This window comes from Epilithonimonas zeae, from assembly GCF_023278365.1.
Taxonomy (GTDB): domain Bacteria; phylum Bacteroidota; class Bacteroidia; order Flavobacteriales; family Weeksellaceae; genus Epilithonimonas; species Epilithonimonas zeae_A.
In genome coordinates, this window is the sequence record NZ_CP075338.1 from 1,729,239 (window position 1) to 1,786,909 (window position 57,671).

At 34.2% G+C, this 57,671-nt stretch carries 52 protein-coding genes and 1 tRNA gene (1 of these 53 only partly in view); 28 read left to right on the forward strand and 25 right to left on the reverse strand.

Annotated elements, in window-relative coordinates; translation table 11 throughout:
* The 4 genes from KI430_RS07615 to KI430_RS07630 form a co-directional block, all read right to left on the reverse strand.
* On the reverse strand, positions 1-292 hold the 5' end (the start) of the coding sequence (locus KI430_RS07615) for an AIM24 family protein (RefSeq protein WP_074233303.1). 401 nt of this gene lie to the left of the window's left edge; the window shows 292 of its 693 coding nt (coding positions 1-292); its start codon is at positions 290-292; its stop codon lies off the left edge, out of view.
* A gap of 127 nt (positions 293-419) precedes the next feature.
* Entirely contained in the window at positions 420-1,817 is a 1,398-nt protein-coding gene (locus KI430_RS07620; RefSeq protein ID WP_248877822.1) for an efflux transporter outer membrane subunit, read from the reverse strand.
* Positions 1,818-1,833: 16 nt separating this feature from the next.
* Complete coding sequence (locus KI430_RS07625) at positions 1,834-4,980, reverse strand: efflux RND transporter permease subunit (protein WP_248877823.1); 3,147 nt, start codon at positions 4,978-4,980, stop codon at positions 1,834-1,836.
* Between the two features lie 99 nt (positions 4,981-5,079).
* The gene (locus tag KI430_RS07630; RefSeq protein ID WP_248877824.1) at positions 5,080-6,228 is read right to left on the reverse strand and encodes an efflux RND transporter periplasmic adaptor subunit; all 1,149 of its coding nucleotides are present in this window, start codon (positions 6,226-6,228) and stop codon (positions 5,080-5,082) included.
* A 446-nt stretch (positions 6,229-6,674) separates the two neighbouring features.
* On the opposite strand from KI430_RS07630, the gene KI430_RS07635 reads away from it, so the two are divergent.
* The 4 genes from KI430_RS07635 (at position 6,675) to KI430_RS07650 (ending at position 9,914) form a co-directional block, all read left to right on the forward strand.
* Complete coding sequence (locus KI430_RS07635; protein WP_248877825.1) at positions 6,675-7,949, forward strand: DUF6624 domain-containing protein; 1,275 nt, start codon at positions 6,675-6,677, stop codon at positions 7,947-7,949.
* Positions 7,950-8,032: 83 nt separating this feature from the next.
* On the forward strand, positions 8,033-8,746 hold the full coding sequence (locus KI430_RS07640; RefSeq protein ID WP_248877826.1) for a barstar family protein: 714 nt from the start codon (positions 8,033-8,035) through the stop codon (positions 8,744-8,746).
* A 34-nt stretch (positions 8,747-8,780) separates the two neighbouring features.
* Positions 8,781-9,350, forward strand: a complete 570-nt coding sequence (locus KI430_RS07645; protein WP_248877827.1) for a hypothetical protein — start codon at positions 8,781-8,783, stop codon at positions 9,348-9,350.
* Between the two features lie 12 nt (positions 9,351-9,362).
* Positions 9,363-9,914 carry a hypothetical protein gene (locus KI430_RS07650; protein WP_248877828.1) on the forward strand — a complete coding sequence of 184 codons (552 nt, stop codon included), beginning with the start codon at positions 9,363-9,365 and terminating at the stop codon, positions 9,912-9,914.
* 3 nt (positions 9,915-9,917) lie between these two features.
* On the opposite strand, the gene KI430_RS07655 is transcribed toward KI430_RS07650, so the two are convergent.
* From KI430_RS07655 to gpmI, 7 genes are all read right to left on the reverse strand, one after another.
* On the reverse strand, positions 9,918-10,682 hold the full coding sequence (locus tag KI430_RS07655; protein WP_248877830.1) for a class I SAM-dependent methyltransferase: 765 nt from the start codon (positions 10,680-10,682) through the stop codon (positions 9,918-9,920).
* Between the two features lie 13 nt (positions 10,683-10,695).
* Positions 10,696-11,322 (reverse strand): hypothetical protein, encoded by a 627-nt coding sequence (locus tag KI430_RS07660; RefSeq protein WP_248877832.1) that lies wholly within the window; start codon positions 11,320-11,322, stop codon positions 10,696-10,698.
* Positions 11,323-11,332: 10 nt separating this feature from the next.
* Positions 11,333-12,142: a type I methionyl aminopeptidase gene (gene map / locus KI430_RS07665; protein WP_248877834.1), complete on the reverse strand. Its 810-nt coding sequence runs from the start codon at positions 12,140-12,142 to the stop codon at positions 11,333-11,335.
* Between the two features lie 84 nt (positions 12,143-12,226).
* On the reverse strand, positions 12,227-12,658 hold the full coding sequence (locus KI430_RS07670; RefSeq protein ID WP_074235511.1) for a BT0820 family HAD-type phosphatase: 432 nt from the start codon (positions 12,656-12,658) through the stop codon (positions 12,227-12,229).
* 179 nt (positions 12,659-12,837) lie between these two features.
* Complete coding sequence (locus tag KI430_RS07675; RefSeq protein WP_248877836.1) at positions 12,838-14,220, reverse strand: T9SS type A sorting domain-containing protein; 1,383 nt, start codon at positions 14,218-14,220, stop codon at positions 12,838-12,840.
* Between the two features lie 153 nt (positions 14,221-14,373).
* Positions 14,374-15,834 (reverse strand): helix-turn-helix domain-containing protein, encoded by a 1,461-nt coding sequence (locus tag KI430_RS07680; RefSeq protein WP_248877838.1) that lies wholly within the window; start codon positions 15,832-15,834, stop codon positions 14,374-14,376.
* A gap of 87 nt (positions 15,835-15,921) precedes the next feature.
* Positions 15,922-17,448, reverse strand: coding sequence for a 2,3-bisphosphoglycerate-independent phosphoglycerate mutase (gene gpmI / locus KI430_RS07685; RefSeq protein ID WP_248877840.1), 1,527 nt, complete (start codon positions 17,446-17,448; stop codon positions 15,922-15,924).
* A gap of 122 nt (positions 17,449-17,570) precedes the next feature.
* On the opposite strand from gpmI, the gene KI430_RS07690 reads away from it, so the two are divergent.
* Together KI430_RS07690 and KI430_RS07695 are read left to right on the forward strand one after the other, a co-directional pair.
* Positions 17,571-17,903, forward strand: coding sequence for a translation initiation factor (locus KI430_RS07690; protein ID WP_248877842.1), 333 nt, complete (start codon positions 17,571-17,573; stop codon positions 17,901-17,903).
* 145 nt (positions 17,904-18,048) lie between these two features.
* Positions 18,049-18,903: a nucleoside phosphorylase gene (locus KI430_RS07695; RefSeq protein WP_248877843.1), complete on the forward strand. Its 855-nt coding sequence runs from the start codon at positions 18,049-18,051 to the stop codon at positions 18,901-18,903.
* A 77-nt stretch (positions 18,904-18,980) separates the two neighbouring features.
* On the opposite strand, the gene KI430_RS07700 is transcribed toward KI430_RS07695, so the two are convergent.
* Positions 18,981-19,538 carry a DNA-3-methyladenine glycosylase I gene (locus tag KI430_RS07700; RefSeq protein ID WP_248877845.1) on the reverse strand — a complete coding sequence of 186 codons (558 nt, stop codon included), beginning with the start codon at positions 19,536-19,538 and terminating at the stop codon, positions 18,981-18,983.
* 146 nt (positions 19,539-19,684) lie between these two features.
* Here KI430_RS07700 and KI430_RS07705 point away from each other — a divergent pair, with 146 nt between their 5' ends.
* From KI430_RS07705 to argS, 5 genes are all read left to right on the forward strand, one after another.
* Positions 19,685-20,023 carry a hypothetical protein gene (locus KI430_RS07705; protein WP_248877847.1) on the forward strand — a complete coding sequence of 113 codons (339 nt, stop codon included), beginning with the start codon at positions 19,685-19,687 and terminating at the stop codon, positions 20,021-20,023.
* Positions 20,024-20,117: 94 nt separating this feature from the next.
* Positions 20,118-21,278, forward strand: coding sequence for a M28 family peptidase (locus KI430_RS07710; protein ID WP_248877848.1), 1,161 nt, complete (start codon positions 20,118-20,120; stop codon positions 21,276-21,278).
* Between the two features lie 263 nt (positions 21,279-21,541).
* Complete coding sequence (locus KI430_RS07715) at positions 21,542-22,726, forward strand: sigma-54-dependent transcriptional regulator (RefSeq protein ID WP_248877849.1); 1,185 nt, start codon at positions 21,542-21,544, stop codon at positions 22,724-22,726.
* 118 nt (positions 22,727-22,844) lie between these two features.
* Positions 22,845-24,224 carry an MATE family efflux transporter gene (locus tag KI430_RS07720; protein ID WP_248877850.1) on the forward strand — a complete coding sequence of 460 codons (1,380 nt, stop codon included), beginning with the start codon at positions 22,845-22,847 and terminating at the stop codon, positions 24,222-24,224.
* A 182-nt stretch (positions 24,225-24,406) separates the two neighbouring features.
* Positions 24,407-26,170, forward strand: coding sequence for an arginine--tRNA ligase (gene argS, locus KI430_RS07725; protein ID WP_248877851.1), 1,764 nt, complete (start codon positions 24,407-24,409; stop codon positions 26,168-26,170).
* Positions 26,171-26,224: 54 nt separating this feature from the next.
* Here argS and KI430_RS07730 read toward each other — a convergent pair whose 3' ends face one another.
* Positions 26,225-27,046, reverse strand: a complete 822-nt coding sequence (locus KI430_RS07730; RefSeq protein ID WP_248877852.1) for a hypothetical protein — start codon at positions 27,044-27,046, stop codon at positions 26,225-26,227.
* A 387-nt stretch (positions 27,047-27,433) separates the two neighbouring features.
* Here KI430_RS07730 and KI430_RS07735 point away from each other — a divergent pair, with 387 nt between their 5' ends.
* The 11 genes from KI430_RS07735 to KI430_RS07785 all read left to right on the forward strand — a co-directional run bounded on the left by KI430_RS07735 (position 27,434) and on the right by KI430_RS07785 (position 35,346).
* Positions 27,434-27,595 carry a hypothetical protein gene (locus tag KI430_RS07735; RefSeq protein ID WP_248877853.1) on the forward strand — a complete coding sequence of 54 codons (162 nt, stop codon included), beginning with the start codon at positions 27,434-27,436 and terminating at the stop codon, positions 27,593-27,595.
* 55 nt (positions 27,596-27,650) lie between these two features.
* Entirely contained in the window at positions 27,651-27,800 is a 150-nt protein-coding gene (locus KI430_RS07740) for a hypothetical protein (protein WP_248877854.1), read from the forward strand.
* Positions 27,801-27,867: 67 nt separating this feature from the next.
* The gene (locus tag KI430_RS07745; protein WP_248877856.1) at positions 27,868-29,526 is read left to right on the forward strand and encodes a tetratricopeptide repeat-containing sensor histidine kinase; all 1,659 of its coding nucleotides are present in this window, start codon (positions 27,868-27,870) and stop codon (positions 29,524-29,526) included.
* 10 nt (positions 29,527-29,536) lie between these two features.
* Positions 29,537-30,202 (forward strand): response regulator, encoded by a 666-nt coding sequence (locus KI430_RS07750; protein ID WP_248877857.1) that lies wholly within the window; start codon positions 29,537-29,539, stop codon positions 30,200-30,202.
* Positions 30,203-30,336: 134 nt separating this feature from the next.
* A complete protein-coding gene (locus tag KI430_RS07755) occupies positions 30,337-30,669 on the forward strand; it encodes a YegP family protein (protein WP_248877860.1) in 333 nt (110 codons plus the stop codon).
* 5 nt (positions 30,670-30,674) lie between these two features.
* Positions 30,675-31,745, forward strand: coding sequence for a type I restriction endonuclease (locus KI430_RS07760; protein ID WP_248877862.1), 1,071 nt, complete (start codon positions 30,675-30,677; stop codon positions 31,743-31,745).
* Positions 31,746-31,751: 6 nt separating this feature from the next.
* Positions 31,752-32,030, forward strand: a complete 279-nt coding sequence (locus KI430_RS07765; RefSeq protein WP_248877864.1) for a hypothetical protein — start codon at positions 31,752-31,754, stop codon at positions 32,028-32,030.
* 231 nt (positions 32,031-32,261) lie between these two features.
* Positions 32,262-32,702 carry an energy-coupling factor transporter transmembrane protein EcfT gene (locus KI430_RS07770; protein WP_248877866.1) on the forward strand — a complete coding sequence of 147 codons (441 nt, stop codon included), beginning with the start codon at positions 32,262-32,264 and terminating at the stop codon, positions 32,700-32,702.
* The gene (locus KI430_RS07775) at positions 32,695-33,105 is read left to right on the forward strand and encodes a hypothetical protein (protein ID WP_248877868.1); all 411 of its coding nucleotides are present in this window, start codon (positions 32,695-32,697) and stop codon (positions 33,103-33,105) included. Before KI430_RS07770 ends, KI430_RS07775 begins: the two co-directional genes overlap by 8 nt.
* 3 nt (positions 33,106-33,108) lie before the next feature.
* Positions 33,109-34,446, forward strand: coding sequence for a coiled-coil domain-containing protein (locus KI430_RS07780; RefSeq protein WP_248877876.1), 1,338 nt, complete (start codon positions 33,109-33,111; stop codon positions 34,444-34,446).
* A gap of 9 nt (positions 34,447-34,455) precedes the next feature.
* A complete protein-coding gene (locus KI430_RS07785; protein WP_248877877.1) occupies positions 34,456-35,346 on the forward strand; it encodes a hypothetical protein in 891 nt (296 codons plus the stop codon).
* 121 nt (positions 35,347-35,467) lie between these two features.
* Here the strand turns inward: KI430_RS07785 and KI430_RS07790 are convergent.
* A tRNA-Gln gene (locus KI430_RS07790) sits at positions 35,468-35,538 on the reverse strand.
* Between the two features lie 100 nt (positions 35,539-35,638).
* Between KI430_RS07790 and KI430_RS07795 the strand changes: the two genes are divergently transcribed.
* Positions 35,639-36,670 carry an AMP-binding protein gene (locus tag KI430_RS07795; protein ID WP_248877878.1) on the forward strand — a complete coding sequence of 344 codons (1,032 nt, stop codon included), beginning with the start codon at positions 35,639-35,641 and terminating at the stop codon, positions 36,668-36,670.
* On the forward strand, positions 36,667-37,059 hold the full coding sequence (arfB, locus tag KI430_RS07800) for an alternative ribosome rescue aminoacyl-tRNA hydrolase ArfB (RefSeq protein ID WP_248877879.1): 393 nt from the start codon (positions 36,667-36,669) through the stop codon (positions 37,057-37,059). The genes KI430_RS07795 and arfB overlap by 4 nt, the downstream gene beginning before the upstream one ends.
* Here the strand turns inward: arfB and KI430_RS07805 are convergent.
* Entirely contained in the window at positions 37,049-37,576 is a 528-nt protein-coding gene (locus KI430_RS07805; RefSeq protein WP_248877880.1) for a hypothetical protein, read from the reverse strand. The genes arfB and KI430_RS07805 overlap by 11 nt on opposite strands.
* A gap of 78 nt (positions 37,577-37,654) precedes the next feature.
* Between KI430_RS07805 and cdd the strand changes: the two genes are divergently transcribed.
* Positions 37,655-38,134: a cytidine deaminase gene (gene cdd, locus KI430_RS07810; protein ID WP_248877882.1), complete on the forward strand. Its 480-nt coding sequence runs from the start codon at positions 37,655-37,657 to the stop codon at positions 38,132-38,134.
* A gap of 412 nt (positions 38,135-38,546) precedes the next feature.
* Here the strand turns inward: cdd and KI430_RS07815 are convergent, their stop codons facing one another.
* The 6 genes from KI430_RS07815 to KI430_RS07840 all read right to left on the reverse strand — a co-directional run bounded on the left by KI430_RS07815 (position 38,547) and on the right by KI430_RS07840 (position 44,717).
* A complete protein-coding gene (locus KI430_RS07815) occupies positions 38,547-40,274 on the reverse strand; it encodes an FG-GAP-like repeat-containing protein (protein WP_248877884.1) in 1,728 nt (575 codons plus the stop codon).
* 126 nt (positions 40,275-40,400) lie between these two features.
* Entirely contained in the window at positions 40,401-41,483 is a 1,083-nt protein-coding gene (recF, locus tag KI430_RS07820; protein ID WP_248877886.1) for a DNA replication/repair protein RecF, read from the reverse strand.
* Entirely contained in the window at positions 41,484-41,795 is a 312-nt protein-coding gene (locus KI430_RS07825) for a type II toxin-antitoxin system RelE/ParE family toxin (RefSeq protein ID WP_248877888.1), read from the reverse strand.
* Positions 41,780-42,085: a hypothetical protein gene (locus tag KI430_RS07830; protein ID WP_248877890.1), complete on the reverse strand. Its 306-nt coding sequence runs from the start codon at positions 42,083-42,085 to the stop codon at positions 41,780-41,782. Before KI430_RS07830 ends, KI430_RS07825 begins: the two co-directional genes overlap by 16 nt.
* Before the next feature lie 52 nt (positions 42,086-42,137).
* Positions 42,138-43,937, reverse strand: a complete 1,800-nt coding sequence (locus KI430_RS07835; protein ID WP_248877892.1) for a hypothetical protein — start codon at positions 43,935-43,937, stop codon at positions 42,138-42,140.
* Between the two features lie 9 nt (positions 43,938-43,946).
* Positions 43,947-44,717, reverse strand: coding sequence for a hypothetical protein (locus tag KI430_RS07840; RefSeq protein WP_248877894.1), 771 nt, complete (start codon positions 44,715-44,717; stop codon positions 43,947-43,949).
* 294 nt (positions 44,718-45,011) lie between these two features.
* On the opposite strand from KI430_RS07840, the gene KI430_RS07845 reads away from it, so the two are divergent.
* The 3 genes from KI430_RS07845 (at position 45,012) to KI430_RS07855 (ending at position 53,803) form a co-directional block, all read left to right on the forward strand.
* The gene (locus KI430_RS07845; protein ID WP_248877901.1) at positions 45,012-50,993 is read left to right on the forward strand and encodes an alpha-2-macroglobulin family protein; all 5,982 of its coding nucleotides are present in this window, start codon (positions 45,012-45,014) and stop codon (positions 50,991-50,993) included.
* 112 nt (positions 50,994-51,105) lie between these two features.
* Positions 51,106-51,552, forward strand: coding sequence for a hypothetical protein (locus tag KI430_RS07850; protein ID WP_248877903.1), 447 nt, complete (start codon positions 51,106-51,108; stop codon positions 51,550-51,552).
* 22 nt (positions 51,553-51,574) lie between these two features.
* Positions 51,575-53,803: a zinc-dependent metalloprotease gene (locus KI430_RS07855; RefSeq protein WP_248877905.1), complete on the forward strand. Its 2,229-nt coding sequence runs from the start codon at positions 51,575-51,577 to the stop codon at positions 53,801-53,803.
* Positions 53,804-53,880: 77 nt separating this feature from the next.
* On the opposite strand, the gene KI430_RS07860 is transcribed toward KI430_RS07855, so the two are convergent.
* The 4 genes from KI430_RS07860 to KI430_RS07875 form a co-directional block, all read right to left on the reverse strand.
* Complete coding sequence (locus KI430_RS07860) at positions 53,881-54,471, reverse strand: porin family protein (protein ID WP_248877907.1); 591 nt, start codon at positions 54,469-54,471, stop codon at positions 53,881-53,883.
* Positions 54,472-54,563: 92 nt separating this feature from the next.
* Positions 54,564-55,250: a porin family protein gene (locus tag KI430_RS07865; protein WP_248877908.1), complete on the reverse strand. Its 687-nt coding sequence runs from the start codon at positions 55,248-55,250 to the stop codon at positions 54,564-54,566.
* Positions 55,251-55,409: 159 nt separating this feature from the next.
* Complete coding sequence (gene aroB / locus KI430_RS07870) at positions 55,410-56,456, reverse strand: 3-dehydroquinate synthase (RefSeq protein WP_248877909.1); 1,047 nt, start codon at positions 56,454-56,456, stop codon at positions 55,410-55,412.
* 185 nt (positions 56,457-56,641) lie between these two features.
* On the reverse strand, positions 56,642-57,583 hold the full coding sequence (locus KI430_RS07875) for a DUF4476 domain-containing protein (protein ID WP_248877910.1): 942 nt from the start codon (positions 57,581-57,583) through the stop codon (positions 56,642-56,644).
* Positions 57,584-57,671: the final 88 nt, after the last annotated feature.

The following is a 57,671-nucleotide window of genomic DNA, read 5'->3' on the forward strand; positions in this document are numbered from 1 at the left end:
TTTTACCGTTATCCGCAACGTATAATCTGCCGGAACCTTCGGCTTTCATTAGTTTCGTCCCTTCACCAGAAATGGCTTTTTTCAGAAGATTTCCCAATCCGCCAGACAACATCCCCTGTCTTTCGAAATTGATATTGCCAACATAGCCAACCATACTTCCGGCTTTGGTCCAAACGGCTTGATTATTTAAATTGATTTCCAGAAGTTCTGGTTTTTCCAGTTCGAAATAGTCTTTTTCTTGTGGGTTTTCTTTTGTTTCGTTTACGAAAGCTTCGATTGAAAATTTGCTCATAATTTTTATTTTTTTTGATAACCTAAAATAAGAATTTTTATTAATCGAAAGATTAAATTTTCAAACTAATAAAGAAAAAACCCAACAAAATTGCCGGGTTTTCAAGTATAGTAAAAAAATTTAGTGTTTAAAATTGTCCGCCTCCAAGTGCTCTGTAGAATTCGGTTACAGCTTGTAACTGTTGAAGTTTGTCATTTACACCAGCTAATTTTGCAGCTAATAATGATTGTTCAGACGTTAAAACATTCACATAATTCACATTAGATGAATAGGTTAACAATTCCTTATTAAACTCAACGGCTTTTTCCAAAGACTGGATTTGAAGTTGTCTTGTATCTTCTTTTTCTTTGGCTTTCTGATAAGATAATAATGAGTTAGAAACTTCGGAACCAGCAGTCAGCAAAGCTTTTTCGAAAGTATAATAAGCCTGCATCTTACGAGCTTCCATTATTCTAACCTGCGCTTTTCTAGTACCCATTTGGAAGATATTCTGAGTTACTGTTCCCCCAAGCGTGTAGAACAAAGAATTACTGAAAAAACTTTCCAAAGTTCTGGATGACAAACCTAAAGTTCCAGTGATGCTAATCGTTGGATAAACCTGCGCCATCGCCATATTTTTGTTCTCGAATGCCTGACGGAAAGTTAATTCAGCAGACTGAACGTCTGGACGATTTTTCAGTAACGAAGCGGGAACTCCGGTTTTCAAATCCGTGTAAATCACCTGTGAATCTATGGAATTTCTATCAATCGGTTGAGGATTATCATTCATCAAAATATTCAAAGAATTCTCGGTTTGCTGGATTTGCAATTCCAAATCCGGAACCGATAACTGAGCAGAGTAAAGATTAGCTTTGCTTTGTTCCACATCAGCACCAGTAAGATAAGCAGCATCCATCAGCGCTTCCACAGTTTCCACATCTTTTTTTCTTAATTCAATCGTCTGCTTTGTAATCTCCAGTTGCTTATCAAGCGAAATCAATTGGTAATATAACGTCGCCGCCTGCGCTACCATTTGTGTCTGAATCGCACGTTTTGCTGCATCTGTCTGGAGAAATCCTGCATAAGCCGAGTTTTTAAGGGCTTTGATCCTTCCCCAAACATCGATTTCCCAACCTGTAGAAATTCCTAATCTGTAGACTAATAAATCGGGCATTACAAAGTTCCCACCTTGTGCTGCTGCACTATTTTTAGTTTCTGTAACAGAAGCAACACCGTCCAGACTTGGAAGATTCTGCAATTTAGATTGTTTAAAAACGGCACTCGCTTCCTGGATTCTCGCAACTGCTACTTTTAAATCCAGATTATTCTGAATGGTTTTATTAATGATATTCTGAAGCTTGGCATCTGTGAAAATTTGATTCCACGCTACGTTGGCTATAGAAGTACTGTCGTTACTGGTTTTTTGTCGAAAGAGATTATCCTGACGACTTTGCTCGATGTGCGGACTCTTGTAAGTATCCGTGACTTTACACGAATAAAAGAGACCCGCGACACCTGCTAATATGATTAGATTTCTTAGTTTCATTTTTCTCAAATTTTGGTTATTCGCTCAGTTCTCCTTCGTATTTATCAGACACTTTTTTACTGCTCACTTTTTCCTGCAAGTACATAAAGACTGCAAACAAAATCGGAATAAAAAAGACTCCGAAAATAGTTCCGAATAACATTCCTCCAATGGCACCAATACCAATCGATTGGTTACCTACTGCTCCTGCTCCGGTAGAAATCGCTAATGGAATCAAACCGAAAATGAAGGCAAAAGATGTCATCAAAATCGGACGTAGTCTTTGTTTCGCACCACTAATTGCGGCGTGCGCAATGCTGTAACCTTTCTTCCTAGCATCAAGCGCAAATTCTACAATCAAAATCGCATTCTTCGCCAATAGACCAATCAACATAATGAGTGAAATCTGAGTATAAATATTATTAGAACCTCCAATCCACGCACTGAACATCATTACACCAGCCAAACCAACAGGCAATGATAACATCACAGCAAATGGTAAAATATAACTTTCATACTGCGCTGCCAAAAGGAAATAAACAAATACACAACATAAAATAAAGATATAAACTGTTTGCCCTCCCGCTGTAACTTCTTCTCTTGTTAATCCAGAGAATTCGTAACCATAACCTTGTGGTAAAGTTTCCTTAGCTACTCTTTCTACTGTGTTAATTGCATCTCCGGATGAGAAACCTGGATTAGGTGTTCCGTTCAGAGAGATGGCCGTAAATAAGTTGAAACGTCCAATTGCCTGAGGTCCGTAAACTCTTTTTGCTGTGATAAATCTATTCAATGGTGCCATTTCACCACTAGAATTTCTAATCTGAATCATATTAAAGCTTTCCAGATTTTCTCTGTTCTCAAAAGGCGCTTGATAAATCACACGGTATTGTTTTCCGAACAAATTGACATTGGAAGAATAAACGCCTCCATAGTAACCTTGCATTGTTCCCAAAATATCTGAAACCGAGAATCCAGCCGCTTTTGCAGCAGGAATATCAATATCAATCATATATTGAGGATAGTTCGGGTTAAATGATGTGAATGTTCTTTGGATATCCGGCTGTTGATTCATTTTATCAATGAAATCATTGGTAACCTTGGTTAAGTCAGCAATACTTCCACCTTTCTGGTCCTGAATCTGCATCTCGAAACCTGCTGCATTACCAAAACCTTGCAAAGTCGGTCTTCCGAAAAATGTCATTTTTGCATCTTTGATTCCGGCTGTTTCTTTATACATTTTTGCAACAAAAGATTGTAGATCTTCCCCTTTTTTAGTTCTGTCTTTCCAATCCTTCAATTTTACGATAAGCATCCCATTATTAGAACCACTTCCTGAAATCATTCCTCTTCCCGAAACTTTGAAGATGTGAAGAACCTCTGGTTGTTTTTCAACAATTTTCTCAACTTTGGCGAGAACTTCTCTCGTTCTGTTTTCGTTGGAACCAATCGGAAGCGAGATATCCATAAAAATCCCTCCCATATCTTCACTTGGAACGAAGGATTTCGGTGTGGTGTTCATCAACCAAACAAAGATTCCAGCGAACAAAGCAAGACCAGCAAATGCCATCCATTTTTTTCTTAATAAAAACAAAATCCCTCTCGAGTAACGTTTTATCATCGCATCGAAAATGATATTGAAATTGGTAAAAAATCTCTGTAAGAAATTCTTTTTCTTTTCTTCGTGAGAATGTGGTTTAAGGAAAATCGCACACAAAGCAGGACTTAATGTCAATGCATTTACAGCGGATAATATAATCGAAATCGCTAATGTTAAACCAAATTGTTTGTAAAATACACCAGCTGAACCAGAGATAAAACTTACAGGAATAAAAACCGCTGCCATTACCAAAGTAATACTGATAATCGCACTACTGATTTCGTCCATCGCATTCACAGAAGCTCTAAGTGGAGATTTCTCTCCTTGTTCCAATTTGGTATGGACAGCTTCAACAACAACGATTGCGTCATCGACCACAATTCCTACTGCTAAAATCAATGCGAACAGCGTCAATAAATTAATCGTAAATCCGAAAATACTCAGGAAGAAAAATGTACCAACAATCGCTACCGGAACCGAAATCGCCGGAATCATTGTCGAACGCCAATCCTGTAAGAACAAGAAAACTACGATGAATACAAGAATAAATGCCTCGAACAAAGTATGAATTACTTTCTCAATCGATGCATCCAAAAAATCATTGGCATTAACCAAAGCTACATATTTGACACCTTTCGGGAAAGATTCCTGAGCCTTATCCAAAACCGCAATAGATTGATTAATTACATCTTGTGCATTGGATCCTGCAGTTTGTGCGACCGCCATACCAATGGAAGGATGACCGTCTGTAACACTGGTTCCGGTATAATCCTGTGCTCCCAATTCTACTCTGGCAACATCTTTCAGTTTCAATGTTTGTCCGTTCGCAGTAGCTTTTATGATGATATTATCGAATTCGGGGATTTCTGTTAATCTTCCTTTATATTTTAAAGTATACCGGAAGCTTTCGTTACTTTCATCGCCCAAACTTCCTGGCGCAGCTTCGATATTTTGTTCCGCTAAAACGGTGTTGATATCTGAAGGAACTAAGCCATAAGACGCCATTTTATTAGGATCCAACCAAATTCTTATCGAGTAATCTTTTGTACCAAAAACCGTCACATCTCCAACTCCTGTTACCCTTTTGATTTGAGGAACGATATTGATATTAGTATAGTTTTGGAGGAAAGTCATATCGTAATTGGGATTCTCACTGTAAAGCGAGAAAATCAACACGTTGGAACTTTGCCTCTTGGTTGTGGTAACTCCGGCTCTGGTAACTTCCGCAGGCAACAAAGGCGTCGCTCTGGAAACCCTGTTTTGTACATTTACCGCAGCAATATCTGGATCTACGCCTTGCTTGAAATAAATCGTTACCGAACCAGAACCATCGTTGGTCGCCGTAGAAGTCATATAAGTCATCCCTTCTACCCCATTGATTTGTTCTTCCAGCGGGACGATGACACTTTTAAGAATTACATCGGCATTGGCACCTTGGTAACTTGCACTTACAACTACCGTTGGCGGGGCAATATCCGGATATTGTGAAATCGGTAAAGTCACAATTCCCAGGACACCGAGGATCACGATGATAATGGAAATTACGGTAGACAATACCGGACGTTCTATAAATTTTTTAAACATATTTTTCAGACTAAAAGAAAAAAAGATGAAAGATAAAAGACTCTCAAAATCGAAAGTTTCAAATTCTCACTTTTGACATTAATATAATAATTGGGGAAACTATTTTCTATCGATGACGTTTTGCAGAGTCGTTTCTTTTGGAACCACCTGCGTATCATCTTTCAGAAGTCCTATGCCTTCTACTATGACTTTATCACCTGCTTTCAATCCAGATGTCACTGCGTAAGTCACTCCATCCGGAAGGCTTTCAACTTTGATTTCCGTAGACTTCACTTTGTTATCAGCGCCGATTAGATAGACCAAAACTTTGCCCTGCATCTCATAAGTCGCCGCTTGAGGAATTACAATTACACTTTCCAGACTATTTGGCATCTGAACTGTTGCACTATAACCACTTCTCAAAAGACCTTTGCTGTTTGGGAAAGTCGCTCTCATAGAAAATGAACCTGTGTTTGGATCAACCAATCCACTGATGGATTCTATTTTTCCTTTTTCATCGTATTTGCTTCCATCAGAAAGAATCAATTCTACCAAAGGAGAATTCTTGATTTTTTCCTGAATTGTAGAACCAGTCGAATGTTTGAAAAAATCCAACTGTTGTTTTTCATTAATGGAAAAATAAGCGAATATCTTTGAAACATTAGAAACTGTAGTCAAAGGTTGTGCAGTAGCTGTACTTATGTAACTTCCAGCTTTATAGGGCAAAGTTCCAACAACACCACTCACGGGGCTATACAACTTTGTGTAACCTTGATTTACTTGTGCATTAGTTAGTTGAGCCTGAGTTTCTGCCAAAGCCGCTTTTGCAGATTTTAGCGCCAATTCTGCAGCCTGAAGCTCGTAAGCAGAAATAATTTTTTTATCAACCAAAGGTTTGGTTTTTGTGACTTGCATCTGAGCAGTAGCCACTTGTGCTCTTGCACTATTCACAGTAGCCTGTGCTGCTAAAACAGATTGTTCGTATTGTGGATTTCTTATAAGGAATAAAAGCTGACCTTTGCTTACCTGACTTCCTTCATCAATGTAAATCTTCTCCACAAATCCATCAATTTTTGGACGAATTTCTACATTTTCGATGCCTTCCAGTCGGGCAGGATATTGTGTCAGATTTTCAGCTGGTCCACTTTTCGCAACAATATACTCATATGGTTGTGGTGGCAATTCTTTTTTATCATCTTTATTTTCTGACTTTGAACAGGATGTCAAAAGACCTAAAATAACAAAAAAGCTAATCGCGATATTCCTCATAAATACTAATTTTTTAGATGTGTTTTCAAACAAACGTTCAAATTTATTGATTATATACAACACTTATGTTATGTAATTAATAATAATATCTATCAAAGATAATCAACAAAAACTATTATTATTGATGTTCAATAACTTAAAAAATAATTTTAAAGAATATTTAACACAATTTCATCAAACATTTGTTTGAACAGGAAGCTTAAAAGCTGTTTATTATTGAGATTTTTAAAAGCTTTTCATTGCTAATTTTTCACAATTATTCTTAATGAAGCAAAGCTACTTTTGTATTAGCAAGAAAACATTAGCTGAATTACGGAATAACTTATCAATTTTACTTTTGACAGAATACTCTTCTACAAGATTTTATAAAATGGAAATTTGAATTAATTGATTATGAAAAATGTAATATTTTTTGATGTAAAATTGTCATTAATAAAAATGGAAATATGAAATCAATTAAACTTATTTTTTTCTGCACTTTAGTTTACATTTCTTCGAATGCGCAGTCCGATAATACTTATCAAAGTTTAGTTGCTCAGGCAAGTTTATTTCATCTTCAAAAAAATCCAAAAAAAGCGGCTCAACTTTACGAAAAAGCTTTCGAGATACAACAACCCGATGCGCTTACCGCATATAAAGCAGCCGGAATATATTCTTTAAATCAAGATTCGGAAAAAGCTTTCAAATATTTGAAAATATCTTTATCTGCCGGTTGGAATGAATCCAATTGGTTATTATTCGACCCTTATTTTGATTATCTAAAAACTAATAATTCTGAAAAATGGAGAGAAATTGAAACGCTTGCAATTTCTCAGCAAAAACAATATGAAAAGACTTTGAAACTTCCCGCTTTGAGAAAAGAAATCAATCTAATGTGCCTGAATGACCAAAAACTAAGATATAAAAAATCGCAAAATAAAGATGAAAACTTAATTAAAATAATTGATCAGCAAATCAATGAGGCCGATTCGTTTAATTTAATCCAAGCAAGAAAAATCGTTAAAAAATATGGTTGGCCAAAATTATCTGACATTGGTAAAGGTGGGCAAAATAATCTTTGGTTGATTGTTCAGCACGCAGACCAAGACGTTCTATTTCAAAAAAAAGCTTTAACCGAAATGGAGAAGTTAATCGATATAAAAGAATTGAATATGGACAATTACGCCTTCTTATATGATAGAGTCCAATGCAACTTGAATTACAAACAATTATATGGAACGCAAGTCAATTGGTCTGGTAACGGAGAAGCATCTGGCTTTAGACCAATGATACGAGAGGATTCAGCAAATGAAAGAAGAGAAAAAATGGGACTTGAACCATTGGAAATATACTCTTTAGTCTATGGATTTTCTTATCAACCTCTCGATTCGAAAGAGTCTGCAAAAAGAGAATCAATTTACAATTCTCAAGTTAAAGAATTGTTGGATAATGCTAAGAGAGCTTACAGTGTAAAGGAGTTCCAAAAAACATATAATAATTACAATACAGCTTCAACTTTTCTTGGAGGAATGAGCAATAATGACAATTTTGAAGCTGCAATTTTGTTTTCTAAAATCGCGAAAGTTGATAAAGATGAAAAATATAAAGGAATTGCTTTGGATTTTTTGGATTTGTTATATCTACGAGGAAAATTGAAAAAAAATCAGCTACTAAAACAATCTGATTTCAAGATATTATATCAGGAACAAAGGTGGATTGATTTGTTGAAGAGATTGGATTAATTCTATATTTGATAGTTTCCGAAAGTTTTTGAAAAATGAATATTAATTTAGATATTTGAGAACATAAATATTAAGAATCCCAAATGTTATCAATAGGAATAATTTATCCAGAACTTAAAATTTTATCAAAAATTGATAACATAAAAGGACTTGAAAATAAAGCTAAAAAATTAGATTACAACACAATTCTGGCTTTAGAAAACGTAGAGAATATTACATCTTTAATATCAGCTATTGAAAGCAATTGGAATACTGATGAAAATGATTTCGGAATTATTTTTAAAGATAGCAACAACAATCATAAATGTTATCACATCAATATTCACGAGATAATAAGTATTGAGGACAAGAATATACTTCTAAAAGCATTCACATTTGGCGCATCAAAAGGTGTAATGAAAGCTTGGAAAAATTATTTTTCAAAAGGAATTGAAGAAGCAAATCTGTGGACAAATCTAAAACAATCTGAAAGACAAGGCTGGCTAGAACTTGCAATGGCTTTTCAAAATGTAGAAAACTCAGTTTCTAAATCCGAAGCTATAATTGATGGAAAATATATCAAATCAGTTGAAGACTTTTATTGTTCGCTTGGAGAAGCAATCAATGGTTCAGGTGGTTATTTTGGGCGAAACTACAATGCATTAATCGATTGTATTAGAAGTCTCGAATTTGGAGGTAATGATATTAAAAAAATCTATTGGAAAAATTCCAAGAAGAGCAGATGGAAGTTGAAAAATCATTTTAAAATCATTTTAGAAGTTTTCAATGATTATGGTATAGAAATTATTTTAGAATAGTTATATTCATCAAATTAAACACAAATGATTTTTTATGAAAGAAATAATTTTCGAACTACTAATTGCTGGAATCTCATTTATGATTTTTCTGGTAATTCTAATTTTTGGGTTAATAAAAAAGAAGAAAAATCTAATCATCACTTCAATTGTCATTTTATTTATTTCAATAACTGCAGGAGCTGTAGGGATTTTTACAATTACCAAGAAGACGTATCGTATTACAAAAAAGGTTTATAACGAGATTTCTGAACTCAGCAAACCAAGAACTGGCATTGAAATCTATGAAAGTCTATTGGGGAAACCAGAAACTGATTGTGTTCAAATCCTGAATTATCAAGACCAAACAGCTCCAATAATTGATTATGCAATTTTACTTCATTTCAAAACTTGTCCAAAAGAACTAAACAGAATATTAGCACAAAAAGAATTTGAATTTGAAAAAATAAAAACATCCGAACAACCCAGCGATGATGATTGGTTCAAGCCAGAAAAAATGAGCGACAGTATTCTATTTTTCAAATATTACGACACAAATGGAAATGGACAAGAAATCTATAGTTCAATGGACAGCACAGAGGTTTACTTAAAAGATATTTATAATTAAATTTAGATTCAAATGAAACCTCAGCCACTTCCAATCCTTTTCAGCCTCAACTCATTATATCTTTCGTTTCTCTATTTCAGATTATTTTGGATTTCTGATGGTACGGAAACGCCAGAGTTTCTAATTTATAAATACGCACTTTATTCCGTTTTCTTGGTTTATCCGCTTTTCATCTTCTCAATTTTGATTTTTTCAAAAATGACAAAGGCAAATATGTTTCTCAAGTTTTTGATTTTCGGATTGGTTGCATCTGGTCCTGTTTTGTACTTCTACACGTTTGATTTATTTGAACAAGAAGAACTCTTTTGCGGTTACTTGCTGGTTTTGATTCAATGTTTGATCCAGTCTCAAACAGTTAAAGATGAGGAAATGACAGCAAGATTTGCTAGTGTTTATGGAGGAAAATTGTTGTTATGGTTTTTACTTTTACTTTTTTCATTGTCATATTATCTGTTTGACGACAATGAAGTCAAAATGAATATGATGTTTGGCGGAATCTATTATTTAGCCATAGCAATCTTGGATTATTATGTCAATAAATCTAAATTCTTGACAGAAAAGTAATTGTTATTTTCTAACAATAGGAAGAATCTCGTTTTTATTAAGACCAAATCTTTTGATATCAGCCTCAGAAAATTTTTGAGAATAGAAATTGATTTCAGCTTCAAAGCCAACACTTTTCAAACGGTCAAAATAATCCATTCCGTACCAGCGAACGTGGTCGTATTGTCCAAAATGTTTTTGACGTTCTTTTGGGTCTGTGATGGTAAAATCTTCGTAAGTTTTTTCCAGAGAGTTTTTCATTGGAACTTGAACAATTCCCCAACCTCCGGATTTCATCACACGATAAAGTTCAGACATCGCCTTTCTGTCGTCTACAATATGCTCCAAAACGTGATTACAGATAATCACATCAAAACTATTATCCTCAAAAGGCAAATCCAGAATGTCCGCTTTTACATCCACAATCGGAGAAAACAAATCCGCAGAAGTATAATCAAGATTTTTCATCTTTTTGAATTTCCTTAGGAATTCCTGCTCTGGCGCAATATGAAGAACTTTTAATTTATCTGTAAAAAAATTGGTTTCATTCTGAAGATAAAGCCACATCTGACGATGTCTCTCCAAAGATAGCGTTCCTGGAGACAAGGCATTTGCACGTTGTTTTCCATAACCATATGGTAAAAATTTACGATAAGATTTTCCGTCGATTGGATCCGTGAAATTGTCTCCTTTAAAAAAAAGGACAATCAGCGGACGCAAAAAAATGCTCAAATTAATAAGCATTGGCCTGGGAATCGCATTCAGCAGAATTTTAGCAATTTTTTTCAAGTCTGGAAATGTTTTAGAATCCTAATCGTTTTAATTCGGCTTTTATTTTGGCTGCCGTATTGAATTTGGCCACAGAACGCTCACCAGCATCGTTAGTTCCATCAAACTCGAAATCAAAACCTTTAATCTGAATTGGTTTCAATTTTGAAATTTTATCCGTTGCTTTTGGAAAATCGTAAAAATAAACCTGATAAATTCTTCCGCTGATGCCGGAATGCATACTTTGATCCCAAGAACAGAGAACGCCTAATTCCTTGTCCGCATCACGGTCTGCATTCGCAAAAAAAACAGACTCCACGTAGGCTGTTGCGCCTTCTTCTGCATAGGTATCGATAAAAATTTTATTATACCTATTATTTTCCGAAGGAATCAATAGATAACCATCGACGTAAGAATAGTTGAGACCATTGGGCTTACCTTTTTCGATCCCTTCTTCGGAATATTCGTAGAATGCGAAAATAGGATTAGCCAAATTATTCCATTGCTTAACTTCCAAGACTTCACCTTGGATTTGGGCATTCTGAATCGGTTTTATTCTTTTTACGAAATCTTCTCTGGACTCACCAACATTACGCTGAAAAGTCTGTGCTGACCAACAGCCAGCCCAAAATATTGAAAAAAGAACGTACACCGATTTCACAATTCAAAAATTAAAAATCAACCTGGAAAGCTCTTTCCTCGTCAGATTTAATTCCTAATGCTTCGTAAATATAATCGTAAGTCGAAAGCAAGACCGGTTTGCCATTATAAACACAAATATCGTGTTCAAAATGTGCAGAAGGCTGATTGTCTAAAGTCGTAACCGTCCAACCATCGTTATGGAACTTCACTTTCTCTGTTCCAAGGTTAATCATCGGTTCAATTGCTAGACAAATTCCGTCTTTTAGGACCTTTCCGCTTCCCGGTTTTCCATAATTTGGAACTTGCGGGTCTTCGTGCATTTGTCTTCCAACACCATGACCAACCAATTCTCTCACCACACCATAACCTTCTTTCTCACAATGTTTCTGGATGGCGTTTGAAATATCTCCAACACGTTTCCCTCTTACACATTGCTCGATCCCTTTGTACAAAGATTCTTTGGTAACTCTCAATAATTTTTTTACCTCATCGGAAACTTCACCAACTTCAAAAGTGTAAGCGTGGTCACCAACAAATCCGTTCCAGAAAACGCCACAATCTACGGAAAGAATTGTCCCTTCTTTTATAGGTTCAGAATTTGGAATTCCGTGAACGACTTGCTCATTTGGTGAAATACAAAGTGAAGCAGGAAATCCGCCATAGCCTAAGAATGCAGGTTCTGCACCGTGGTCTTTGATAAAATCGTAAGCTAATTTATCAAGATGAAGTGTTGTAACGCCAGGTTTAATTTCTTTTGCCAACATCCCCAAAGTCTGGGATACCAATCTTGCACTTTGCTTCATCAATCGAAGCTCGTCTATATTTTTGAGTTGAATCATTTATAATTGCATTGATGTATTATAGTAAAATGTATTTTTAAAAGATATTTTGTACTTTTTACATTTTACTTTTTACAAAGAGACTTACCAAAAAAGTCCTCTTTTCTTTTCTTTTTTCATTTTGGAGTAAGCGTGAACTTCGCCTCCTGCTACTTGGAATTCGATTCTTTCGTTGATGATTTGGTAGATTTCGCCCCAACCCGGGAATCCGCCAAGATTTCTATCATCAATGAAAAGGTCTGCGTCAATCTTTCTTGACTGCGTTTCTGAATCGAAAACTTCGCCTTCAAAACTGGAGTTAACAGCGTAAAATTCTAGTCCGTTTTTTCTGCAGAATTCTACAGCATCTTCCAAAGATTTACCGTGACGGTAAGTCCAAAGAATCAATCTGTAACCTTCTCCCTGAAGTTTTTTTAAAGTTTCGAATGCAAATGTTTTGGCTTTCCCAATTCCCGGGTAAGCATCATCCACAATAGTTCCATCGAAATCGATTGCTAGTTTTTTATTACTTTTTATCATTGTTGTTTTTTATAAAAATAAGTGAGCAAATATACAAATTATATAAATGCCTTTTTAATTTTATAAATCAATGAAATTATTGATTTAATCAAATATTTCAAATTTTCTATACAAGAAAACCTGACCAAAGATCAGGTTTTTACTACTTAATAATTGTAAATAACTATGAATATTTATTAATGTTTTATGACTTTGAAAGTTTTGGATTCTCCATTCTTGAACACTGTATTGACGAAATAAATTCCTTTTGACAAATTCGACACGTCTAGCTTATTATTTTTAACTTCAGTAATCGTTTTAATAGTTTGTCCTGCAGCATTGTAGACAAATACTTTTTCAACATCCTGAACAGAACTGATATTCAATTCATTAGAAACTGGATTTGGAAAAACAGACACTTGGTTTTTACCAGCTTCATTCACTGCTAAATATGGATTTAAGAAACCTGAAATCTCGAAGACATAATTGTATCCGGCATTAGATTCCCAAGTTTCTCCGCCGTCAAATGATGCGACAGAATCCAAATCACTTCCAGAATTAGGTGTAACTTCCCAACTTTGATAATCTGTGAACGGAAACGGTGCTGCAATAATCTCGATAAAATACCTTCCAGGTAATAAGTCAACAGGCTGGCTCCAATCAAACTCAACATCTGCTGCCACAACATCCAAAGGGAAACCTTGTACAGTGTGATAACCGTAGAAATTCTCCGTCGTTGGACCAACATTTTCAAAAGTGTGAAGAATCTCACCTGGCAAATCATTCTCAGACTTACGGATATTGATTGTTGCATTTTTGATATTACCCAATTGCAAAGTAGAAATTTTGAATTTTGTAAATGTAAATTTCTGACCATCCGGAACTACAAAGTCATCCGCCAACGATGTCCAGATCATACGAACACCACTTTCGTGGGAATCTCCTGGATTACCTGCTGTAAAAGACGTTCCAGTAGGTTGCTGTTCACTTGTATCATTACAATTTCCTATAACTTCAAAAACGTGATCGTAGTAAGAAAATCCACCAAACCAAGGATCTGTATCAAATTTTGTAAAATCGAATCTGCCTAACTTTCGCGTATTTTGATCGGTAATTTCCCAGCTTACCGGCGTATTGTCGCCAGGAGCAGCTTGTAACTGAACAAAGTATTTACCTTTTGGCAAGTCAAATGGCGCTGGAAAATCTACAGTAATTTTGTAGGCATCCATATTTTCCAAAGTCGATTGATAATCCAAAACCTGAGAAGTCGGAACCAAATTTGTGAAAGTCTGAATTACTTCTCCGGGAACGCCTTGATTTTCTTTAAGAATATAGACATTCACAAAGTTTAGATTGGCAGAACCTTTCAAAACATTGAACGTTAATTGCTTTGCCGTAAGAATTTTTCCTGAAGCAACATCGAAATCAGAAGCTGCACTATATTCATAAGTACCACCTGTTGTAATATTTTCGCCGTTTGAAATTTTGTCCGAACCAATTCCATAACTGCAATTTTCACCGGATTGTGCAAATCCTAAAACGCTGGATAACGCCAAGGCAATAAGTAAGTTTTTTCTCATATCAAATTTTATAATTGTTGATGCTAAACTATGCTACATTATCTGCAAATCCAACTTTAACCCTTTCGAAATCCTTGATTTTGAAATAAGAAATCATTATTTAAAACGCTGGAATTCAATATTTTAAATTTTAAAATTTAGCTTTTATAAATATTAATTTTTAGAAGCTTCGCGAATGAAAACAGAAGGCGAAATACCCGTAATATTTCGGAAAACAGTTGCAAAAGAACTATGCGAAGCGAAGCCACATTCTTCTGCCAGATAACTTATTTTATAATTCTGATATTCTTTATTAGTATAAATTTTCTGACAGATGTACGCAATTCTCAACTCATTGATGTAAGTATTGAAGTTCTTCCCTTTATACTTATTAATAACCTCAGAAAGATAACTTGTATTGGTTTTGAGTTGAAGGGCCAGACTCGCAATAGTCAATTTCGGATTGGTAAATCTCTCAGATTCTTCGAATTTTTGAAGTTTATCCAGCAAATCTTTTTCGACAGAATTAGGAATCTGAACAGATGAATCTTTCTGAACTTCTACCGGAGATTCTAATTTATTTTCAGTTGAAATGATCTTGTCTGACTCCAATTTATGAATGATATTTTCAAAAACCTTTCTTTCTTTTTTTCTTCGATAAAGTAAAAAGACAATTGCAAAAGCTAATATTAAAACAAAAACTGTCGCAATAATCACAATATTTTTCTTAGAACTATCGGCATCAGAAATGGCATCTTTATAATCTTTCTGTTCAGCATTGATAGCGGACGAAATAGCTTTCATCTCACTTTCTCTGATGCTTCTGTTGAGTTTTATGAATTCCTCATTGTAAAGAGAATATTGAGATTGGTCATTCAAAGCTTTAAAATCTTGTGAAAGATTGTAATAAACATCGGAAAGCAGACGCGTATCCAAATCATTTTTATGCTTGAGAACAATCTTCAAAGTATCAATCGCTCGTTGATATTCTTTCCTATCCGCATAAACTTGGGACAAAGCATTATAAATGAAATAGTTTATCTCATTGTTATAATTGTTCTTAATCGCAAGAGCTTTATTCAGATAGATTTCTGCAGAATCATTTTTAAGGTAATAGTAGGAATTCCCAATATTATAAAGCGAACGTCTGTGATGATAAATTGCTTGTTCATCAGGATTTTTGACTAACTCAATTTCCTTGAGTGATTTTTTATAGAATTCGCTGGCTTTTTGATAATTTTCTTCATCAAAATCGATGTTACCAATTTCCAGATAAGACAAAGTTTTCAGAAGTTTTTTCTTGTCACCTTCTGGTAATTTGTTGATTTGTTTGATGGCGTTATCAAGATAAAATTTGGCTTTATCATTCAGATTTAGTTGAACGTACTGATGCGCAATGGAGCCGTTCATTCTGGCAATCAATGCATAATCATCTGTTTTTTCTGCAAATTCTTTGGCTTTGAAAAGTAGTTCTGTAGATTTTTTGAGGTCATTATTTTTGAAGTATGAAACCGCCAAAGATGCGAGCTCTTCACTTTTCTCTGCATTGTAGTCGTTATCATTAGACAAAATATTCTGCCCAAATAGAAGATTAGCCATCAAAATGCAACAGAAAAACAATCTGCCAATCATCATTATTTATGAATTAATGAAACGAATTTACACCAAAAAATAAAAAAGTCGGTAAAAAACCGACTTTCCCATTTTATTTATCTTGAGTTTTTAGTTCGCCAGAATATTCCCAGTCATTTCTTCAGGAATATCTACGCCCATCACTTTCAAAATTGTTGGCGCCACATCACCTAATTTCCCTGGTGTCAAATTCCAAGTATGATCTTTATCCATCACAATGAAGGGAACCAAATTCGTAGAGTGCTGTGTGTTTGGAGAACCATCCGGATTAATCATCACATCGGAGTTTCCGTGGTCTGCAAGGATGAAAACCGCATAACCGTGTTCATAAGCTGTTTCAGCAACTTTTTGAATACAAGAATCAACAACTTCCGCCGCTTTTACAGCTGCAGAAAAAACACCTGTATGACCAACCATATCTGTATTTGCAAAATTAAGAACTACAAAATCTGCAGATTCTTTTTGTAACTCAGGCACGATTGCGTTGGTGATATCGTAAGCCGACATTTCGGGTTTCAAATCGTAAGTCGCAACATCTTTCGGACTCGGGCAAAGTAAACGTCTTTCCTGAACGAATTCTGTTTCTCTTCCGCCAGAGAAAAAGAATGTAACGTGGGGATATTTTTCTGTTTCAGCGATTCTGATTTGAGATTTGCCTGCCGCTTCCAATACTTCGCCCATCGTTTTTTGAAGAACATTTTCATCAAAAACAACTCTTACATTCTGGAATGTTTTATCATAATTAGTCAAAGTCACATAATACAAATCCAGCTTTTTCATTCCATACTCTGGGAAGTCTTGCTGAGAAAGCACTTCTGTAATTTCTCGACCTCTGTCTGTACGGAAATTGAAAGAAATCACAACATCGTGGTCTTCAATTTTAGCAATCGGGAAATGATTCTGAACGGCAACAATCGGTTGGATAAACTCATCTGTAACATCAGCATTGTAAGAATCCTGAATTGCTTGAATAAAATCCTTAGTTTCTTTCCCAACACCATTTACCATCACATCATAAGCTAATTTCACACGTTCCCAGCGCTTGTCTCTGTCCATCGCATAGTAACGACCAATGATAGAAGCCAGTTTTCCCGTTGTAGCATTCATATGCGCTAAAAGTTCTTCTACGAAACCCTTTCCGGATTTTGGGTCACAATCTCTACCGTCTGTGAAACCATGAACGAAGACATTGTCCTTGAATCCAAATTCGTGAGCCGCCGTAAGTAAACCTTTTAAGTGATTGATATGAGAATGCACACCACCATTGGAAACCAATCCAATGAAATGTACTTTTTTGTTGTTCGCTTTTGCGTATTCGAAAGCAGCTTGGATGACAGGTTCTTTTCCAAGACTTCCTGTTTCTACCGCCATATTTAGTTTTACAAGATTCTGATAAACCACTCTACCAGCACCAAGATTCATATGCCCCACTTCAGAATTTCCCATTTGTCCGGCCGGCAGACCAACTGCCAAACCACTTGCTTCCAAAGTTGTGTTTGGAAAGTTTTTAAGTGCTGAATCTATAAAAGGTGTTTTAGCTTGAGCTAGAGCGGAAACACTATCGTTAAGACCGATTCCCCAGCCATCTAATATTGCAAGAATTGCTTTCTTTGACATTTTTAATTTTGTTTTATTACTACAAATTTACGAAATGAAAATGCGTTAAGATAATTTCTAAAGATATTTTTTGCAGATTGATAAATATGATTAACTTTAAGACCCTTTTTTAAAAAATCAAAATGGACTTAAGAGACCAACTGAAAAACCTTTTCCCTGAACACGAAGAACAGGATTTCCAAATGCCTGATGAAGCCAAAGAAAACTTCAAACAGAAAGAACCTTTGGTATGCAAATTCGAGAAGAAAGGCAGAAATGGGAAACCCGTAACCATTATAGAAGGTTGGGAAGGTGACGATGAAGGTTTGAAAGAAATCTCGAAGAAAATCAAAACAACACTCGGAATCGGCGGTTCTGAAAAAGACGGAACCATCATCATCCAAGGCGACAACCGCGACAAAATAATGAACATCCTGAAAAACCTTGGTTACAAAACCAAACGTGTAGGAGGATAACAATGAATGATAAATGATGAATTATTAATGTTTGGAGCATTGTCAGTCTGAGGCTCTCGAAGACTTTCCATAATATAAAATTCATTTTCTATTCCTCTATCATCTATTTTATAAAAGCAATTTAAAAAATTAAAATCAATATAATATGATCAACAAACTAGCAGCTTCTGAATTGGTTCTAAATGATGACGGAAGTGTTTATCACCTAAACCTTCTTCCGGAAGATCTTGCAGACAAAGTACTTCTTGTAGGCGACCCAGACAGAGTTCCAAAAGTTTCAAAATTCTTCGATACTATCGAAATTAAAAAGAACAAAAGAGAATTCTATACGCATACAGGAACTTTGCGTGGCGAGAGAATCACAGTAATGTCAACAGGAATCGGGACAGAAAACATCGATATCGTGATGAACGAATTGGATGCTTTGGTAAATATAGATTTGAAAGCCAAAGAATTCAAAAAAGAACATAAGTCTCTGGAACTTTTCCGTATGGGAACTTGCGGAAGTGTGAATCCTGATATCGAAGTGAATAATATGCTGGTAACGCAGAATGTTGTTGGTTTGGACGGATTGATGCATTTCTATCAGGATTATCAATTCGAGAATGAATTCAGTAAGAACTTCTTGGAAAAATTCCCTTACGAGAGAATCAAGCCAATGTTGTATTTCTCTGACTGGGCAGAAGATATTGCTGAGTATTATGCTGACGCCAAATATAGAGGAAACACAGCGACTTTCCCAGGTTTCTATGCGCCTCAAGGCCGACAGTTGAGATTGAAAGCACTTGATGACAAATTCCTAGAAACTTTGAATGATCTTGGTGTTTCCAACTTCGAAATGGAAACTTCAGCAATCTATGGCTTATCAAAATTATTAGGACACAAAGCCATTACTGTGAACTGTGTTATCGCCAACAGAAGACGAGGCGAATTTGCAAGCGACCACCACGCTTCCGAAAAAATGATGATCGAATGGGTTCTTGACAGAATTATTAAGTAAGAGAGTTTGTGAGTTGGAGAGTTTTATGAGTTATTGACTGAAACTCTCCGACCCTAAAACTTTCCCACTCTTCAACTCTAGTTTCTCACAAAACAACTTTCTATGTGGTCATCTACAATTCCTGTTGCCTGAAGATGAGAATAGATAACCGTTGAACCCAGAAATTTAAATCCTCTTCTCTTCAAATCTTTGCTAATTACATCAGACAATTCTGTCGTTGCGGGTGCTTCTGTATGAACTTTCCAAGTATTCACAATTCTTTTTCCGCCTGTGAATGTTGAAATGTAATTATAAAAACTTCCAAACTCTTTCTGAAGTTCCATAAATTTTTGAGCGTTGGAAATAGAAGCCTTTACTTTTAATCGGTTTCTTACGATTCCGGCATCTTGCATCAATTCCTCAATCTTATCTTCGTTATATTTTGCAATCTTCTTATAATTGAAGTTATCAAAGGCTTTTCTGAAAGTTTCTCTTTTTCTAAGAATCGTAATCCAACTCAATCCCGCTTGGAAACTTTCGAGAATCAAAAACTCAAACATTGTTTCATCATCTGTTACCAACCTTCCCCATTCTTCGTCGTGATACTTTTGATAAAGTTCATCGGTTCCGCACCACGCACATCTAATTTTTTCCATTGTTTTTAATTTTGATGTCAATTTAGGAAACATTATAAATTCAAAACAAAACATTAACGTTCATTAAGATTTAACGGCATCGTAATTGAATAATTGGTTAGCATCAAATCAAATTTTTCAATATTAATCACTAAAAACAAAATATTATGAGTACGCACGACGAAAATTACAATGATGCAGAAAGAGCTGTCAACAAAACAGAAAATTCATTAGAAAATGCAGCTGACAGAGCTAAAAACAAAGTGAATGAATATGCAGACAGAGCTCGCAACTATATTGATGAACAAAAAAGAAAAAATGAAGAGCCAACAAGAGAAGGCTTCTTCGAAAATTTAAAATCAAGCGCAGCAGAAGCTTGGGAAGACACCAAAGATTTTGCAGATAAAGCTTGGGAAACAACAAAAGATACTGCTTCTGATGCTTGGGAAAAGACCAAAGACGCCGCTGAGGATGTGAAAGCAGAAGTACGTAAAGCAACGAATTAGTTTTTAAGTTAGTAATAGTTTTTCACGAAAAGGAGAAGACAATAATTTTGTCTTCTCCTTTTTAATTATATTTGCAAAATTATTATCAATGGAGATGAAGAACTTATTATTTTCGGTTTTATTTTTAGGATTTTTTGCAAATTCGCAAACATTCAATCAAGATTATGCAAATATCGCCAATCTTGTTTCCCAGTCCAACATCAATACTTATTTACAGGAATTCGAAGGTCTGGGCGTAAAAACCACAGGTTCCACAGCCAACAACAATGCATATACTTGGCTCAAAAACAAATACCTTTCTTTCGGATATTCCGAATCTCAAATTACCAAAGATGATTTTACATATAGTGGAAAAACAACTTCTAATCTAATTGTCACAAAAACAGGAACCAAATATCCCAATACTTACGTTATCATTTGTGGACATTATGATACGATTACCGGAACCGGAACCAATGACAATGGAAGCGGTGTTTCAGTAATTCTTGAAGTAGCGCGACTTCTGAAAAATGTTACTACAGAATATTCCATCAAATTCATCAATTTTTCGGGTGAAGAGCAAGGTCTTCTTGGCTCAGCTCATTACGTTTCCAATGTCGTGAATGCAACCAATCCAAAAATGAGCATTCGTTTGGTTCTTAATATCGATGAAGTTGGTGGTGTAAAAGGAAAAACCAATGACACGATCACTTGCGAAAGGGATGAGTCTAATAGTCCAAGTTCCAACAACTCGGCTTCCAACACTTTCACACAACAATTGATGAATTGTGTGACATTATATTCAACTTTGAAAACCAACCTTAGTTATGCTTATGCGTCCGATTACATGCCATTTCAGGCGAATGGTGAAATCATCACAGGACTTTTTGAATATAACGAAACGCAATACGCACACACCGTCAACGACACTTATGCCAATCTTGACCCAGTTTACATTTACAATATAGCGAAGGCTACAACCGGAGCGGTTCAGCATTTTGCAATTGCAGGTCAGACTTTAAACATTGATTCAGCAAAAGAATTGGAGACAAGTTTCACACTTTATCCCAATCCTGCCAAAGATTATCTTCAGCTAGAGTTTTCAAACAGTAAGAATCAGCATTTCAGTTTTACAATTACGTCACTTGACGGGAAAATGCTTAGCAAGACGGAAAATCAATTTAGAATTGACATTTCCGGACTTCCGAAAGGAGTTTATTTAGGAACTTTCAATATCGGAGAACAGCAGATTACAAAAAAAATAATTGTAGAATAACATCATTATTAATAAAAAAATTTAGGGCAATCCCCTTCCCTAACTTTCCCAAAGCTCGGGTCGCGCTATCCGCTACTATCTTTTCCATCCAAGCTAGTTCCCAGGCTTTAGAAAAGGATAACCGCTACTATCGCTATTGCAGAGAGGTTTTGTTATAAAAATCAAGATTCTTGTTTTTTAGAACATTTCTACATTACAATTTTCGAAATAAACAACCATAATAATTTCACTTTGCGAAATTTAAAATTTGTATCTTTGCAACTATGCAAAAAATCTTAATAGTAGAAGACGAAAAAGCAATCTCCGGCGTTCTACACAGTATTTTATCAGACGAACTACCAGAATACCAATTCGAAATCGCAGAAGACGGTTTCGAAGGTTTCAAATTCATAGAGAAAGAAGACTTCGCTCTAGTGATTTCTGATATCAAAATGCCAAAAATATCCGGAACAGAACTTCTTAAGCAAAGCCTTCAGTTGAAACCCGAAACCACATTTGTGATGATTTCCGGTCACGCAGATATTGATACTGCTGTCAGCTGTCTGAAAGAAGGCGCTTACGATTTCATCTCCAAACCTATTGATATCAACAGATTGATTACGAGTGTGAAAAATGCGCTTGATAAAGGCAATCTGCAGAAAGACAACTCCAATCTTAAGCAGGAAAACTCTCAGCTTAAGAAAAAAGTGAACAAAAAATATCAGATGATTGGCGAATCCTCTGCTCTGAAAAAGATTCAGGAAATCATTGATAAGGTAGCACTTTCCGACGCCAGAGTTTTGATTACAGGACCCAACGGAGCCGGTAAAGAATTGGTGGCGCACGCTATCCATTCACAAAGCGAACGTTCCAGAGGGCCAATGGTTGAAGTGAACTGCGCGGCGATTCCATCAGAATTGATTGAAAGTGAATTATTCGGTCACGTAAAAGGTTCTTTTACGGGCGCTATCAAAGATAAATCCGGAAAATTTGAACAAGCGAATGGCGGAACTATTTTCTTGGACGAGATTGGAGATATGAGCCTAGTTGCTCAGGCAAAAGTACTGAGAGCTTTACAGGAAAGTAAAGTTTCCCCTGTCGGAAGCGACAAAGAAATCAAAGTGGATGTGCGTGTTATCGCAGCAACAAATAAGAATTTGACTAACGAAATCGCACAAGGAAAATTCAGGGAAGATTTGTATCACAGGCTTTCTGTTATAGAAATCAACGTTCCATCTTTGAACGACAGGAAAGAAGATATTCCTTTGTTGGTAGAATATTTCACGCAATTGATTTCGAACGAAAATGGAACTTCGCCGAAGAAATTTGATGATAAATCTATCAAAGCTTTGCAGCAATTTGACTGGACTGGAAATATCAGAGAACTTAGAAACGTGGTTGAAAGATTAATCATCTTAGGTGCAGATCCTGTGACTGCTGATGACGTGGCGAGTTTTGTAAAGAAATGAGATTAAATAAATAAAAATATTTAACCGTCTCGTTCTTTTCAACGAGGCGGTTTTTTTTGAATAAAAATGAAAATTTTGCGATTATCACTTTTCTTTTAATAAAATTATATGAAATAAAATGAACTTTTTAAACAAACAATATACGCAGGAAGGTCTGAAGTTAGCACTTCCTGTAATGCTGACACAGGTTGGACAAGTTTCTGTAAACTTGTTCGATAACATTATCGTTGGTAAACTTTTAGGGGCTCAGGCTTTGGCTTCTGTATCTTTGGGAAATGCATTATTCTTTTCCATTTTCGTACTGGCCTTAGGATTTTCTTTCGCCATTCCGCCTTTGGTTTCGGAAGCTAATTCTCAGAAAAAACACGATGTAATTAATTCTGTTTTCAGACACGGATTTGTCATTAATCTCGGAATCGGAACATTACTGATGATTATTTTGTTATGCGGACTTCCATTGATTTATCATATGGATCAGCCTAAAGAAATTATCCCGAATACAATAAGTTTCCTTAGCATAATGGCATTTACAATGATCCCGTTTATGATGTTCCAGACTTTGAGAGAAGTTTCGGAAGGTTTGTCGTTTACAATTGGGGTAACCAAAGCCACCATTATTGCAAACATAATTAATATCGTCCTGAACTATGTCTTCATAAAAGGGATGTTTGGATTACCGGCAATGGGCGTTCAGGGTTCTGCATTAGCAACCTTGATTGCCAGAATATTTATGGTGGTTTTCTTGTATTTTGTTTTGGTAAAAGAGCCCAAAACAAGACGTTACATTAAAGAATTCTCTCTGAAAATCAGTCTTTTCACAAAGGAGATGTTCAACAAAATGTTCAAGCTTGGCTTACCTACAGCTCTTCAAATGTTCTTTGAGGTAACCGCTTTTGCCGCTGCTGCTTTCATTTGTGGATTGATAAGCTCTACGGATATTGCTTCGCATCAGATTGCGTTATCTATGGCTTCGTTTACATTCAATCTTTGTATTGGATTCAGTGTGGCTTCTACGGTTATGATTGGTAATAAAATGGGTGTTAAAGACTTTGACGGATTGAGAAAAATCGGGATTAATAATTTCAAATTAACCTTAATTTATATGGGCTTCTGTGGATTGATGTTTATTCTTTTCAGAAATGTTCTGCCCCACTTTTTCACAAAAGAAAGCGATGTTCTGGTCATCAACTTAGCTTCTAAACTGATGATTATTGCCGCACTTTTCCAATTGTCAGACGGAATTCAGGTGACAGCTTTAGGTTGTCTCAGAGGGATTCAGGATGTGAAAATCCCGAGTGTCATTACATTCTTAGCTTATTGGGTTTTCACAATTCCGGTTGGTTATCTTCTTTGTGTGACTTTGAAAATGGGAGCATTTGGAATGTGGATTGCGCTGGGAATCGGATTGACGATTTCTGCGATTCTTTTAGTGATTAGGTTTTTGAGGTTGAGCAAGAGGAAAGCTTTAGCTAATAATGGGGAATTAATTGCTAAATGATTCTTCATAAATCCCTCGCAGATTTAGCAAATTTTGCAGATTCCTTTTTTTAAATATCTGCTTTATCTGCCTAATCTGTGAGACTACTTTCACCAAAGTCAATTCATTAAGCTGATTATAATTTGTGACTTTACGTGAAAAACCTATTTTAAATTTTTAAATTTGCAACACAAAATTTCGAAATGAATATTAAACAAAATATACAGTCAAAAATAACCGAAATCATCGCTCAGCTCTACGGAATCGAAGGCGTAACGCTAGAAGTCCAGAAAAATAAAACCGAGTTTGAGGGAGATTTCACCATCGTTATTTTTCCTCTGGTGAAACAGGCGAAAAAAAGTCCGGATGTTATCGGAAACGAATTGGGTGAAGAAGTAAAAAATCAAATTGATTTTGTTAAAAACTTCAACGTGGTAAAGGGTTTTCTTAATTTGAAAATCAAAGATCAATTATTCGCTGAACAATTATCTGAAATCAGTAATGATTTTGATAACATAACGCCGAAAAATCAAACGGTAATGGTGGAATATTCTTCGCCAAACACCAACAAACCGCTCCATTTGGGACACATTAGAAATAATCTTCTCGGTTTTTCTGTTGCCGAAATTCTGAAAGCGGACGGCTATAATGTTATCAAATCTCAAATCATCAACGACCGTGGGATTCATATCTGCAAATCTATGTTGGCTTGGGAGAAATTCGGGAACGGAGAAACGCCGGAATCTACTGGCTTGAAAGGCGATAAATTGGTCGGAAACTATTACGTAGAATTTGATAAATTATATAAATCCGAAATCAAGGCAATGGTTGCTGACGGCATCGACGAAGAAACAGCGAAAAAACAAGCGCCATCTATCATTGAAGCGCAGGAAATGCTTTTGAAATGGGAACAAAACGACCCGGAAGTTCGCAAACTTTGGAAAATGATGAACGAATGGGTTTATGCAGGATTTAATCAAACTTATTCCAGATTGGGCGTTAATTTTGACCAGGTTCAGTATGAGAGCAATACTTATATTCTTGGAAAAGATTTGATTCAGAAAGGTTTACAAGATGGGATTCTTTATAAAAAAGAGGACGGTTCTGTTTGGTGCGACCTGACAGACGAAGGACTTGACCAAAAATTGTTGCTGCGTTCTGACGGAACTTCGGTTTATATGACTCAGGATTTGGGAACAGCTGTGGAGCGTTTCAAAGATAATGATATTCAAAAACTAATTTACACTGTTGGAAATGAGCAAGATTATCACTTCCAGGTTCTTTTCAAAATTTTGAAAAAATTGGGCTACGAATGGGCTGACCAGCTTTATCATTTATCTTACGGAATGGTAGAATTACCGGAAGGAAAAATGAAATCCCGTGAAGGAACAGTGGTTGACGCTGATGATTTGGTTCAGGAAATGTATCAAACTGCAAAGGAAAAATCACAGGAATTGGGCAAGTTAGAAAATTTGAGTGATGAAGAGAAAGAGCGTTCTTATGAAACTGTTGGATTGGGTGCTTTGAAATATTTTATCCTGAAAGTCGATCCGAAGAAAAAAATGCTTTTCAATCCTGCAGAAAGTATTGATTTTAATGGAAATACAGGACCTTTTATTCAATATACTTATGCGAGAATTCAGTCGCTTTTGGCTAAGGCTGATTATTCTGCCAAAGAAGATTTGGGGACATATCTTCCGAATGAAAACGAGAAGGATTTGATTATGCTTTTGTCCGAATCCAAAGATGTTGTGAGCAAAGCTGCGGAATCTCTAAGTCCGGCTCTGGTTGCAAATTATGTTTATGAATTAGTAAAAGCTTACAACTCTTTCTACCAAAACAATCCAATCTTGAATCAGGATGATGAGCAGGCAAAACAATTCCGTCTTCAGTTGTCTGACCTGGCTGGAAAAACAATTAAGAAATCGTTATCTATGTTAGGAATTAATGTAGTGAATAGAATGTAAAATTCGCTTTTAAATAAATTAAAACTCTGCTTTTGGGCGGAGTTTTTTTTGTTTCTACTCTTCCCTAACTGTATATTTTTCAAGAATATAATAAGTAAGCGGACGCAGATCACTTCCGTTTTCCGGATTGATTCCATTATCTGTAAAAAACTCTACTTCGTTCTGATACTTAGAATACCAAATATTTTTAATAGAACTAATTGTATCAGGCTGAGTTATCTTTTTGAAATTAGCCACTTTTTTAGGATCAATTGCAATTAAATTATTTTTAGTCTGATTACAATCTTCCGGAACATATTCTTTTCCATTCCAATACATACACTGCTTCGTTGCAGCTAATAATCCTAACCTATTTCGATTAGTTTCTATTTCTGGTTTCTTTTTATCTGCTTTATACATTTTATTTCCAACAAACAAACCGCCACAAAGAATTGCCCCAACGATTCCTAAGTTGCTATGTTTAGTCAAAAATTCCGGAATATTAAAAATAGGATTATTAGTTACTGTAATAAATATTTTAGAAAATTTCTCTGAAATCGATTCTTCATCATCGTTAATACTAACCTTTACTGTTGTTGACTCGCCAGTCGTTTTTGTTAATGTATAGTTCTTACAAAAATCATCGTAATCTTTATATCCCACATATTTACTTAATTGGTCCAATGTAATACCATCAATATAACGATCCTTATTTTTTTGAACTAAATCTGTATAATACCTTTCAAACATCTTATCTGTTTTTGCAGATCCAAATAAACCTTCAAAATGAGTACTAAGATATCCGGCAAGATAATTTTTGCTGACATTTTCTTTTCTCAACTCTTTTTCTGCTTGCTCAAAAGCTGTTTTAACTAAAGTTTTCTTCTTTTCATACATATACTTTAATTGAAGAATTAATTCCGTGTCCAAATTAGACAAATCCCTGTCTGAAAAATTACGGTTTTCCATAAAAATGATACAATCCATGTCCAAATCGTGTCCAGCTTCTGTCTAGGAAAAAAGACCCTATTTGATTGAAATTTGTAATCAGAAATCAGTGATAAACAAAACCTTACAAAAACAAAGTTACAAAACTGGTTTCAAAAAACAACCTGATAAGACGGAGGACAATCTCTGACTTGGGAAGCAGAAATTTCTCTTCCGTTTTTGAAGGTTACTTCCCAAAAATTTAAGAAGCGCTTCTTTTTTCAAAACTGTGTAAACCTGCTCGTGATCTGTTTCGCGGGGAAGAACACGAATGTCAATTTTTAAATTTTTAAAACAATGCTAAACTTACTTTTAATATTATTAGGATTGATTTCAAATCCTTCAGACTCGAATAATACGTATAATTGTGGAAGCGACGGGAATACTACTACAGCTTCAGCACCACAACCAAATCCAGGTGATACGGGTGGAGATGAAGGACATACTCCGAGAAAATAATTATTAAGGCAGTAAACGTTTACTGCCTTTTTGTTATATTTAAAAATTTCAACAAATGATACAATTACTTTTAATTTTATTAGGATTGGTTTCAAATCCTTCTAATCAAATTTCAACCAATGACGGAAATTCCACTATCTCAACCCAACAGTCTCTTGTGGGCGATACGGGTGGAGAAGATGGACATATCCCAATTAAAAAATAATTTATTTTAATAAGCGAAATTATATAGTTTCGCTTATTTTTTTTAATTTCGGGATAAACTAATAATCTTGAAAAGTTATATTTTTTTTCTATTTGTATTCATTTATTCTTGTTCAGAGAAAACATTTTCCGATACAAAACCTGTCAATAATTTTTACGAAAAAGCTTGGGAATATCTTGACAAAAGAGAAAACATAAACGCTTTTATTGAGTTTGAAAAAGCAAAAGATTATTTTCTGAAAGAAAGAGACAGCTTTGGAATAGGAAAATGTTTAATGAATATGGCAATCATTCAAGAGAAAATGGGAGATGGTTTTGGCAGTCAGGAAACTGCTATAAATGCTTTATCTTATTTTAATGAGAAAAATATTGGCCATCAAGATTATCTATCAACAAACTATAACACTTTAGGAATTACGGCCAGCAAATTAAAAAACTATAATAATGCTGTAAAATTCTATAAAAAGGCATTGAGTTTTACCACAAATCTACAGGACAAAATAATTTACCAAAATAATTTAGCAAATAATTACACCAAGAATAAAAATTATCATCAAGCCATAAAGATATTCAGTAATACGTTAAAAATTGACAATCATAAAGATGTTAATTATGCAAGAACATTAACAAATTTAGCAAAAACAAAATGGCTTCAAAACCCCAGTTATAATCCAGTTACAGATTTTCAGAAAGCATTAAAAATTAGACTAAAAGAAAAAGACCTATGGGGATTGAATTCGAGTTATGCACATCTAGCAGATTATTATTCAAATAATAAAACGGATTCAGCATTATTTTATGCTAAAAAAATGTATTCTGTTGCCAAAGAATTAAAAAGTCCGGATGATCAGATTGAAGCTTTACAAAAATTAATTTTTCTAGAAAATCCTCAAAACTCAAAAAGATATTTTACCGTTTATCAAAAACTAAATGATAGTCTTCAAACCGCAAGAAATAAAGCTAAGAATCAATTTGCTCTCATCCGATATGAAACTGAAAAAAACAAAGCTGATTTTCTGAAGGCAAAAGCTGAAAGTGCCGAGCGACAAAATCATATTATTCAGCAATATATTGTGATTGGCATCGTAATATCATTATTGATTTTATCAACTTATATATTCAAAAGAAGACAGAAAAGACTTCAGCAAGAAAAACTCTTAGAAGTAAAAAACACAGAACTAAAAATCTCCAAAAAAGTCCACGACAAAGTTGCCAACAGAATTTATCAATTGATGTCACAAGTTGAAAATACAGAAATAATTGATAAAGATTCTCTTCTGTTCGGATTGGAAAATGCGTACGAAACTTCCAGAGATATCTCTTATGAAAATAAAGACATCAACGAAAATCAAAGTTTTTCTGAACAGCTTTATAATATGCTGAATTCTTATTCTTCAGACGCTGTGAAATTTATTCCCATCGGAAATAATGAAAAACTCTGGGAAGGTGTCAGTTTTCAGAATAAAACAGAAATTTACCTGGTTCTTCAGGAATTGATGACGAATATGAAAAAGCATAGCCAAGCGAATATCGTTTCCATTAAATTTTCTAAAGACAATTCGAGAATAAATATCTCATATACAGACAATGGAATAGGAATTAAGAAACTTTCTCCAAAAAATGGTCTGCAAAATATGGAAAACCGTATTAATGCTATCAAAGGAACAATTATTTTTGACACAGAAACAAATAATCTATTGAAAATCAACATTTCATTTCCAGTCTAAAATAATACCTATGTTTACAAAAATTCTTATTGCCGAAGATTACGAAAGTTCTAATATATCTGTCCAAAAAGCATTAGAAGACTTAAAAATTGCCAATCCAAAATATGTAAATTATTGCGATGATGCATTTAGCAGAATCAAAATGAGTTTACAAGAAAACAATCCCTTCGAACTACTGATTACAGACCTTTCCTTTGATGAGGATCACAGAGAACAGAATCTTAAAAATGGTCAACAGCTTATTTCTGCAGCAAGAGAACTTCAACCAAATCTGAAAATTATTGTTTTCTCCGTTGAAAAAAAGGAAGTTATTATTGAGAAACTTTTCAAGGAACAGCAAATCAATGGTTATGTAAAAAAAGGCAGAGAAGACGTCAAAGATTTGAAAAAAGGAATAAGAGCGGTTTATAACAATGAAAAATATATTTCTTATGATTTGAAAACGAACAGCTCTGAAAGAAATTCTTTCGAATTCTCTGAATATGACATTCTAATCGTTTCTTTATTAGCTAACGGCATTCTCCTTAAAAACATACCTGATTATTTGAAAGAAAATAACATCAAACCGGCAAGCATGAGCGCTGTTGAAAAAAGATTAAAAGAAATTAAAGAATCTTTGGATATCAATAGCAACGAACAGTTGATTGCTTTTTGCAAAGATTTTGGGATTATCTAATCTACTATAATAATCACTTTTAATTAAAAACTTTCAAATTGATTTTGAAAGTTTTTTTGTTTTTACGGATTTCCGTAAAAAAAGAATTTGAGACAGGGCTACTTTTGGATTGTTAAACAAGTAAAAAAATAACAATGGGAAAATTCATAATTACAAAAAGAAAAGACGGAGAATATCAATTCAATTTGAAAGCTGGTAACGGAGAAATCATCCTAACAAGTGAAGGTTACAACACAAAAGCTGGCTGTAAAAACGGAATAGAATCCGTAAAAATTAATTCACAAATCGATTCAAGATTTGAAAGAAGAACTTCGACAAACTATAAAGATTACTTTGTTCTGAAAGACGGGAATGGAGAAATAATAGGCAAAAGTCAATTATATTCTACAAAACAAGGAATGGAAAACGGAATTGCTTCTGTAAAACAAAATGCACCAGTCGCAGAAACTATTGACGAAACAAATTAATAACTATGGAACTCAAATTAAAACTAGAGCAACTGCATCAACGTGTCAATGGACTCAAAGACCAAATACAAACCGAAGAAGCAACAAAAACAGCTTTTGTAATGCCTTTTATCCAGATTCTTGGTTATGATATTTTCAATCCTACAGAAGTAATCCCGGAATTCATTGCGGACATTGGAACCAAGAAAGGCGAGAAAGTAGATTTTGTTGTAAAGAAGGATAACGAACCAATTCTAATTATAGAGTGTAAAAGTTGGAAAGAAAATGCGGATGCGCACAATTCTCAGCTTCATCGGTATTATCACGTTTCCAAAGCCCGATTTGGAGTTTTGACTAATGGAATCATTTACAATTTCTACACTGATTTGGAGAAGCCAAACATTATGGATGAAAAACCATTTTTCACAATCAATCTTGATGATTTGAAAGACAGTTCCATCAAAGTTCTTGAGAGTTTTACAAAGTCAGGTTACAACCTTGAATCGATTTTGGACTCTGCGGAAGCTCTGAAATATATCAAAGCCATAAGAAAAGAATTCGAAAAAGAAATTGAAACCCCTTCTGATGAAATCGTAAGATTATTGGTCAATCGATTTTTTGAGAGACCACTAACAGCAAATAGAATGGTTGCTTTTAAAGAATATACCAAAAGAGCTTTAAGCCTATCAATTTCAGAATCTATTAGTTCCCGTTTAAAATCTGCTTTGGTTATTAATGATAATATCGAGACAGAAAAAACAACTGTTTCTACGACAAACATTGATCAGAATAATGAGACTTCAAAAGTTATCACTACAGATGAAGAATTAGAAGCTTTTCAAATTGTAAAAGCCATTTTACGCGAGAAGATCTCTGCTGAAAGAATTGCTTACAGAGACACACAATCTTATTTCGGGATTCTGTTGGATGACAATAATAGAAAGCCAATTTGCAGATTTCATTTCGGAGCTAATAGAAAATTAATTGAGTTATTCCATAACGGGAAAGATTCTGGAGAGAAAATGAATCTTGGTTCTCTAGACGAGATTTATAATCACAGAAGCGAACTTCATCAAACCATTGAAAATTATAATTAAACGACTATGAAAAAACTACTTTTTACTTTATTGACATTAGGATTATTAATCCCAACAACTTACGAAGCTTCAGCAAAAAATTATTCAAATACAGAATTTTTTGCTAAAAGACAGAAGAAGAAAAAATCTTCTAAAAAGAAAAAAACATCAAAATCGTACTCAAAGAAAAATAGCTGTACATACAACGGTTATCCGTTAGAAGTGGGACCAAGAGGCGGATGCTATTATTGGTCAGGAAACAGCAAAGAATATGTGGACAGAAGCTACTGTTCAGGATGTAATTAGGTTTTTAACACTTTAGAATTTGACTATGAAAAAAATAATTTTATTTTTTATAATCTGTTTATCATTTAATTCCTGTTCTAGAAGCGGAGATTCAGATGGAGATTCAAACAGAAGATGTACTTATAATGGACACACATTATATGTAGGAGAAAAAGGTGGCTGCTATTATTTATCCTCTGGCGGAAATAAGGAATATGTAGACAAGAGCTATTGCTCAGGATGTAATTAGCGATGGAAGCAAATAATTCTAAAAATTTCAAACGATTAGAAATTATCTACAAAACTTTTTTTTCTTTTTGTGCACTTTGCTGTTTTTTCGCTATTCTTCCTTTGCCACTATCATATTACACATTTCTTAGAATCATCGTTTTCATTGCATCAGGAATTGTGGTTTATTATTTCGGGAGACAGAAAGAATATCATTGGTTAATTGTTTTCGGAATCATCTTGATTTTATTCAATCCGATTTTTCCCATTCATCTTTATCTCAAAAGTCTCTGGATTCCGATTGACATTGTAACGGGGATTTTATTCTTGCTACTGGTCGTCATCAGATTAAAAAAGAAAGAACCACCTCAGGAAATCATCCCGGAAAAACCGACTCCAAAAAAAACATTCAGCAGGGACAGAATCATTAGAACTTCATCAAAAAACAATAATAACAATGAATGAAATTATAGAACCAACCGAAAACCTTAAAGCCCATTTTTTAAGGCTTTATCAAATGGCACTTTGTGATGACAATTTTAGTCCACTTGAACTGAAAGCGCTTTACAAATCGGCCGAAGAAAGAGGGATATCTCCTAAAAAATTAGACGAAATCCTTTTGAATCCTATCAATTCAAAAATCGTGATACCTGAAAATATCGAAGAAAAAATCGATTATCTCTACGATTTAACAGTAATGATCTGGGCTGATGGAATTGTTTCTTCCAACGAGAGAACTTCCTTGGAAAAATACGTCCTGATGTTCGGATTTATGGAAGAAAATGTATTACAAATCGTGGATTATCTCATAGATTCTGTAAAAGAAGGAAAAAGTAAAACTGACATTTTTAACGATTTAAAAAACTAAATTATGACCAGTAATATCAAAAACATTTTCAGGCTGAAACCTGTTGCAGTTGAGAAAGAAGAATCTCTTCTTAAAATTGTAGAAACCAACAACAATGGAGAAATAACGGAGGAAAGCAGAAAGAGAACCTACCACGAATCTGGTTATAGAGATAGCTCTCGCAACAATGGAAACCACACCGCTTTATCGATTTGTCTGGACGCCATCTATTCCAAATTTCAGAATGAGGAAAAAGAATTGGCTGACAAACAAAATAAACTGAAAGAGCCTTACATCAACGAGCAAAAAAATAAAGAAACCGAAATCAAAGGTCTTACCATTTCTCTCGATAATAAGGAAGAGCAAATCAAAGAAATTCAGCAAAACGTTGACACAGTTAAGGATAAAATTGAAACTTTGAAATTCGAAATTAATGATATTCCGAAAAATCCGGAACAGTATCAGATCAATGCAAGCAAAGGCGCTTCTACAAAATTTTGGATTGGGCTATTGCTCTTGATTCCAATCAGTTTATACCTGTTTACATTTTATATTTCAACTTCCTTCTCGGCGTTCTTTAAAACATTTGACCCGAATGTGAGCATTATGCAAAGTGTTTTAGATGCACAAGCATTCAACAAGGCTTGGGATGAAGGTCTGTTGGAAGGTGCTTTTGTGACTTTGATTCCGTTTGTTTTCCTCGGTTTAGGTTACTTGATTCATATGTTTGGAGAAAACAAAAACTGGCTGAATTATGTAAAAATGTTCCTGCTTTTTGTGGTGACTTTCGTTTTCGATGCCATTCTTGCTTATGAAATCGAATCTAAAATCTATGAACTTAATAAAACTTTCGATTCTCCACCTTTTGATTTGTCGATTGCTTTTACGAAGAATCAGTTTTGGGGAATCATTTTCGCCGGATTTGTGGTCTATATTATTTGGGGATTGGTTTTCGATTTCATTATGAAAGAACATAAAGAAAAAGATAAAATCAAACACGAGCAAATCAAAAAACAAAAAGACATTCTTGTTCATCAGGACCGCATTACAGGATTTGAAAAACAAATGGAAGAAATCAAAAACGGTATTGCAAGCATCAAAGAATTAATCATCAAAGCCCGAGGAAGAATCGAAGAACTCCAAAATATTATTGATGGCGTTATCATTCCTACCAAAGAATACAAATCTTATGCTTCGGAATATGTCCAGGGCTGGATTACATTTATTGGTGAAAAATTAGCTGTTTCTCATCCTGTAAAGCAAGAAATGATAGAGGAATGCAAAAATCAATACAATTATAATCTGAACAAAGTCGGCGCCAATTCTGACAGCCAAAACTCTGTTTACGTCTCTGTTTTATAAACTAATATTATGAAAAAAATATATTACTTATTAATTGTTTCATTATTTTTTATTCAATGTAAAAAAAGTGAACCAAAAATTGATGATGGTGGAAAAATCAATGATTCGATTGCCAATAGCAAGAACTTAAATGTTAGTATTCTCATCGACCTTTCTGATAGAATCAACCCGGAAAAATACCCAAACCCATCAATGGAATATTATCAACGGGATTTGGAATACATCAAAGCGATCAAAAACGGTTTTATTGACCACGTTAAAAGTAAAAAAGTAATGCAACTGAATGACCAGATGCAGATATTCTTCAATCCAGAACCTTCCGATTCCAAAATCAACGACTTTGCAAAGCAGCTGAAAGTTTCATTTGATAAGAATACTTCTAAAGAAATTATCAATCTCATTGATGAAAAATATTCTACCCTGCCTGAAAAAATTTACCAGTCAGCAATTCAGGACAAACAATATGTCGGTTCCGATATCTGGGGATTTTTCAAAAATAAGGTCAATGATTATTGCATCAAAGACAAACATAGAAACATTCTTTTTATTTTAACAGATGGTTATATGTTCCACAAAGATTCTAAATTCACAGAAAATGAAAAAACCTCTTATCTCACGCCAGAATTGGTAAAATCCTTAAAGTTGAATACTTCCGATTTCAAAACTAAAATCACTGACAAGGGCCTCGGATTTATCAAAGCCAATGATAAACTCACTAATCTGGAAATTGTAGTTCTAGGAATCAATGCGGAAAAGGGAAATCCATTCGAAGGTGATATTATCAAAACCTATTGGGACAATTGGCTGAAAGAAATGAATGTAGCTAAATATCAGGTTAAAGATGCTGATTTACCGACAAATCTTGAACCTATAATTAAAAATGTAATTCTGAATAAATAAAACATATTTCTTTTATTCTTGAATGAGTTTTCAAAATATTGAAAACTCATTTTTTTACTTCAATACTAATATTACAAAAAAAATAACCAACTGAAATTCAGTTGGTTATTTAGTTACGATGTAGACCCACAGGGATTCGAACCCCGACAGGCGGTACCAAAAACCGAAGTGCTACCGTTACACCATGGGTCTGTCGTTTATTGTGGTGCAAATGTACAGCTTTTTTTTTAAGTTCCAAATTTTCTTCGAAAAAAAATGCATAATTTTATAAAATAATTTTTCACACATCCCAATGTTAATCGACCTTTCCAAAGCATCACCAATCAGCCAAACCTCATCTAATGAATTTGAAACCAAAGTTTTAGACTTCATAAAAGAATGGTTTTCGGAGTCAAAAACAGTGAAAATTCAGAGTTCTGGTTCTACCGGAATTCCAAAAGTTTTTGATATCGAAAAATCAAAAATGTTGAACTCGGCGGAAATGACTTGTGATTTTTTAGGTTTGAAAGAAGGTAATCTGGCTCTACTTTGTCTTCCGATTGAATATATCTCGGGAAAAATGATGGTCGTAAGAAGTATTTCGAGAAAACTAAAACTGAAAATAGCACCAACTTCTATTAATCCGTTAGAAAATATCCTTGAGGAAATTGACTTTTGTGCAATGACGCCTCTACAGGTTGAAAATTCTCTGGACAAAATTCAATTGATTAAAAACTTAATTATTGGCGGTGCATCAGTTTCTGAAACTTTAAAGCAAAAAATCTCCCAAACTCTAACATCCTCAAACTCTCAAACCAAAATATTTGAGACTTACGGAATGAGCGAGACACTGTCTCACATTGCTTTAAAACAGATTTATCCAAATCAGGAAGATTGGTTTAAAATTTTTGATGGCGTGGATATTTCTCTGGATGAAAGAGGCTGCCTGAAAATATTTGCTCCAAAACTGAATTCGGAAGTTTTGCAGACCAATGATTTGGTGGAGATTAATGCGAAAAATCAATTCAGATTTCTGGGAAGAATTGATAATGTGATCAATTCCGGAGGTGCAAAGATTTTCCCCGAAGAATTAGAAAAATTAATCAAACAAAACATTCCCAATGAAGTTGTTTTCCTCGGAATTGAACATGAAAAACTCGGACAAAAATTAATCCTCATAATCGAAGGAGAAAATAATGAACACTTAAAATCTAAAATTTATAATCTAAAATTTGAAAAATCGTTTCATAAGCCAAAAGAAATTATTTTTGTAGAACAAATCCCAAGAACGCCCAACGGAAAAGTGAATCGTCTTGAATTAAAAAAATTGATTGTCAACCAATGAAAGATTTTTCTACCGAAATCAGTTACAAAACATCCCGCTCTTCCGGAGCTGGCGGACAAAATGTGAATAAGGTGGAAACAGCCGTGACAGCTATGTGGAACGTAATGGAAACCCAATTTTTCTCTTTTGATGAAAAGCTGAGAATCTCGGAAAAACTGAAAAACAGAATCAATTCTGAAGGTCTCCTTCAAATGACCTCATCGGAGAGCAGAACTCAGCTTCAAAACAAAAAAATCGTGACTGAGAAAATGCTGGAACTGGTTGAAAAATCACTCTTTGTTCCCAAGAAACGACTGGCTACAAAACCTTCAAAAGGTCAAATCCAAAAACGTATCGACAACAAAAAGAAATTGTCTGAGAAGAAAGAGAATCGAAAATTCAGGTTTTAAAATCCGAAAGCTTTTCTATTTCCTGATTAATTCTCTGAGTATATTCATATTGTTTCTCACGAATTCTTCCGTGATTAGTTACCGTTTCATAATCCTGCTGATAATCCTTGTAATCATCATAAATATTAGTGTAATACTTTTGAAGTGTTTTAGCATCTATCGTTTTGTTGCTGATTAATTTTCTAAATCTTCTTGCAAACAATTCAGCAATATCAAAATGACTCTGCTCGTGCATTAGAATCAAATCCGTTTTGTAGTCATTATGTGCCCAAGATTTGGAAGGCACAAAAAAAGATTCAATCTTAACTTCTTTGGAAGTGAATTTTTTGGTTGGACTGTTCAACAAATAGGAAATTCCGCAAAAGGTTGTCGCGGCGGCTTTGGAAGTATTCGGTTGCGTTTTCGATTGGAAATCTTCCCAAATCAACTTTCGGTTTTCATTCCAAAAAATCTTATCCTGAGCATTTGTCAATCCAATGATAAACAGAAAAATAAGTGCTAAAAATGGTCGTAACATATCTCTTAGATGTTTTTTTTCAATTAATGTTAATTTATTTCCACAAAAAATGTATTTTTACCTCCCTCATTTTAAAAAATGGAAAAAGAGATAAAAATCAACTTTGAAGTTATCCCGAGTTACGAACAACTCAACGATATAGAAAAAACACTTTTTGATAAAGCTAAAACCATTCGTGAACAAGCTTACGCGCCTTACTCCCATTTTTTTGTTGGTTGTGCGCTTCTTTTGGAAAACGGCGAAATAATCACAGGAAGTAACCAGGAAAACGCCGCATATCCTTCCGGTTTGTGTGCTGAGAGAACGACTATTTTTTGGACTTCGGCAAATTATCCAGATGTGAAAATCAAAAAAATATTTGTGATTGGCGGACCAGAAGATGCTTTAAGTTCCATTCCAATTCCACCTTGCGGCGGCTGCAGACAATCTATCCTGGAATATGAAGCTAAGCAAAAAGAAAAAATCGAAATCTATTTTGCCGCACCAAACGGAGAAATCATCAAAACAAAATCTATCCGAGACTTGTTGCCTTTCTCATTTGACGGAAGCTTTTTGTAATTTTTAGGCGCAACAAGCTGGTGGCTTCGGTAGAACATCCCAACCTGCTGTCCACTATATCTTTTTTGTCATTGCGAACAACGTGAAGCAATCTGTTCAACTTTTCAACAATCGCAATAACAAAAAAGGATGCCGTTCCCATCAGGGCTAAGTTGACATTTTGTATTTCTTTTCAACAATTAAAATTTCAACAATTAAAATCTCGCGAACTTGGCAGATTACGCGGATTTTACATCAAAAACAAATCTGCAAGATTAGCTTAATCTGCGAGAATAATTTTCTTTGATAATTATCTCTGTTTATAAATTCATCTAAACGATTTAAGCAATACCTAATAAAATCGAAAAACCCATTCAGAATCCTGAAAGGGCTTTTCTTTTAAAATGTAGATATGGATATGAAAATTTGGTTATTAGTTTTTAATCACTTTCTGAGTAGTTTTTCTACCATTTTCCAATTGGATTTCTACAACATAAACACCTTTCTCCAAATGTGAGAAGTCAATTGTAGAATCTGATATCAGTTTTGCATTTACATTTTGCCCTGCAAGATTGTAAACCTTATGAGTTTTGATTTTACTTGTTGATTTTATATTCAACATATCTTTCACAGGATTTGGATAGATAGAAACTATTGTATTTTTAACATCTGCAACACCTAAAACAGTTAATTCTGTTTCCTGAGATTTATCCGAATACTTCTTCGCAGCATCAATAGATTTTACACTCCAGAATATTTTGGAAGGTAAATTAGTTTTGTCCAAATACCAGCTTTTTGTCGTCACAATATATTTTGCGATGTCAGCTTTTCCGGTTTCTGAACCTACAGATAATTCATATTGAAGAGAGTTTTCCGGTGTTTTATCATCCGTTGCTCCGGACCAAGTGAACTTGATTTTACCGTCACTATCTGTTGCAGTTAAAATGGTTGGTGCATTTGGTTTTTGATTCGTGACTGTTGTTTTATTTTTGAATAATTTGGTGTAAGGCAACAAATCTTCATCAGCCCAATCAAAACCATTGGCTAGAATATCAAGATTCCCGTCGTTATCATAATCAAATACAGCTAAAGTTCCTTGGCTTCCCAAATTGTAAAGGTTCGCATTTTCATCTTTCTCAAATTTCTGAAGTTGAGGATTGTAAAGGAAAATTTTAGAATAGGATTCATAATCATTATCTCCAATGACAACAAAATCATAATATCCATCATTATTGAAATCACCGACTTCTACTCCACCACCAGACAATCCTTCGTCCTCGATTTTATTTTCAGTAAAATTTCCTTGGCCATCGTTAATGAAAACCGCCAGATATGGGTCATAATTTTCATCCTGACCTGCAACTACGAAATCCTGAAAACCATCACCGTTGAAATCCGCAAAAGACATTTTGCTGTCACTCACTGCTGGAAGTTCAGACTTCTGAACTAAATTTCCATTTTCATTAATATAAACAGAGAAAGTTCCTTCATAACCGGCATTATATCCATTGACAATTAAATCCAGTTCGTTATCATTATTAACATCAATCACTTTGAAACTTCCGTTTTGTGTTCCTGCCGCCCAAGCTGTATTTTTCTGAAAACCATTTGAATTATTAAGATATAAATCTAATTCGTGTGTAAAACCAACGCCTTCGACATACTGCGTTCCGTTAACTGCATAATCCTGTTTCCCATCGTGATTGAAATCGAAAACATCCAAACCTCCATAGATTTTTCCGGCTGCATTATCCATCAAAGTGAAACCAGAGCCTGTATTTTTCCATCGGTATTGCTGATAATTCACGGTGTCTTTATAACTTAATCCTGTGGTGATAACGTCCAGAAACCCATCATTATCAAAATCAATAAATTTAACCGCACTCAAGTGAACCGAATTGTCTCCAAATTCCTGAACGGAAGAGAAAGTTCCATTGGTATTTTTGTAAAGACTATTGGAAGTTGAATCCACATTAGTATCTCCGTCAGAGTCTATCGCGCCAGTGAAGAATATATCCTGAAATCCGTCATTATCAACATCTGCAACTGCTGCTGCAGAATAGAAATAATTTTTAAGATTGGGCTGAGAGATTTCTTCAAAACTTTGTGCGTTGCTAATCATAGCCGATAACAGAAAAACAGAAATGTAAAACTTTTTCATAATATTTATTTAGAATAATTAAAAATTACTTCACAAAAATATAGACTTAGCCTTACCAAAAACTATTTTGGAATATGATATTTATCTTGTTTTTGGGAAAATTAACCTGGGTTCAGAGAATAAGAATTATGAAATTTCAAAAATTCTACTCTCTTCATTGATGCGTCTCACAACGTTTTCTGTTCGTTCTTTGTGTGTGTCCGTAATGAAAATCTGTCCGAAACTTTCCTTATTTACCAATTCAATTAATTGAGAAACTCTGGTGTCATCCAGCTTATCAAAAATATCGTCTAAGAGGAGAATCGGAGACTTTCCTGTCAGTTCTTTGATTCGGTTGATTTGAGCAAGCTTTAACGAAATTAAAAATGATTTCTGTTGACCCTGTGAGCCTATTTTCTTGATTGAACTCCCATTCATTTCGAAAATCAAATCGTCTTTATGAGTTCCTTTGGAAGTGTAAGTTAAAGCTCTGTCTTTATCAATAGAGTTTGATAAAAGTTCTTTGAAAGTATTATCAAAAAGATGAGATTCATAAATCACGTTTACGATTTCCTTTCCACCGGAAATGATTTCATAAAAATGCTGAACGATTGGATTCAGTTTTTCAACAAACTCTTTTCTTCTCTCGAAAATCCTTGTTCCGAAATTTGAAATTGGGTCATCATAAATCTCCAAAGAATCTTTATCAAACGTTCTGTTCTTCGCGAAATATTTTAACAAAGCATTTCTCTGCTGAATGGTTTTCTGATACTGAATCAAATCAAAAAGATAAGAAGAATCGGTTTGGGAAATCATCGCATCCAGAAACTTTCTTCGGCTTTCTCCAGAATCGGAAATCAAATTGGAATCGTAAGGCGAAATCATCACACTTGGTAAATAACCAATGTGGTCAGCTAATCTGTCGTAGCTTTTATCATTCTTTTTAATGACTTTTTTAGACTCTTTTGGCTGAAGAATTTTAATAATGTCTTCTTTTTCTTCATTTTGTATTTCGGATTCAATCACGAAGAAATCTTCGTCAGATTTCACATTATTAAGGTCAGAATTTCCAAGGAAACTTTTTCCAACAGACAAATAATGAAGCGCATCCAGAACATTAGTCTTTCCTACTCCATTATTTCCTACAAAACAATTGATTTGAGGAGAAAATTCGAAAGCTCTTTCCGAGTGGCTTTTGAAATTGATGAGTGAAAGTTTGTTGACAATCATTTACTTGAAATTCTTTACTAATTTTAATAAGTCAGCGGGGTCTTTTCTTGTATCCCAAATAAAAAGAATTTCAACAGAGTCATCTTTTATTTTATATAGAATATAATAATCTTTAATGAGTTTTCCACGATAAACATTGTCCGAAATAGAAATGCCCGAATGAGGAAAATCTGCAATTTGTTGAGCGGAAGTTTCAAACAAAATATTCAGTTTTTGTGAATAGCGTTTAGATTTATTTCTCTGTATCCAATATTTCAAAATCTCTTTTCGGATTTCCATTGCAACTGGCGACCAAATTAATCTTTTAGCCATTCTTCAAAATATGAATTTACTTCTTCATTGGTAAAAGTTTGCCCATTCTTAATTTGTTCTTCGCTAATTTTTAGAATATCTAAAATTTCAGCAGGTAATTTTACTTCCTCTTCTTTAAAATAGTTTTCAACTTCCTCTTCAGTCATCGGTTTTTCAGATTCGTAAATGGATGGAGATTCTGAAATAATATCGGGAGATTTTGATTCAAAATTTTTGAGGAAAGCGGATAACAAATAATAATTATCGGATTCACAGATTTTCTGAATCAGTTTTATTTTAATATCATTCATATTTTCCATCACTCAAAAATTTCAGTAAAGATAAAACTAAATAACAACAAAATCAATTTCCGAAATTCACAAAATGCGGGATATCCGTCGCAAAACTATTCATCGGCAAAAGATTATTTCGATTGCTGTTAAAATCAAAAACAGAATTGTTATCAAACGGAACCCGCGGATAATAGGTAAACGAAATCTGAATCCTGTTGAAAACCAAATAAGGATTATTAATCAAAACGCCTATTCCGATTTTTGTATTGGCTTTTGTTTTCATTAGTCTATCATCAGGCATTCCAAGCCAGCCAACAGCTGTTGTTAGGTATGGACTAAAATGAAAATTCTTCCAGGTTTTGTTTACGAAAAGCTGAAGCTGATATCTCAAGACTAATTTTTTTGTCCCTATATAATCTACATTGTAAACAGGAAAATCTTCTGCAGCAGAAAGATTGATTCTGTCTCTGTAAGAATAATTATGCTGAGGATTTCCAAGCGCTAAAGTTGGCGAAAAGAAATGTCTGACTTTAGCAAATTTCCAATTCATTAGATTAGTAAAATAGGTACCATCAAAACGGAAAGATTCGCGATTTTGACTGTCTTCATTAAAAAATCTTCCAAACTGCGCTTTTACACTGAAATAGCCTAATTTCGTAAAATCTCCATAAGCTCCAGAAATGCCTGCATAAGGCATCATCTCGTTACTTCTTGACAACAATCCTGCTGTTATGTTGAATGAATTTCCATAAGCAATATCCTCTGGCAAATCATATTGGAAAATATTTTTTTGAACCGAGAATTTTCTCTGTATAAATCCAGCTGACATCAAAAAACTACTGTAAGAGCGGAAATATCCAAACTGGTCAATATAAGGACTGTCTTTGTACTGATAATTCTGGAATCGCCCTATCAAAGCAATGTTGCTGGAAACTCTCTCTTCTTTGTTTGCCGATACCGGAATCTGATAACCGCCCCACAAATCCTGACTGTAAACTTTGATTTGAACTTCAGGAAAAGTTGTTTTATTTTCCATTGGCAGCAAAACATTTCGCATAAAATATTCGAAAGTAAAACCACCTGCCCACTTGGTCAATGGTGAGAAAAAATCTCTTCGGGCGTTTAGATTGATTCGTTCATTTTTCCAAAAATCCCTTTCTCCTAAAACCTGAGCATTGATATAAGAGCCGAAAAGATTATAAGCCGTATAACTTCCGTACATATAATCTTGCTTTTCCTTGGAATCGTTTCTGTAAAGAAAATCTGCCTCGTGACCTAAACCGAGAAAATTTTCTTCTGTCACACCTAGTCCAATTTTACTTCCGGAATAATTGAAGCGAGGTTTCAAACTCCAAGAATCCAAAACTTTCACAACGACATCAATAGAGTCATTAGAACTATTTTCTACTGCAATATTAACTCTGTTCACAAAAGGCATTTCTCTCAGCAAACGTTCAGATTCGTAGAGTTTTTGGGCATTATATTCCTCATCCTTTTTGAAAAGCAGATAATTATTAACTGTCGAAATTCTGGTATTTGAATGAAGATGATTCGTAAACCAATCGTACCATTTGGCTTTCTCTTTTTTCTCTTTGGTGTTATATCCGAAAGGGTCAATCGTCTCAATCCTGATATTTCGGATATATTTTCCATCATGGGTTTCCTGAACTTGCTTTTCAGTTCTTGATTTAACCGAAGCCGAATCTGCCTCACGACGAAATATGAAACGATGAATGAATTTGGTAAATCTTCTTTTGTCCGAGAACTCTTCAATTTTATAATAAATAGAATCTTTTTTCTCCTGCGCTTGCACAACGGAAAAGAAACTTGAAAAGAGAATAATCAGGAGAATAGATTTGTTATTGAACATTCGGAGATTTTAACAAAACTGCAATATCAATTTGTAAGCCAAAAGACACAACAAAGGAAGTCCACTACAGCTTTCGACCCAAAAACTAAAATAAGCTTCACGATTATTATTTTCTGAAAAATAAATTAGTAAAAATGTGATAATTGTAGTCAAGAAAAAACACAACGCAAAAACTAAATCCAAATAGAAAATACTTAACAAACTTGAGATAAAAACTAATGAATAAGCTAAAAATTTGGTCTTCTGAACACCAATCAGAATCGGGAAAGTCACCACATCATCGCTGTTCATATCTCGGATATCAAAAGGTAAAACCAAAGCCGAAATAAATAACCAGGTAATCATAAAAATCTCCCAATCAAATTCCGGAAGAATGAGCCAGGAATTGATTAAAGCCCAGGTTAATCCAACATAAAAAACCTTTAGCAAAGGAATTTTGCGTATAAATTTTTCCAAAAAAAAGGAATTGTAAAGCAATCCGAGAATAACAATAATTGCCCATTTCAAAAGTCGTACTTCATTATGATTTTTTAGAATTAGAATCACACTGATAATGCCACAAATACAATTGAAAATCAGAATTTTGAAGAATATTTTCTTATCGTATTGATATTTGGTGTAAAGGTAGCCACTGAAATAAGTAATAAAAATGAGCAGCAGGCTCGGCCAACGGAATATACTTTGCTCAAGCATAAAAAATGCAGCCAAAAAAGTCCCCATTAATGAAACATAAATCTGACTGTCGATGAGATATTTTTTTGCTAAATTTAGAAACAACATTGATTTAACAAATGTCGGAAAAAATGTTCTAAATAAAATCTTCGAAATGCCAAGAGCTTGTTTAAAAATAAAAAACCACATAGACACATAGAAAAAATAAATTATTTGTCTTGAAAAGATAAAATAGAAATAAATGTCTAACTATTTAATCTTAAAATTTGAAAAAAACTATGTGCCTATGTGGTTAATAAATTTTAATAGACTTCACATTTCAAAAAAATTCCAACCTTACGATAAAATAATGCATCTTTATAAAGTGATTCATTCACTCATTCAAAAAAATACAATCTACATATGAAAATCCTAAAATCCTTATTAGTATTCTTATTAATATTTGCTACTATGAATTTTTCCGCTCAAAACTATTACGACCAGCAATGGAAAAAAATTGAAGACAACTATAAAAAAGGAACTTACAAATCCAATCTTCCCATCATTCTGGAAATACAGAGTCAGGCTTTGAAGGATAATAATGCTATACAAATCATAAAGTCACTAAAAGCTGAATTCAGTATTACAAAACAGACTAGGGATAATACAAAAAACGATGAAAATTCTAAATTCTTTTCGAAGCTTCAGAACACCGAAAGCAAATTGAAAGGTGATGAAAGACAATTGTTTCATCTTCTGACGTTGGAATTCATCAAAGATTATTATCAGAATAATTCTTGGAAAATCAATCAGAAAACCAATATTGACAACGCCGACTTATCTCAAATCGAAACCTGGAGCAAGCTGGATTTTAAAAATTATTTATTGAAGAATTATTCGGATTTAGAAAAAGAAAATGCTGCTTTGAAGAAAATCCAAATGCAGAAGTACAGTGAAATATTTGATGCATCTGACAATCTTGAATATTTCCCAACGCTATCTGATTGGTACAATTACAATTATATTGAGTTCTTAAGAAATCAAAATCTCTTCACGCCGAACGAATTGAAAGTGAACTCAGCCAAAATTAATTCGATTTTCGATTCGGAAACTGCTTCACTTTCTGGAAATGCTCAGTTGTACTTCAAACATCAAAAAATCAATTATAATTGTGAATTAAATAATTGCAAAGACAAATTCGCGCAACTTGAAAAATTGGTCAAAGACGAATCTGTAAAAGGCGATTACAAAGTCTTGATTATTGATGATATGATTGAGATTCTTCAGCAAAAACAAGATTACAAATTGGCTTTGACTTGGATAAATGATGCTAAAGAAATGTTTCCAAAATCTAAGTTTTTGAATAACATCAAAAACAAAGAAAATCAAATTAAAAATCCTCAGCTAAACATATTTTATGAAAACGAAACGCAGAGTAAAAAGCCAATTCACATTGTTGCAGAAGGAAAAAATGTAAAAAACTTTTCACTCAACATTTACAAAGCTGATGACAACGCAGGTTTTCTGAATCACATTTTTGATTCTTATCAAAATCCTTTTGCAAAGGTCAAAAAAACATTGGTAAGAAAAGACCAATTCTCTTTACCTGAATCTTCGGATTTTAAAACGCATAAAACATCTTTGGAGCTGAAAGCACTTCCAGCAGGAATTTATTTGGCAGAATATGTGGTTGAAAATTCGACTCAGGGAAATTATCATTTTATTGTTTCGGACTCCAAGATCATTTATTCAAAAAAAGATGATTCTAATCCAAAAGCTAATATTCTGAAATTGGTGAATAATGAAAACGGAAAAGTATTTGCCAACGAAACTCTTGAAGTAGCTGAATACGTTAGAGGAAAGCAAATCGTAAAACATTCTGTCAAAACGGATGCGTCTGGAAATTTCCAAATTCCAAATTCTGATAACAAAGAATATTACCGAAATTTTCTTGTCAAAAACGGAAGCAATTATTCGATGATAAATGTTTACGGCTATGATAGTGATTATGGCAATCGAAATAAATCCGAGAATCAGGAATCGGCACAGATTTTCCTTGACAGAAAAATCTACAGACCTGGACAAATTGTTTATTTCAAAGCGATTGCAACTGGAATCAATGGCGAAACTCAGAGAGTAAAAACATTAGAAAAAATTCCGTTGAATATCACTTTGCACGACGCAAACGGCGAAGAATTGCAAACTTTGAAACTGACAACTAATGCATTTGGTTCCGTGAATGGCAGTTTTACGCTTCCAAAAAACAAACTGAATGGAAGTTTCAATATAGAAGTGAATAATGATGATGACAAATCTGGTTTCCATATTAATGGCTATTCAGATTTTCAAGTTGAAGAATACAAACGTCCAAAGTTTGAAGTGACTTTTGACCCGATAAAAGACGAATACAAATATGGTCAAACCATCAAATTGAAAGGAAAAGCGATGATGTTTTCAGGCGTTCCTCTGAGCAATTCAACAGTGAACTATGAAATCAAAAAACAGAATATCCGTTGGCGCTATTTCTGGTGGTATCCTCGTGGAAATGATAACGAAAATTCGATTCTTGGTGATGTAAAGACCAACGAAAAAGGAGAATTTACTATCAAAATCGAGTTGAAAAAAGATGAAACTCTGGAAGGTATTCAGATTGATAATTATGCCATCAATGCTTCTGTGACAGATATCAATGGCGAAACACAATCTGTAAACACCAACGTGAAAGTAGCTTCGGTTTCTCATTACATCGCAGCTAATGAAATTGGAAATACGTTTTCCGACGAAGCTATAAAACTAAATGTTGACACCAAAAATTACAACGACCAAGTTCTGAAAAAATCTTACAACGTAAAGCTGGAAAAACTGGAAGAACCAAAACAGATTTTTAGAGAGAATTTTGCTTCGGTTGTTCAGGATCTACCAAAACTTTCTAAAGAAGAATTTGTACAAAAATTTCCTCACGACAGATTTGATAAAAATGATGATGTGAAGAATTGGAAAATTGAGAAACAACTAATTAATCGAATTGAAAATCCAACAACCGACAACCAACAACCGACAACCAAACTAGATTTAGGAAAACTAGAAGCTGGAACATACAAAGTGTTGCTTTATAATATTGAAGGAAAAGACACGATAAAAACGGAGCAATTCTTCAAAGTTTGGGATAAAAAATCACTTGGACAAAATCAAAATCCATTCTTGGAAGTGATTAGACCAACGCAGGATTTCAAACGAGGCGAGAAAGCAAAAGTGTTTGTTTACTCTGCGATTCCAGATCCATTGGTTCAAATTTTCATTCAAAATGGAAAAGGAGAAACCGTTACGGAAACCAAATCTTTCAAAAATGGAATCTTAGAATATGAAACTGCGATTCCGAAAGATGAAAGTATATCGAGAGTGAATTTGCAATTCCAATTGGTTGCATTTAATGATGTGAAAACAGAATCGGTTGATTTGAAAATTGCTGACAGCAAAGATGATTTGAAAATTGAAATGGTGACATTCCGAGACAAATTACAGCCTGGACAAAAAGAAAAATGGACCATCAAAATTTCTGGCGCTGATAAAAACTCTTCGACTCCGCTCAGAGTAATAGCGGAAGTTTTGGCAAATATGTATGATAAATCGCTTGACCAATTTGCAGCGAATTCTTGGAGTTGGCAGAAATTCTATTCACCTTTCTATGAAAGTTCTTATGAATTAAGAAACGGTTTGGAACAACAATATTATAATGGAAAAACTAATTATTTGAATACAAATAATGTTCGTATTCCTCAATTCAATTGGTTCAATGGTGCAATTTTATTTGGCTCTGATATAGATGGTGACGGAATTGCAAATTCCGATGATGCTTGTCCAACTGTTCCTGGAACTGCTGAATATAAAGGCTGCCCAAAACCAAAAGCAATGTATGCAAGTGAAGTTGAAATGTCTGTTTCGGCTCCAGCAATGAAACTTCAAGGAAGAGCTGCCGGAGTTAAGATTGATGACTTAGCAACAACGCAAGATATGAAAGGGATTATTACATCAAAGGATAAAGATTTAGACAAAATCCCAGTCCGTCAAAACCTCAACGAAACAGCATTTTTCTATCCTAATCTTCTTACAGACAAAGATGGAAATGTATCATTCGAGTTCACTTCTCCAGAAGCTTTGACACAATGGAAACTAATGTTTTTGGCTCATACCAAAGATGCAAGAACTGCAGTTTTGGAAAAATTGGTTGTGACACAAAAAGAGTTTTCTATTACACCAAATTATCCAAGATTTTTACGCGAAGGCGACGAGTTGAATCTTCAAACTAAAATATCAAGTTTGGTCAGTCAAAAGCTGACTGGTTTCGCCCAATTGCAGATTTTGGATGCTTTTACCAATGAAGATATTACAGAAAAATTTGGAATTACTCAATTAACAGCAGTTTCTGGTTATAATAAAGAACAATCTTTTTCATTAGCTGAAAATGGAAATACGTCTGCAACTTGGAAACTGAAAGTTCCTAATAATGTTTCTTCGATAATTATTAAAATTGTTGCAAAAGCCGGTAATTTCTCTGACGGAGAACAAAAAGCCATTGCAATTCTTCCAAATAGGATGTTGGTAACTGATGCGCTTCCGATTTTTGTGAAAGAAGGCCAGACGAAAACTTTCACTTTAGAAAATCTGAAAAATTCTAATTCTAAAACTCTGACTAATGTTTCAAACACTTTGGAATTGACGACCAACCCGATTTGGGAAATTATGTTTGCGCTTCCAAGTTTGAAAAATGACATCAATAATTCGGCAGATGTGGTTTTCAACAAATGGTTTGCAGATGTTCTGGCTTCGGAAATTTTCAAAGCAAATCCAAAACTTAAAACTGTTTTTGATGAATATCAATCCAAAGGTCTTTTGACTTCGAATCTTGAAAAAAATCAGGAATTAAAACAATTGTTATTGGATGAAACGCCTTGGGTTTTAGAATCGAAAAATGAAACGGAACAAATGCAGAAATTAGCAAGATTATTCGATGCGAATACGATGCGAAATTCCATTAATGATGATTGGTCAGAATTGGTAAAACTGCAAAATCCTGACGGCGGGTTCAGTTGGTATCAAGGTTATCCAAGTTCTTATTACACTTCATTATATATCTTGAAAAATCTAGGCAGAATTAATGAATGGCTGACAGGAAACATTTCTGATTATCAAAGTTCTGAGCAAAAAGAAATAGTCAAAAAACTGGTTTCTTATGTGGATAATGAAGCGAGTCGATATGTAGAAATGAAGCAAAATAAATACAATATTTGGAATAATTTTGTTTTGGATTATCTTTATACAAGACAGTATTGGGAAAAGGAATATCTTTTAAAGGGTAACGGAAAAACATTGAAAAATATGGTTATTGATGAAGCCAAAAAGGCAAAAATCACCGATTTCACTTTCTTTGGATTGCACAGAGCTGCTTTGTTATTTAACAATTATGGATTGAAAGATGTTTCTAAAAAACTGATGACTTATCTTAAAGAAACTTCGACAGAAACAGAAACTCAAGGTGTTTATTGGAAACAAAATCTGAATGATTGGGGTTGGTATTCTTCCAAAACAGTGAATCATGCAGGAGCCATTGAAGCATTCCAAAAATTAACGCCGACTGATGAAAATTTCATTGAAGAAATGAAAATCTGGCTGATTACACAGAAAGAAGTGAATTCTTGGGGCAACTCCAGAGGAACAGCTGAAGTTATTTTTACGATTTTGAATTCAGGGAAATCTTGGACGTCTGTAGAATCTGATAAAGCTGAAATTAATTGGGGAGCAAAAGATTTATATCCAGTTCCACAAACTTCTGCAACAGGATATTTTAAAACTTCAGTAAATTCTGATAAGTTGGATAAAAATCTTGCGACAGTTTCTATTAAAAAAGAAAGCGCTGGGATTGTTCAGGGTGGATTATTCTGGCAATATTATGAGGATTTGGACAAAATCAAATCTTCGGAAAGTTATATTTCGATTTCTAAAGAATTATACAAAAAAGTGAAAACCGAAAATGGGGAACAATTAGTTAAAATCAATGAAAATTCGCCGTTGAAAGTTGGTGATAAAGTGACTGTAAGAATGATTCTGAATACGGATAGAAATATGGAATTCATTCATCTAAAAGATATGAGAGCGGCAGGTTTTGAACCTTTGGATGTGATTTCTGGTTATCAATGGAAAAATAATCTGGGATATTATCAATCAACAAAAGATGCTTCTACTAACTTTTATATCGAATACATGCCGAAAGGAAAATATGTCTTTGAATATGACTATGTAGCGAATGTAAGTGGAAGTTTTTCTAATGGAATTACGACTTTGCAGAATTATTATGCGCCGCAGATGAATGCGCATACGCAGGGAACGAATGTAGTGATTACAGAATAAGATATAAATTTAATGACAGGAAAAGGCTTCAAATAATTGAAGCCTTTTCCTATTTTAAATAGTTAAACATTAAACAGATTGCATAATTTTTATTATTTTAGCAAAAAAAAGTATGAAATCAAGATATCTTTTATACTTTTCTTTATTAATTCACTTATTTTCTTGTCAAAATGCAAAAATGAACAGTGGTAATTTGGAAGTAAAGGAAGTAGAATTTGAAGAGGTAAATCATGTAAATATTAGACTAATTGATTCAGAATTTAAGATTTTGAAATCCCAGGCTGAAATCAATAAGATTTACCAAATCATCAACGCAAATAATCCTTCTCCAAGAAAAAATCCTATTCCAACTTTTGAAGAGAATGAAACCTATATTGTTTTACAACCCAAAATTGAACAATTGGACTTCACGGTTACTAAGGTTTCAGAAAGGAATAAGAATTTAGAACTAAAAATTCAGCAATACGATAATCCTGAATTTAAAAATAAAAAATATCCGGCAATCATCATTAAGCTTAATAAAAAAAGCAATTATAATAATATAAAAATTAAAAAATAAGATAATTTAAAATATATTAACAATGAACAAAAAATTACTATTTTCAGTAGGTGTAATGTTCTCGGGAATGTTGTTCTCGCAGAAAAATTACTGGAAGCAAGTCTCAGGTATCGACAACAAATTGCCTGTTTATGACAAAACAGCTACGCCTTCTAAATACAAACTTTTTCAGCTCAACATGGAAGAGATAAAAGCTGATTTAGCAAAAGCACCAAAACGTTTCTCTAATGATGAGTCTTTGGTGTTGAAATTCCCAACAGCAGAAGGAAAATTAGTAGATTATGTTGTACAAGAAGCTTCTGTAATGGATCCCGCTTTACAAGCTAAATATCCAAACTTAAGATCATATCTTGGGTACGAAAAAGGAAACTCCGGAAACTCTATCCGTTTCAGTGTATCACCGTATGATGGCGTGAATGTAATGTATTTCAATGCTGGAAAAACGGCTTATCTGGATGCTTACACCCAAGATAAATCTACTTACATGGTTTATAATCGTGAAGATTTGGGACCTAATCTTGAAGGATTTGCATGTGGCTACAAAAATCCAGAGGGTGAAAATATTGTTTCAGAACCAGTTCCACAGTCATTGGTACAAGATGGTCAATTCAGAAATTACCGACTTGCATTATCTTCAACTATGGAGTATTCTAGATACCATATCAATAGAGCTGGGTTAGCAGGAGGAACAGTAGAACAAAAGAAAGAAGCTGTTCTTGCGGCTATGAATACGACAATGACAAGAGTAAATGGAGTATATGAAAAAACTATTTCTCTTACAATGACTATGATTGCTAATAATGACCAATTACTTTCTATAGATGTCGATGCTTATGCACCTGGATTCACTAATGATAGTGGCTCAACACTCTTAAACGAGAATCAAGCGTTTATTGACCAGACAGTAGGTAGTGCCGCTTATGACATCGGTCACATTTTCAGTACCGGCGGTGGTGGTATTGCACAACTCAGATCACCTTGCGTAGCAGGTAGTAAAGCTCGCGGTGTAACAGGAAGAGGGGCACCGAGAACAGACGCTTTTGATATTGATTATGTCGCTCACGAAATGGGGCACCAATGGGGCGCTCAACACACTTTTGATAATTCATGTGATAGTAACAGAACAACAGCTACATCTGTAGAGCCAGGAAGTGGAAGTACAATTATGGCATATGCAGGTATTTGCCCGCCAAATATACAGGGAAATAGTGATGCCTATTTTCATGTAGTAAGCGTTAACCAAATGTATAGCAATATTACAACTGGATTAGGTTCAAACTGTGGTGTAAAGACAGCTAACAATAATCAGGTACCAGTAATTCAACAATTAACAAATTATTCTATTCCTAACGGAACTGCATTTGTTTTGTCTGGAAATGCTACAGATCCTGATGGTGATGCAGTAACTTATCTATGGGAACAAACAGATATTAGAGGTGCAACAACATCTGCAGCACCAGTTTCTACACAGACATCAGGAGCTGTATTCAGATCTTATAGTCCTACAACAAGTAATCAACGTTATTTCCCTGTAATGTCTGCTGTTTCCGCAGGAAATTTAACTCCAACTTGGGAAGTTATACCAACAGTTGCAAGAGCACTTAACTTTGCTCTTTTTGTAAATGACAACAAAGCAACAGGAAATCAAGCTGCCAGAGCTAATACGGTAGTAACAGTTACAAATTCAGGCCCTTTTAAAGTGACTTCCCAAACGGTAGCAGCTAATTATAATGGAGGCTCTTCTCTTCCTGTAACTTGGGATATTGCAGGCACTAATGCCGCACCAATTAATACAGAAAATGTACAGATTCTCTTATCTTCTGATAATGGTTTAACTTTCCCAACCGTATTAGCGGAAAGTGTACCTAATACAGGAAGTGCTGACGTAATTCTTCCAAATGAAAACAATGGAAATGCAAGGATTATGGTAAAAGCTGTAAACAATATCTATTTCGCTGTAAACTCTGCCAGATTTAACATTAATAAAGTGCTTGCAGTTAACGAATCTGCTTTTGACAAAGGTTTTGCTATCTATCCAAACCCTGCAAAAGGAGAAGTTAATATCTCTTTGAATAAGGTAAATAAAGGTGCTAGTTATCAAATTCTAGATCTTTCCGGAAAATTAATTTCTAATGGATCTTTGGAAAATGAAAAAACTCAGGTTAACATCTCTAATTTGAAAACAGGAACTTACAGAATTGTAATTTCTAACAACGGAGAAACTACTAGCAAAAATCTTATTGTTAAATAAGCAATTAAACTTAAAAACAAAAAACCAACTTCTTTCGAAGTTGGTTTTTTTATGTTCAAAAATTAATTTAAATCAAATTAAAATCCGTATTGCAATCCAATTTGGAATCCACTATTTCTAAGTTGTTTATCACTGTTATTCCAGCTGGTAGAACCATTTTTCTTAATATCAGTGAAACCAATAATATATCTGGCTCCAATTGCCATATTATTGAATTTGAAACCTAATCCAACTCCCCCACTCAGATCCAATTGATTGTAAGCATCTTTATCTTTCTCGATTATGGTTTTGCTATCGCTTTCATATTTATTTTTATTACCAACCAAAACACCAAACTGAGGTCCACCTTCGACATAGAACTTTGGTATCAATTCAAACTGAAACATAATTGGCATTGATACATAATTAAGATTCAGCGTGTGAGAAGTATTTCCATTTTCATATTTTACTCCCATATTATTATAGATCAGCTCTGGCTGAATACTAAGTAAAGCATTAACTGGTGCATTCATATAAAGACCTGCATAAAAACCAACCTTAGAATTTTTATCACCCCAACCATTTTCTTGACTAATGGTAGAAATGTTTGCTCCTCCTTTTACACCAAATGATTGTGAGTAAGCCAAAGACATCATTGTCAATCCCACCAACCCAAATATTTTCTTCATATATAATTGTTTATGAAGAGCAAAAATATAAATTATCAAATAAAAAAGACCGAAATAATCGGTCTTTAGTAATAATTTAATATTGTGTAAGATTAGAATTTGTAAGATAATCCAACCTGGAAAGTATTGTTTCTGTTTTTACCACTTTGTTCCAATGTAGTATTGCCATCTTCGTCGTTGTTTTTCTTGTTGATATCAGTAAATCCAGCAACATATCTAGCATTAATTCCAAAATTCTGAGTGAAATTAAATCCAAGACCTAATCCTGCTCCCATATTGAATCCACTATAAAAATCTTTAATATCTCTTGAAGAATAGGACTCTGTACTAGTAGAAGATGAACCTCCAGAAGTTACAGTTGTTGTTGTATCACCTTTAGCTTTAGCTCCAACCAAGAATCCAAACTCAGGGCCAGCTTCTAAATAGAAATTAGGCGTTGCATGAAATTGAAACATTACAGGAACTGTTACATAATCTAAATTAAGACTTGCGGAGTTTTTATCCGTTGTAGTTACACCTCCAATAGTATAAGAATTGGTTCCTGTAACTTTAGCTCCCATCTGGCTATACAATACCTCTGGCTGAATACTGAATTGTTCTGATAAAGGCGCATTCATAAAAACTCCACCATAGAATCCAGCTTTAGATTTTGAATCTTCATAACCATCATCTGATATAGATGAAACGTTAAGACCTGCTTTTAAACCGAACGACGGACTAGTTTGTGCAAATGCAAATGTTCCCGCCACTAAACCTAATCCTAAAAATAACTTTTTCATAATTTCAAATTTTAAATTTTGTTTTTACGATTTGGATAGTTTCAAAATCTTTGCCAAAATTTAAAAAATCAATTATTATAAATGATTATTAACTCAAAATCAATAATTCAAAAGACTTGTTTTCAACGGGTTAAAATATTATTCATTAAATAACAAAAATCAATTCTGATTAAGTCCTTTATAGAAATTAAGAGTCAAAATAATTTGTTCCGGATTTAATTTTTGATCAAAAACACAAGATCCAATTCCATTTATCAAAGAAAAATTAATATTTCCATCCTGGTTTTTCTTGTCATTGAACATTAAATCCATAATCGCTGCATTCTTGAATTCTGAAATATCGATGTAAGGAAACAATCTTTTTATTTTACTAATAATAACTGATGACACTTCTACATCAATCAATCCGCAAAGAAAAGCCAAATGTGTTTCGCAAATCATTCCAAGTGCTACAGCTTCTCCGTGAGGAATTAGATTACCTTTTTTCAAGAAAAGACTTTCCACAGCGTGACCAATCGTATGACCAAAGTTGAGTGTTTTCCTAACATTTTCTTCTTTAAAATCCTGAGAAACCACATTATTTTTAATTTCCATACTTCGGCTGATGAATGGAGAGATTGATTCTGGTGTTATTTTATCAAGAGAACTTAATTGGCTCCAATGTTCAGCATCGGCGATTAATCCGTGTTTCAGCATTTCAGCAAAACCACTTCTAAGTTCTTCAAATTTTAAAGTTTCTAAGAATTTTGGATAAAAGAAAATACCTTCTGGCAATGCAAACGTTCCAATTATATTCTTCAGATACTGATGATCAATTCCCGTTTTCCCTCCTATAGAAGCATCACACATCGATAATAGAGTTGTAGGAATATTGATGAATTTGAAACCTCTCTTATAAGTTGAAGCCACAAAACCGCCCATATCTGTTATCACACCTCCACCCAGATTGATTAGAAGAGATTTTCTGTCCGCTTCCATTTCTGAGAAGATTTCCCAAAGTTGTGTTGCGGTTTCTATATTTTTATTTTCTTCGCCAGCTTCTATTTCAATAACCTCAAAATGGGCTTCGGTTTCTAGGTTTGGGAGTAAGATTGGTAAACAATGATTGTGTGTATTCTCATCCACCAAAATAAAAATCTTGCTTGGTTTGATTTGATCGATATATTCATTAAGGCTCGTGAAATCTTGGTCAAGTTCCTTTATCATAACTGAAATTTTAACAAAAGTAAGAACAAATTAGCAATATTCGGTTCTTGTTTGGCGACGAATTGCTCGCAGCCCGACTTGAGCGGAAATCCTTTTTACGCAACGGAGTGGAGTGAAAAGATTGAGAGCGGAAGGCGGATTAAGCTGCCCAAATAAAAAAAGAGAAGCAATCGTCTCTCTTTAATCTATTGTTTTGAAATAAAATCTCGTAATTCCTGAGCTGAACTCTGAAATTGAAATGCAGGATAAATCACAAAATAATTAACCGGGTCCACGCATCTGGAATAAGAATATTTGGCAACCTCAACTCTATCTTTGTCATAAGTCAAAGCTTCGAGAAGTGATTTTATCTGCTCTGATGTTACCATAGCATTTCTTAATTGTTGTTTGATAACGGAAACTTTATCATCTGCAAATTTGGTGTTTTTAACGACTTGTAAAAAGACATTAAAACTTGCATTATTCATCATATTTCCATAATAGTTCCCTTGGTTATTTCCGTTGTAACCTTCTTGATTTCCTGTTCCGTAATATGGGTCCCATTGCCCAGAATTACCATTATTGTATGGAGAATTCCACATATCGTTCCAGATATCGCCATAATTACCGTAAGCTTGGTTTTGAAGCTGATAAGTTCCCAAAAGATATAATCCGCGATTGCTAAAGAAATCCAAGACCAATCTGGAATTGTTACGAACATTAATTCTTGTTCTATAAAGCAGATATCCGTTGGCATAAACAGAAATCGGAACTAAACCTGGAATGATATCAAAAAACCTATATTTTCCGGAAGAATTTGCTGACATCTGGTCGCCAACTTCCACTGTGTAGAAACCTCGTTCAGGGATTCTCAAGAATATCTCCGCATAGCCATAACCGTAATTTTGATTCCAATCATAACTCGGATTTGGTCTAGTGTTGGGAATATTATTGTTATTATTCGGGTTAGTTCTGTAATTTGAATTGTCTAATGTTCCGTTTCCTCTTTTTCCAGATGTTTCCGGTTTGCGAGTCTGCATCTCGCTTTTTGAAGCTTCATTTTTCAAAAGTTCGCCTGCTTTTCCTGCTTCTTGAGCAAAAGTCGCTAAACTTAAAAGAAAGACACAAGTAGTAAATATTTTTTTCATAGTCAATAATTTATTTTATAATATCCAGTCTAATTCTACAAATATGCCAAATTATCAATTAAAATTACAATTTTAGTAAATAAAAAAT

What these genes read in the sequence shown, in the direction of transcription:
- KI430_RS07620 (WP_248877822.1), bottom strand. Translation starts at nt 1,817, where the DNA reads ATGAAACTAAGAAATCTAATCATATTAGCAGGTGTCGCGGGTCTCTTT.
- KI430_RS07625 (WP_248877823.1), bottom strand. Translation starts at nt 4,980, where the DNA reads ATGTTTAAAAAATTTATAGAACGTCCGGTATTGTCTACCGTAATTTCC.
- KI430_RS07630 (WP_248877824.1), bottom strand. Translation starts at nt 6,228, where the DNA reads ATGAGGAATATCGCGATTAGCTTTTTTGTTATTTTAGGTCTTTTGACA.
- KI430_RS07635 (WP_248877825.1), top strand. Translation starts at nt 6,675, where the DNA reads ATGAAATCAATTAAACTTATTTTTTTCTGCACTTTAGTTTACATTTCT.
- KI430_RS07640 (WP_248877826.1), top strand. Translation starts at nt 8,033, where the DNA reads ATGTTATCAATAGGAATAATTTATCCAGAACTTAAAATTTTATCAAAA.
- KI430_RS07645 (WP_248877827.1), top strand. Translation starts at nt 8,781, where the DNA reads ATGAAAGAAATAATTTTCGAACTACTAATTGCTGGAATCTCATTTATG.
- KI430_RS07650 (WP_248877828.1), top strand. Translation starts at nt 9,363, where the DNA reads ATGAAACCTCAGCCACTTCCAATCCTTTTCAGCCTCAACTCATTATAT.
- map (WP_248877834.1), bottom strand. Translation starts at nt 12,142, where the DNA reads ATGATTCAACTCAAAAATATAGACGAGCTTCGATTGATGAAGCAAAGT.
- KI430_RS07675 (WP_248877836.1), bottom strand. Translation starts at nt 14,220, where the DNA reads ATGAGAAAAAACTTACTTATTGCCTTGGCGTTATCCAGCGTTTTAGGA.
- KI430_RS07680 (WP_248877838.1), bottom strand. Translation starts at nt 15,834, where the DNA reads ATGATGATTGGCAGATTGTTTTTCTGTTGCATTTTGATGGCTAATCTT.
- gpmI (WP_248877840.1), bottom strand. Translation starts at nt 17,448, where the DNA reads ATGTCAAAGAAAGCAATTCTTGCAATATTAGATGGCTGGGGAATCGGT.
- KI430_RS07690 (WP_248877842.1), top strand. Translation starts at nt 17,571, where the DNA reads ATGGACTTAAGAGACCAACTGAAAAACCTTTTCCCTGAACACGAAGAA.
- KI430_RS07695 (WP_248877843.1), top strand. Translation starts at nt 18,049, where the DNA reads ATGATCAACAAACTAGCAGCTTCTGAATTGGTTCTAAATGATGACGGA.
- KI430_RS07700 (WP_248877845.1), bottom strand. Translation starts at nt 19,538, where the DNA reads ATGGAAAAAATTAGATGTGCGTGGTGCGGAACCGATGAACTTTATCAA.
- KI430_RS07705 (WP_248877847.1), top strand. Translation starts at nt 19,685, where the DNA reads ATGAGTACGCACGACGAAAATTACAATGATGCAGAAAGAGCTGTCAAC.
- KI430_RS07710 (WP_248877848.1), top strand. Translation starts at nt 20,118, where the DNA reads ATGAAGAACTTATTATTTTCGGTTTTATTTTTAGGATTTTTTGCAAAT.
- KI430_RS07715 (WP_248877849.1), top strand. Translation starts at nt 21,542, where the DNA reads ATGCAAAAAATCTTAATAGTAGAAGACGAAAAAGCAATCTCCGGCGTT.
- KI430_RS07720 (WP_248877850.1), top strand. Translation starts at nt 22,845, where the DNA reads ATGAACTTTTTAAACAAACAATATACGCAGGAAGGTCTGAAGTTAGCA.
- argS (WP_248877851.1), top strand. Translation starts at nt 24,407, where the DNA reads ATGAATATTAAACAAAATATACAGTCAAAAATAACCGAAATCATCGCT.
- KI430_RS07730 (WP_248877852.1), bottom strand. Translation starts at nt 27,046, where the DNA reads ATGTATGAAAAGAAGAAAACTTTAGTTAAAACAGCTTTTGAGCAAGCA.
- KI430_RS07735 (WP_248877853.1), top strand. Translation starts at nt 27,434, where the DNA reads ATGCTAAACTTACTTTTAATATTATTAGGATTGATTTCAAATCCTTCA.
- KI430_RS07740 (WP_248877854.1), top strand. Translation starts at nt 27,651, where the DNA reads ATGATACAATTACTTTTAATTTTATTAGGATTGGTTTCAAATCCTTCT.
- KI430_RS07750 (WP_248877857.1), top strand. Translation starts at nt 29,537, where the DNA reads ATGTTTACAAAAATTCTTATTGCCGAAGATTACGAAAGTTCTAATATA.
- KI430_RS07755 (WP_248877860.1), top strand. Translation starts at nt 30,337, where the DNA reads ATGGGAAAATTCATAATTACAAAAAGAAAAGACGGAGAATATCAATTC.
- KI430_RS07760 (WP_248877862.1), top strand. Translation starts at nt 30,675, where the DNA reads ATGGAACTCAAATTAAAACTAGAGCAACTGCATCAACGTGTCAATGGA.
- KI430_RS07765 (WP_248877864.1), top strand. Translation starts at nt 31,752, where the DNA reads ATGAAAAAACTACTTTTTACTTTATTGACATTAGGATTATTAATCCCA.
- KI430_RS07770 (WP_248877866.1), top strand. Translation starts at nt 32,262, where the DNA reads ATGGAAGCAAATAATTCTAAAAATTTCAAACGATTAGAAATTATCTAC.
- KI430_RS07775 (WP_248877868.1), top strand. Translation starts at nt 32,695, where the DNA reads ATGAATGAAATTATAGAACCAACCGAAAACCTTAAAGCCCATTTTTTA.
- KI430_RS07780 (WP_248877876.1), top strand. Translation starts at nt 33,109, where the DNA reads ATGACCAGTAATATCAAAAACATTTTCAGGCTGAAACCTGTTGCAGTT.
- KI430_RS07785 (WP_248877877.1), top strand. Translation starts at nt 34,456, where the DNA reads ATGAAAAAAATATATTACTTATTAATTGTTTCATTATTTTTTATTCAA.
- KI430_RS07795 (WP_248877878.1), top strand. Translation starts at nt 35,639, where the DNA reads ATGTTAATCGACCTTTCCAAAGCATCACCAATCAGCCAAACCTCATCT.
- arfB (WP_248877879.1), top strand. Translation starts at nt 36,667, where the DNA reads ATGAAAGATTTTTCTACCGAAATCAGTTACAAAACATCCCGCTCTTCC.
- KI430_RS07805 (WP_248877880.1), bottom strand. Translation starts at nt 37,576, where the DNA reads ATGTTACGACCATTTTTAGCACTTATTTTTCTGTTTATCATTGGATTG.
- cdd (WP_248877882.1), top strand. Translation starts at nt 37,655, where the DNA reads ATGGAAAAAGAGATAAAAATCAACTTTGAAGTTATCCCGAGTTACGAA.
- KI430_RS07815 (WP_248877884.1), bottom strand. Translation starts at nt 40,274, where the DNA reads ATGAAAAAGTTTTACATTTCTGTTTTTCTGTTATCGGCTATGATTAGC.
- recF (WP_248877886.1), bottom strand. Translation starts at nt 41,483, where the DNA reads ATGATTGTCAACAAACTTTCACTCATCAATTTCAAAAGCCACTCGGAA.
- KI430_RS07825 (WP_248877888.1), bottom strand. Translation starts at nt 41,795, where the DNA reads ATGGCTAAAAGATTAATTTGGTCGCCAGTTGCAATGGAAATCCGAAAA.
- KI430_RS07830 (WP_248877890.1), bottom strand. Translation starts at nt 42,085, where the DNA reads ATGAATGATATTAAAATAAAACTGATTCAGAAAATCTGTGAATCCGAT.
- KI430_RS07835 (WP_248877892.1), bottom strand. Translation starts at nt 43,937, where the DNA reads ATGTTCAATAACAAATCTATTCTCCTGATTATTCTCTTTTCAAGTTTC.
- KI430_RS07840 (WP_248877894.1), bottom strand. Translation starts at nt 44,717, where the DNA reads ATGTTGTTTCTAAATTTAGCAAAAAAATATCTCATCGACAGTCAGATT.
- KI430_RS07845 (WP_248877901.1), top strand. Translation starts at nt 45,012, where the DNA reads ATGAAAATCCTAAAATCCTTATTAGTATTCTTATTAATATTTGCTACT.
- KI430_RS07850 (WP_248877903.1), top strand. Translation starts at nt 51,106, where the DNA reads ATGAAATCAAGATATCTTTTATACTTTTCTTTATTAATTCACTTATTT.
- KI430_RS07855 (WP_248877905.1), top strand. Translation starts at nt 51,575, where the DNA reads ATGAACAAAAAATTACTATTTTCAGTAGGTGTAATGTTCTCGGGAATG.
- KI430_RS07860 (WP_248877907.1), bottom strand. Translation starts at nt 54,471, where the DNA reads ATGAAGAAAATATTTGGGTTGGTGGGATTGACAATGATGTCTTTGGCT.
- KI430_RS07865 (WP_248877908.1), bottom strand. Translation starts at nt 55,250, where the DNA reads ATGAAAAAGTTATTTTTAGGATTAGGTTTAGTGGCGGGAACATTTGCA.
- aroB (WP_248877909.1), bottom strand. Translation starts at nt 56,456, where the DNA reads ATGATAAAGGAACTTGACCAAGATTTCACGAGCCTTAATGAATATATC.
- KI430_RS07875 (WP_248877910.1), bottom strand. Translation starts at nt 57,583, where the DNA reads ATGAAAAAAATATTTACTACTTGTGTCTTTCTTTTAAGTTTAGCGACT.